At 63.4% G+C, this 57,671-nt stretch carries 45 protein-coding genes (2 of these 45 cut by a window edge); 31 read left to right on the forward strand and 14 right to left on the reverse strand.

Annotated features, from left to right (window positions below; all coding sequences use genetic code 11):
• A protein-coding gene (gene pyrC / locus K4A76_RS17980; protein WP_029887753.1) for a dihydroorotase crosses the window boundary here: on the forward strand, positions 1–246 show its 3' portion. The gene continues 801 nt to the left of window position 1, outside the view; the window shows 246 of its 1,047 coding nt (coding positions 802–1,047); its start codon lies beyond the left edge, outside the window; it ends in the stop codon at positions 244–246.
• A gap of 59 nt (positions 247–305) precedes the next feature.
• Positions 306–917: a ribonuclease T gene (gene rnt, locus K4A76_RS17985; protein ID WP_232108621.1), complete on the forward strand. Its 612-nt coding sequence runs from the start codon at positions 306–308 to the stop codon at positions 915–917.
• Between the two features lie 101 nt (positions 918–1,018).
• On the opposite strand, the gene K4A76_RS17990 is transcribed toward rnt, so the two are convergent.
• Complete coding sequence (locus tag K4A76_RS17990) at positions 1,019–1,621, reverse strand: peroxiredoxin (RefSeq protein WP_009684560.1); 603 nt, start codon at positions 1,619–1,621, stop codon at positions 1,019–1,021.
• Between the two features lie 223 nt (positions 1,622–1,844).
• Here K4A76_RS17990 and K4A76_RS17995 point away from each other — a divergent pair, with 223 nt between their 5' ends.
• Complete coding sequence (locus K4A76_RS17995; RefSeq protein ID WP_009684559.1) at positions 1,845–2,063, forward strand: bacterioferritin-associated ferredoxin; 219 nt, start codon at positions 1,845–1,847, stop codon at positions 2,061–2,063.
• Positions 2,064–2,262: 199 nt separating this feature from the next.
• Positions 2,263–2,736, forward strand: coding sequence for a bacterioferritin (bfr, locus tag K4A76_RS18000; RefSeq protein ID WP_009684558.1), 474 nt, complete (start codon positions 2,263–2,265; stop codon positions 2,734–2,736).
• A 55-nt stretch (positions 2,737–2,791) separates the two neighbouring features.
• Here the strand turns inward: bfr and grxD are convergent, their stop codons facing one another.
• The gene (grxD, locus tag K4A76_RS18005) at positions 2,792–3,127 is read right to left on the reverse strand and encodes a Grx4 family monothiol glutaredoxin (RefSeq protein ID WP_009684557.1); all 336 of its coding nucleotides are present in this window, start codon (positions 3,125–3,127) and stop codon (positions 2,792–2,794) included.
• A 91-nt stretch (positions 3,128–3,218) separates the two neighbouring features.
• Positions 3,219–5,327 carry a molybdopterin oxidoreductase family protein gene (locus K4A76_RS18010; RefSeq protein ID WP_274410839.1) on the reverse strand — a complete coding sequence of 703 codons (2,109 nt, stop codon included), beginning with the start codon at positions 5,325–5,327 and terminating at the stop codon, positions 3,219–3,221.
• A gap of 382 nt (positions 5,328–5,709) precedes the next feature.
• Between K4A76_RS18010 and argF the strand changes: the two genes are divergently transcribed.
• Positions 5,710–6,630 carry an ornithine carbamoyltransferase gene (gene argF / locus K4A76_RS18015; RefSeq protein WP_009684553.1) on the forward strand — a complete coding sequence of 307 codons (921 nt, stop codon included), beginning with the start codon at positions 5,710–5,712 and terminating at the stop codon, positions 6,628–6,630.
• Positions 6,627–7,736: an ABC transporter ATP-binding protein gene (locus K4A76_RS18020; RefSeq protein WP_009684552.1), complete on the forward strand. Its 1,110-nt coding sequence runs from the start codon at positions 6,627–6,629 to the stop codon at positions 7,734–7,736. The genes argF and K4A76_RS18020 overlap by 4 nt, the downstream gene beginning before the upstream one ends.
• 36 nt (positions 7,737–7,772) lie before the next feature.
• Here K4A76_RS18020 and ybaK read toward each other — a convergent pair whose 3' ends face one another.
• Positions 7,773–8,243 (reverse strand): Cys-tRNA(Pro) deacylase, encoded by a 471-nt coding sequence (ybaK, locus tag K4A76_RS18025; protein WP_009684551.1) that lies wholly within the window; start codon positions 8,241–8,243, stop codon positions 7,773–7,775.
• Between the two features lie 298 nt (positions 8,244–8,541).
• On the opposite strand from ybaK, the gene K4A76_RS18030 reads away from it, so the two are divergent.
• From K4A76_RS18030 to glpD, 4 genes are all read left to right on the forward strand, one after another.
• Positions 8,542–9,393 (forward strand): MIP/aquaporin family protein, encoded by an 852-nt coding sequence (locus K4A76_RS18030; RefSeq protein WP_274410841.1) that lies wholly within the window; start codon positions 8,542–8,544, stop codon positions 9,391–9,393.
• A gap of 51 nt (positions 9,394–9,444) precedes the next feature.
• The gene (glpK, locus tag K4A76_RS18035; protein WP_029887758.1) at positions 9,445–10,944 is read left to right on the forward strand and encodes a glycerol kinase GlpK; all 1,500 of its coding nucleotides are present in this window, start codon (positions 9,445–9,447) and stop codon (positions 10,942–10,944) included.
• Positions 10,945–11,088: 144 nt separating this feature from the next.
• Positions 11,089–11,844, forward strand: coding sequence for a DNA-binding transcriptional repressor GlpR (glpR, locus tag K4A76_RS18040; RefSeq protein WP_009684548.1), 756 nt, complete (start codon positions 11,089–11,091; stop codon positions 11,842–11,844).
• A 232-nt stretch (positions 11,845–12,076) separates the two neighbouring features.
• Positions 12,077–13,615: a glycerol-3-phosphate dehydrogenase gene (gene glpD, locus K4A76_RS18045; protein ID WP_274410842.1), complete on the forward strand. Its 1,539-nt coding sequence runs from the start codon at positions 12,077–12,079 to the stop codon at positions 13,613–13,615.
• Between the two features lie 20 nt (positions 13,616–13,635).
• On the opposite strand, the gene K4A76_RS18050 is transcribed toward glpD, so the two are convergent.
• Positions 13,636–17,931: an NEL-type E3 ubiquitin ligase domain-containing protein gene (locus tag K4A76_RS18050; protein ID WP_274410843.1), complete on the reverse strand. Its 4,296-nt coding sequence runs from the start codon at positions 17,929–17,931 to the stop codon at positions 13,636–13,638.
• Between the two features lie 350 nt (positions 17,932–18,281).
• Here K4A76_RS18050 and K4A76_RS18055 point away from each other — a divergent pair, with 350 nt between their 5' ends.
• The 7 genes from K4A76_RS18055 to metR all read left to right on the forward strand — a co-directional run bounded on the left by K4A76_RS18055 (position 18,282) and on the right by metR (position 25,876).
• Positions 18,282–19,199: a glutamate/aspartate ABC transporter substrate-binding protein gene (locus tag K4A76_RS18055; protein ID WP_009684545.1), complete on the forward strand. Its 918-nt coding sequence runs from the start codon at positions 18,282–18,284 to the stop codon at positions 19,197–19,199.
• A gap of 143 nt (positions 19,200–19,342) precedes the next feature.
• Positions 19,343–20,089: an amino acid ABC transporter permease gene (locus K4A76_RS18060; RefSeq protein ID WP_009684544.1), complete on the forward strand. Its 747-nt coding sequence runs from the start codon at positions 19,343–19,345 to the stop codon at positions 20,087–20,089.
• Positions 20,090–20,761 (forward strand): amino acid ABC transporter permease, encoded by a 672-nt coding sequence (locus K4A76_RS18065; RefSeq protein WP_009684543.1) that lies wholly within the window; start codon positions 20,090–20,092, stop codon positions 20,759–20,761.
• Positions 20,758–21,492 (forward strand): amino acid ABC transporter ATP-binding protein, encoded by a 735-nt coding sequence (locus tag K4A76_RS18070; RefSeq protein ID WP_009684542.1) that lies wholly within the window; start codon positions 20,758–20,760, stop codon positions 21,490–21,492. The genes K4A76_RS18065 and K4A76_RS18070 overlap by 4 nt, the downstream gene beginning before the upstream one ends.
• A gap of 73 nt (positions 21,493–21,565) precedes the next feature.
• Positions 21,566–23,470 carry a sensor histidine kinase gene (locus K4A76_RS18075; RefSeq protein WP_029887761.1) on the forward strand — a complete coding sequence of 635 codons (1,905 nt, stop codon included), beginning with the start codon at positions 21,566–21,568 and terminating at the stop codon, positions 23,468–23,470.
• A gap of 47 nt (positions 23,471–23,517) precedes the next feature.
• Positions 23,518–24,795: a sigma-54-dependent transcriptional regulator gene (locus K4A76_RS18080; RefSeq protein WP_230584513.1), complete on the forward strand. Its 1,278-nt coding sequence runs from the start codon at positions 23,518–23,520 to the stop codon at positions 24,793–24,795.
• Between the two features lie 163 nt (positions 24,796–24,958).
• The gene (gene metR, locus K4A76_RS18085; protein ID WP_110679162.1) at positions 24,959–25,876 is read left to right on the forward strand and encodes a transcriptional regulator MetR; all 918 of its coding nucleotides are present in this window, start codon (positions 24,959–24,961) and stop codon (positions 25,874–25,876) included.
• Here the strand turns inward: metR and K4A76_RS18090 are convergent.
• Entirely contained in the window at positions 25,860–26,273 is a 414-nt protein-coding gene (locus K4A76_RS18090; RefSeq protein ID WP_161891671.1) for an NUDIX hydrolase, read from the reverse strand. The genes metR and K4A76_RS18090 overlap by 17 nt on opposite strands.
• Positions 26,274–26,406: 133 nt before the next feature.
• Here K4A76_RS18090 and K4A76_RS18095 point away from each other — a divergent pair, with 133 nt between their 5' ends.
• Both K4A76_RS18095 and K4A76_RS18100 read left to right on the forward strand, forming a co-directional pair.
• A complete protein-coding gene (locus K4A76_RS18095; protein ID WP_274410844.1) occupies positions 26,407–30,681 on the forward strand; it encodes a DEAD/DEAH box helicase in 4,275 nt (1,424 codons plus the stop codon).
• A 160-nt stretch (positions 30,682–30,841) separates the two neighbouring features.
• Entirely contained in the window at positions 30,842–32,461 is a 1,620-nt protein-coding gene (locus K4A76_RS18100; RefSeq protein ID WP_274410845.1) for an FMN-binding glutamate synthase family protein, read from the forward strand.
• 93 nt (positions 32,462–32,554) lie between these two features.
• Here the strand turns inward: K4A76_RS18100 and K4A76_RS18105 are convergent, their stop codons facing one another.
• On the reverse strand, positions 32,555–33,973 hold the full coding sequence (locus K4A76_RS18105) for an amino acid permease (RefSeq protein ID WP_054911930.1): 1,419 nt from the start codon (positions 33,971–33,973) through the stop codon (positions 32,555–32,557).
• 311 nt (positions 33,974–34,284) lie between these two features.
• Between K4A76_RS18105 and K4A76_RS18110 the strand changes: the two genes are divergently transcribed.
• The 3 genes from K4A76_RS18110 (at position 34,285) to K4A76_RS18120 (ending at position 38,820) form a co-directional block, all read left to right on the forward strand.
• Complete coding sequence (locus tag K4A76_RS18110) at positions 34,285–37,431, forward strand: transglycosylase domain-containing protein (RefSeq protein WP_274410847.1); 3,147 nt, start codon at positions 34,285–34,287, stop codon at positions 37,429–37,431.
• A gap of 89 nt (positions 37,432–37,520) precedes the next feature.
• Positions 37,521–38,066: a PadR family transcriptional regulator gene (locus K4A76_RS18115; RefSeq protein ID WP_110679986.1), complete on the forward strand. Its 546-nt coding sequence runs from the start codon at positions 37,521–37,523 to the stop codon at positions 38,064–38,066.
• On the forward strand, positions 38,059–38,820 hold the full coding sequence (locus K4A76_RS18120; protein ID WP_274410848.1) for a siderophore-interacting protein: 762 nt from the start codon (positions 38,059–38,061) through the stop codon (positions 38,818–38,820). Before K4A76_RS18115 ends, K4A76_RS18120 begins: the two co-directional genes overlap by 8 nt.
• A gap of 799 nt (positions 38,821–39,619) precedes the next feature.
• Here K4A76_RS18120 and K4A76_RS18125 read toward each other — a convergent pair.
• Positions 39,620–40,255, reverse strand: coding sequence for a Pr6Pr family membrane protein (locus K4A76_RS18125; RefSeq protein WP_274410849.1), 636 nt, complete (start codon positions 40,253–40,255; stop codon positions 39,620–39,622).
• Between the two features lie 2 nt (positions 40,256–40,257).
• The gene (locus K4A76_RS18130; protein ID WP_003252112.1) at positions 40,258–40,479 is read right to left on the reverse strand and encodes a VF530 family DNA-binding protein; all 222 of its coding nucleotides are present in this window, start codon (positions 40,477–40,479) and stop codon (positions 40,258–40,260) included.
• 163 nt (positions 40,480–40,642) lie between these two features.
• Here K4A76_RS18130 and K4A76_RS18135 point away from each other — a divergent pair, with 163 nt between their 5' ends.
• The 7 genes from K4A76_RS18135 (at position 40,643) to cmoB (ending at position 51,749) form a co-directional block, all read left to right on the forward strand.
• A complete protein-coding gene (locus tag K4A76_RS18135; protein WP_274410850.1) occupies positions 40,643–42,682 on the forward strand; it encodes a TonB-dependent receptor in 2,040 nt (679 codons plus the stop codon).
• A gap of 289 nt (positions 42,683–42,971) precedes the next feature.
• On the forward strand, positions 42,972–44,306 hold the full coding sequence (locus tag K4A76_RS18140) for a carbohydrate porin (RefSeq protein ID WP_274410851.1): 1,335 nt from the start codon (positions 42,972–42,974) through the stop codon (positions 44,304–44,306).
• A 28-nt stretch (positions 44,307–44,334) separates the two neighbouring features.
• Positions 44,335–46,746: a glucose/quinate/shikimate family membrane-bound PQQ-dependent dehydrogenase gene (locus K4A76_RS18145; protein ID WP_110679982.1), complete on the forward strand. Its 2,412-nt coding sequence runs from the start codon at positions 44,335–44,337 to the stop codon at positions 46,744–46,746.
• Positions 46,747–46,894: 148 nt separating this feature from the next.
• Positions 46,895–49,315: an endopeptidase La gene (gene lon, locus K4A76_RS18150; RefSeq protein ID WP_274410853.1), complete on the forward strand. Its 2,421-nt coding sequence runs from the start codon at positions 46,895–46,897 to the stop codon at positions 49,313–49,315.
• A 256-nt stretch (positions 49,316–49,571) separates the two neighbouring features.
• A complete protein-coding gene (locus tag K4A76_RS18155) occupies positions 49,572–49,964 on the forward strand; it encodes a protease inhibitor I42 family protein (RefSeq protein WP_009684752.1) in 393 nt (130 codons plus the stop codon).
• An 88-nt stretch (positions 49,965–50,052) separates the two neighbouring features.
• The gene (gene cmoA / locus K4A76_RS18160) at positions 50,053–50,796 is read left to right on the forward strand and encodes a carboxy-S-adenosyl-L-methionine synthase CmoA (RefSeq protein ID WP_009684753.1); all 744 of its coding nucleotides are present in this window, start codon (positions 50,053–50,055) and stop codon (positions 50,794–50,796) included.
• Positions 50,793–51,749, forward strand: coding sequence for a tRNA 5-methoxyuridine(34)/uridine 5-oxyacetic acid(34) synthase CmoB (cmoB, locus tag K4A76_RS18165; RefSeq protein WP_054882225.1), 957 nt, complete (start codon positions 50,793–50,795; stop codon positions 51,747–51,749). The genes cmoA and cmoB overlap by 4 nt, the downstream gene beginning before the upstream one ends.
• A gap of 246 nt (positions 51,750–51,995) precedes the next feature.
• Here the strand turns inward: cmoB and K4A76_RS18170 are convergent, their stop codons facing one another.
• Complete coding sequence (locus tag K4A76_RS18170) at positions 51,996–52,199, reverse strand: hypothetical protein (RefSeq protein WP_009684756.1); 204 nt, start codon at positions 52,197–52,199, stop codon at positions 51,996–51,998.
• Positions 52,200–52,443: 244 nt separating this feature from the next.
• Between K4A76_RS18170 and K4A76_RS18175 the strand changes: the two genes are divergently transcribed.
• Positions 52,444–53,118: a heavy metal response regulator transcription factor gene (locus tag K4A76_RS18175; RefSeq protein ID WP_009684757.1), complete on the forward strand. Its 675-nt coding sequence runs from the start codon at positions 52,444–52,446 to the stop codon at positions 53,116–53,118.
• Complete coding sequence (locus tag K4A76_RS18180) at positions 53,115–54,497, forward strand: heavy metal sensor histidine kinase (RefSeq protein ID WP_274410856.1); 1,383 nt, start codon at positions 53,115–53,117, stop codon at positions 54,495–54,497. Before K4A76_RS18175 ends, K4A76_RS18180 begins: the two co-directional genes overlap by 4 nt.
• Positions 54,498–54,607: 110 nt before the next feature.
• Here the strand turns inward: K4A76_RS18180 and pdxJ are convergent, their stop codons facing one another.
• The 4 genes from pdxJ to rnc all read right to left on the reverse strand — a co-directional run.
• A complete protein-coding gene (pdxJ, locus tag K4A76_RS18185) occupies positions 54,608–55,330 on the reverse strand; it encodes a pyridoxine 5'-phosphate synthase (protein WP_232108691.1) in 723 nt (240 codons plus the stop codon).
• Between the two features lie 61 nt (positions 55,331–55,391).
• On the reverse strand, positions 55,392–56,075 hold the full coding sequence (gene recO / locus K4A76_RS18190) for a DNA repair protein RecO (RefSeq protein ID WP_274410857.1): 684 nt from the start codon (positions 56,073–56,075) through the stop codon (positions 55,392–55,394).
• A gap of 170 nt (positions 56,076–56,245) precedes the next feature.
• Complete coding sequence (gene era / locus K4A76_RS18195) at positions 56,246–57,148, reverse strand: GTPase Era (protein ID WP_003252061.1); 903 nt, start codon at positions 57,146–57,148, stop codon at positions 56,246–56,248.
• A protein-coding gene (rnc, locus tag K4A76_RS18200) for a ribonuclease III (protein ID WP_009684761.1) crosses the window boundary here: on the reverse strand, positions 57,141–57,671 show its 3' portion. The gene runs 159 nt beyond the window's last position; 531 of the gene's 690 nt are visible here — the last part of the coding sequence; the start codon falls outside the window, past its right edge — the gene reads right to left on this strand; the stop codon is at positions 57,141–57,143. The genes era and rnc overlap by 8 nt, the downstream gene beginning before the upstream one ends.

The following is a 57,671-nucleotide window of genomic DNA, read 5'->3' on the forward strand; positions in this document are numbered from 1 at the left end:
ACCGCCTACGCGGCTATCGAGCTGTACGCCGAAGCGTTCGAGCAACGCAACGCGCTGGACAAGCTGGAAGGTTTCGCCAGCCTCCACGGCCCAGCTTTCTATGGCCTGCCGGCAAATACCGACACCATCACCCTGGTCCGCGAAGAATGGACCGCCCCGCAGAGCCTGCCATTCGGCGAGCAAACCGTGGTGCCGCTGCGCGCTGGCGAGAAATTGCGCTGGCGCCTGCTGGAGGAAAACGCGTGAGCGAAGACCTCTACGAAGACGACCTGGAAAGCCAAGGCAACAGCGGGTCGCGCCATCCAATGGCCGAGCGCTTCCGCGGTTACCTGCCGGTTGTAGTGGACGTGGAAACGGGCGGCTTCAACAGCGCCACCGATGCCTTGCTGGAAATTGCTGCAGTGACCATCGGCATGGACGAGAAAGGCTTCCTGTTCCCCGAGCACACGTACTTCCACCGGGTGGAGCCGTTCGAAGGCGCGAACATCGAGGCGGCCGCCCTGGAGTTCACCGGCATCAAGCTCGACCACCCGCTGCGCATGGCAGTCAGCGAGGAAACCGCGCTGACCGATATTTTCCGCGGTGTGCGCAAGGCCCTGAAGGCCAATGGCTGCAAGCGGGCGATTCTGGTCGGCCATAACAGCAGCTTCGACCTCGGCTTCCTCAACGCGGCCGTGGCGCGCAATGACGTGAAGCGTAACCCGTTCCACCCGTTTTCCAGCTTCGACACGGCTACCCTGGCCGGCCTGGCCTATGGCCAGACCGTACTGGCGCGGGCTTGCCAAAGCGCCGACATCGACTTCGATGGGCGTGAAGCGCACTCGGCGCGGTACGACACCGAGAAAACGGCGGAGCTGTTCTGCGGCATCGTCAACCGCTGGAAGGACCTGGGCGGCTGGCGCGACTTCAACGATTGACCTGGGGGCCGCCTGGCGGCCCTTTCGCAACACAAGCCCGCAGCCACCACCCAGGCACAAAAAAACCGGCCACCAGGGCCGGTTTTTCATGCGCGCCGCAATTACAGCTTGCCGGCGTTCTCGCTCAGGTAGGCGGCTACGCCTTCTGGCGAAGCATTCATGCCTTTGTCGCCTTTTTTCCAGTTGGCCGGGCAGACTTCGCCGTGCTCTTCGTGGAATTGCAGGGCGTCGACCAGGCGCAGCAGTTCGTCCATGTTACGGCCCAGTGGCAGGTCGTTGACGATCTGCGAACGAACAACACCGTTGGTGTCGATCAGGAAGGCACCACGGAAGGCCACGCCACCTTCGGACTCAACGTCGTAGGCCTTGCAGATTTCGTGGGTCATGTCGGCAGCCAGGGTGTACTTCACCTGGCCGATGCCGCCGTTGTTGACCGGGGTGTTGCGCCAGGCGTTGTGAGTGAAGTGCGAGTCGATGGACACGCCGATCACTTCTACGTTGCGCGCCTGGAAATCAGGGATGCGGTGGTCCAGGGCGATCAGCTCGGACGGGCAGACGAAGGTGAAGTCCAGCGGGTAGAAGAACACCAGGCCGTACTTGCCCTTGATGGCCGAAGCCAGGTTGAAGCTGTCGACGATCTCGCCATTGCCCAGCACGGCCGGTACGGTGAAATCGGGGGCTTTCTTACCAACGAGTACGCTCATTGTAATCTCCTGATGAGGGTGTAGAACCGTTTGCCGGGCCAGACGGGCCTGCCCGACATCCAACAAAGGCGACCATCATACACGGCTTCTGATGACAGGCCGAATCCAACGAGCAGGCAACCGCCGGTCGCTCAAGCACAGGCCTTGCAGAAAGTGCTTTGACAAGCATTCTCATTAACATTAAGCTCCAACCCATCGACTCAACCAGCGATGGTCAGCCCTTATGTATGTGTGTCTTTGTGTCGGCGTTACTGACGGACAGATCCGCGACGCGATCTATGAAGGATGCTGCAGTTACAAGGATGTGCGAGCCGCGACCAATGTCGCCAGCCAGTGTGGCAAATGTGCCTGCCTGGCCAAGCAGGTAGTTCGCGAGACCCTGACCGAGCTGCAGGTCAGCCAGGCCGCCCTGCCCTACCCGGTAGAATTCACCACCGCCTGACACCAGCATTTCCAAGAACCGGACCTAGTGTCCGGTTTTTTTATGCCTACATATCAATAAGTTAGGGCACCAACGCGGTTCACAAACATTCTTATTCCTATTAATTTTCATTTATTATTCAATCACTTAGGTTTGACACACTTGCGCATCGGGCTCAAACTTCCTGCTATTGGCACACTTCTACAGGGCAGGAACCCAAATGAAAGGCGACGTAAGCGTCATCCAGCATCTCAACAAGATCCTCGGAAACGAGCTGGTCGCGATCAACCAGTATTTCCTGCACGCACGCATGTACGAAGATTGGGGCCTGAACAAACTCGGCAAGCACGAGTACAAGGAATCGATCGACGAGATGAAGCACGCTGACAAGTTGATCAAGCGTATTCTCTTCCTCGAAGGCATCCCTAACGTTCAGGACCTGGGCAAGCTGTTGATCGGCGAGCACACCAAGGAAATGCTCGAGTGCGACCTTAAGCTCGAACACAAGGGCCTGGCCGATCTCAAGGCCGCCATCGCCCACTGCGAAACCGCGGGTGACTTCGGCTCGCGTGACATGCTGGAAGATATCCTCGAGTCCGAGGAAGAACATATCGACTGGCTGGAAACCCAGCTGGGGCTGATCGACAAGATCGGTATCGAAAACTACCTGCAATCGCAGATGGGCGAAGAGTAATCACCCGCTGCATAAAAAAACCCGCGATCAGCGGGTTTTTTCATGCTTGCCGAAATCAGGCTTCGGCAGCTTTGGCCTTGGCGGCGGCGTCCTTGATCAGGGCCTGCAGCTCACCCTTTTCGAACATTTCCAGCATGATGTCGCTACCGCCGACCAGCTCACCGGCCACCCACAGCTGCGGGAAAGTCGGCCAGTTGGCGTACTTTGGCAGGTTGGCGCGGATTTCCGGGTTCTGCAGGATGTCGACGTAGGCGAACTTCTCGCCACACCCCATCACAGCCTGCGATGCCTTGGCCGAGAACCCGCACTGCGGGGCATTCGGCGAACCTTTCATGTAAAGCAGAATGGTGTTGTTGGCAATCTGCTCTTTGATCGTATCGATGATATCCATCTAGCACCTCAGCTGAACTTTCCGACGCGATCGTCGGCACGGTGAGGCATTGTAACGGAAAGCCGAGCAGCATGCTCGGCCTTGCCATCGCTCAAGCGGCCTCGACCTGCACAGGTACGCCATTGAGCGCCGCATTGCCCGACACCGGGTCACGCAAGCGCTCGTCGGTAAGGTCATTGGCACTCACGCCAGGCTGCGCCTGGGCGACCTGCAGGTGTACGCCCTGCCGGCCATGACCGAATCCATGGGGCAAGCTGACCACACCGGGCATCATGTCCTCGCAGGCCAGTACCTCGACTTCCAGGGCACCGGTGCGCGAGCGAATCCGCACCCGCTGGCCATCCTGCAGTTGCCGCTGCTGCAGATCGTGGGGGTGCATCAACAACTGGTGCCGGGGCTTGCCTTTGACCAGCCGATGAAAGTTGTGCATCCATGAGTTGTTGCTGCGCACGTGGCGGCGCCCGATCAACAACAGTTCGTTCGGGGCTGGCGGTGCTTGCCGGGCCAGCCGCTGCAAATCGTCCAGCAGCACCTGGGGCGCCGCTTCGATCGCCTTGGTGGCAGTGGCCAGGCGAGCCTCGAGGTTGGCGCGCAACGGGCCAAGGTCCAGGCCATGCGGGTGCTCATCGAGCTTGGCCAGGGAAAGCTGCCAGGCGGTTGCCTCGCCGTAGCGGCCTTTGCGCAGGGCCAGGTCGATCATCTGCGCGGGCGCCACGGTCGGCTTGATCTCCAGCCCGGCACGCCTGGCATAGGCCTGCGCCAGCCCGACAAAGATTTCCCAGTCATGCAAGGCGCCCTGCGGCTTGGCCAGGATCGCCCGGTTGAACCGCGTGATGTTGCGCACGGCCAACAGGTTGAATGTGCTGTCGTAGTGATCATTTTCCAACGCCGAGGTCGAGGGCAGGATCAAGTCGGCATGGCGTGTGGTCTCGTTGATGTAGAGGTCGATGCTGAGCATGAACTGCAACCCCTCCAGCGCAGCGTCCAGCTGGCGGCCGTTGGGCGTGGACAGCACAGGGTTGCCGGCCACCGTCACCAGGGCATGCACCTGCCCCTCGCCGGGCGTCAGCATTTCTTCGGCGAGGGCCGCCACCGGCAGCTCACCGCCGTATTCGGGCAATCCCGATACCCGGCTTTGCCAGGCATTGAAATGCCCACCCGAGGTGGTCGCGACCAGGTCCACGGCCGGCTCTGTACACAACGCCCCGCCGACACGGTCGAGGTTGCCGGTCACCAGGTTGATCAGTTGCACCAGCCAATGACACAGGGTGCCGAAGGTTTGCGTCGACACGCCCATGCGCCCGTAGCACACCGCCTTGTCGGCGACGGCGAAATCCCGTGCCAACTGCCGGATCTCGGCCGCCTCGATGCCACACAGCGCGCTCATGGCCTCGGCGCTGAGAGGCGCCAGTGCCGCGCGAACCTGCTGCAGACCATTGACCGGCACGTGCGAGCGCCGCGTCAGGCCCTCGTCGAACAGCGTGCTGAGCAGGCCGCACAACAGCGCCGCATCGCCCCCGGGGCGAATGAACAGATGGCGGTCGGCCATGGCCGCCGTTTCGCTGCGCCGCGGGTCCACCACCACCAGGCGCCCACCGCGCGCGCGCAGGGCCTTGAGCCGCTTCTCCACGTCGGGCACCGTCATGATGCTGCCGTTGGAGGCCAGCGGGTTGCCGCCAAGAATCAACATGAAATCGGTATGGTCGATATCCGGGATCGGCAATAGCAAGCCATGCCCGTACATCAGGTGGCTGACCAGGTGCTGCGGCAATTGGTCCACCGATGTGGCAGAGAAACGGTTGCGGGTTTTCAGCAGGCCGAGGAAATAATTGCTGTGGGTCATCAACCCGTAGTTATGCACGCTGGGATTGCCCTGGTACACGGCCACGGCATTGCGCCCATGGGCCTGCTGGATCGCCCACAGCCTGTCGGCGGCCAGGGTAAACGCTTCATCCCACTCAATCGCCTGCCAGTGCTCCCCTACCCGTTTATGGGGCTGGCGCAAACGATCCGGGTCATTCTGAATATCCTGCAACGCTACCGCCTTGGGGCAGACATGGCCGCGGCTGAACGGGTCGTGGGGGTCGCCCTTGATCGAGCTGATCTGCGCCCGCCCCGCGTCGTCATGGCTGATTTCGATGTTGAGCCCGCAGATCGCTTCGCACAGGTGACACGCACGGTGATGCAGGGTCTTGGTCATGGCCGCCTCTGCCTTGTTGTTGGGTAGTGAACGAGCTGAAACTATGCGCCCCGCACCCTACCCCGGCCAGCGCGCTTCGCCGCGTGAATCCACCGACATCAGTGGCACGATTTGCGACAGCCATTTGCCAAATTGCCAGCAAGCCGTGTACAACCTGCTGTAGCAAATAAAAAACAGCACAGCCCAATGGGTAGAGACACGCCTTGCAACTTCTTTGCAGGCGGGCTGCTGTTTCCCCTCTTGGCTTTAGGCGACATTTACTTATAGTATTGCGCCTTTCCCTTTTTCGTCCGCCCCCGTGCGGCTTACGCCGCAGGTCACTCCCGTTGTCAAAAAAACCATACGGTCGACCTGCATACTGTTGCAGATAAGGTAGTCAATCATGAGCGCTAGGCACTTTCTCTCCCTGCTGGACTTCACCACCGACGAATTGCTCGGGGTGATCCGCCGCGGCATCGAGCTGAAGGACCTGCGCAAACGAGGCGTGCTGTTCGAGCCGCTGAAAAACCGCGTGCTGGGCATGATTTTCGAGAAGTCCTCGACCCGTACCCGTGTGTCGTTCGAAGCCGGCATGATCCAACTCGGCGGTCAGGCCATTTTCCTGTCGCCGCGCGATACCCAGCTGGGCCGTGGCGAGCCGATTGGCGACAGCGCCATCGTGTTGTCGAGCATGCTCGACGTGGTCATGATCCGCACCCATGCCCACAGCACCCTCACCGAATTCGCCGCCAACTCGCGCGTGCCGGTGATCAACGCGCTGTCCGACGAGTCGCACCCGTGCCAGTTGCTGGCCGACATGCAAACCTTCCTCGAACACCGCGGCACCATTCAAGGCAAAACCGTGGCCTGGATCGGCGACGGCTTCAACATGTGCAACTCCTACATCGAGGCCGCCAGGCAGTTTGACTTCCAGTTGCGTATCGCTTGCCCGGAAGGTTACGAGCCTGACCCACGCTTCATGGCCATTGGCGGTGACCACGTGCAAATCGTGCGCGACCCCAAGCAAGCCGTAAGCGGTGCCCACCTGGTGACCACGGACGTCTGGACTTCCATGGGCCAGGAGGAGGAAACTGCACGGCGCCTGGCGCACTTTGCGCCTTACCAGGTCACCCGCGAACTGCTCGACCTGGCGGCGCCCGACGCCCTGTTCATGCACTGCCTGCCTGCCCACCGTGGCGAGGAAATCAGCCATGACCTGCTCGACGACCCGCGGTCCGTCGCCTGGGACCAGGCTGAAAATCGCCTGCATGCACAGAAGGCCCTCCTCGAATTCCTTGTCGAACCGGCTTACCACCACGCATGAGTCAACCCTTACTGCTCAACCTGCGCAACCTCGCCTGCGGCTACGGCGACCAGCGCATCGTCCAGAACCTCAACCTGCACCTGAACGCAGGCGACATCGGTTGCCTGCTGGGTTCATCGGGTTGCGGCAAAACCACCACCCTGCGCGCCATCGCCGGCTTCGAGCCGGTGCACGACGGCGAGGTCCAACTGGCGGGCGAGGTAATTTCCCGAGCCGGTTTCACCCTGGCCCCGGAAAAGCGCCGCATCGGCATGGTGTTCCAGGACTACGCGCTGTTCCCGCACCTGACCGTGGCGCAGAACATAGCCTTCGGCATTGCCAAGCACCCCCGCCAGGCGGCAGTCATCGAAGAAATGCTAGAGCTGGTCAAGCTGGCTGGCCTGGGCGGCCGTTACCCGCATGAGCTGTCTGGCGGCCAGCAGCAGCGGGTCGCGCTGGCCCGTGCACTGGCCCCCGAGCCACAGTTGCTGCTGCTCGACGAGCCGTTCTCCAACCTCGACGTGGAACTGCGCCGGCGGCTGAGCCATGAGGTGCGTGACATTCTCAAAAGCCGCGGCACCAGTGCCGTTCTGGTCACCCATGACCAGGAGGAAGCGTTTGCCGTCAGCGACCAGGTAGGGGTGTTCAAGGAGGGCCGCCTGGAACAGTGGGACACACCCTACAATCTGTACCACGAGCCACAGACACCGTTCGTTGCCAGCTTCATCGGCCAGGGCTATTTCATTCGTGGCCAGATGGTCAGCCACGAAGCGGTCAGCACCGAACTGGGCGAGTTGCGGGGTAACCGCGCCTACATCATGGCCGCGGGCAGCTCGGTGGATGTGCTGCTACGCCCGGACGATATCGTGCATGCACCAGGCAGCCCCCTGCAGGCCAGAATAGTCGGCAAGAGCTTCCTCGGCGCCTCGACCCTGTACCGCCTGCAGTTGCCGACCGGCAGCCAGCTGGAAGCGATATTCCCCAGCCATGACGATCAGCAGGTAGGTGACGATGTCGGCATTGCGGTAAAGGCCGACCACCTGGTGCTGTTCCCGGCACCCGGTAGCGTTGCGGCGCAGTTGTCGCCCCTTGAGAACGGGGTTCGTCGCTACAGCTCGGCGACCTGATACAGGGTGCTGGGGCTGCACGGCAGCCCCAGCTTCTCAGCCCCTGCCAATGCCGGCAAATTTGCCCTGGGTATGCTCGGCCAGCACTGCGGCCGCCAACTCCACCTCCAGCCCTCGCCGTCCGGCACTGACATGGATGGTTGCAAAGTTCTGCGCCGAATCATCGATGAAGGTGCGCAGGCGTTTCTTTTGCCCCAGCGGGCTGATTCCACCCACCAGGTAGCCCGTAGCGCGCTGCGCCGCCGCCGGGTCGGCCATCTCGCACTTCTTCACCCCGGCAGCATGGGCCAGGGCCTTGAGGTCCAGGGTGCCTCCCACTGGCACCACCGCCACCAGCAACTCGCCTTTCTCGCTGCTCGCCAGCAACGTCTTGAATACCTGCTGCGGGTCCAGCCCAAGCTTCTCTGCCGCCTCCAGCCCATACGACGCCGACTTGGGGTCGTGTTCGTAACTGTGCACGCGATGCTCGGCACGATGCTTCTTCAACAGGTCTAGGGCGGGGGTCATGCAGGGGCTCCGGTCTGGGACGGCTCGGCGGCTACTTTAGGACAATTCCCACATGGCAGCCAGCGCACCGCAATCGCGCAGCTCTGGCACGGGCATCCGAAACCGATTTTAGCGGCCATTTCGTGACTGGTCGTTCACTTTCGACCTTTGACATCAGCGTTTCTTGTCTATATTTTTTCGTTTCTGAATACGTGGTGCACGTTAAAGGTGCACTTCCCTGCTCGGTGTCAATGGGGATGGACGCCGAGCTTTGCTGTCGAGCGCCAAGCGCCTCACAACAAAAACAACGAGGTCATACATGACGACTGCTCTACGCCAACCCACACTGTCCAGCCAATGCCTGGCCGAATTTCTCGGCACGGGCTTGCTAATATTCTTCGGCACCGGCTGCGTTGCCGCCCTCAAAGTCGCGGGCGCCAGCTTCGGCCTGTGGGAAATCAGTATCATCTGGGGTGTCGGGGTAAGCATGGCCATCTACCTCAGCGCTGGCATTTCCGGCGCGCACCTGAACCCGGCCGTGAGCATCGCCCTCACCCTGTTCGCCGGTTTCGACAAGCGCAAACTGCCCTTCTACATGCTGGCCCAGGTGTGCGGCGCATTCTGTGGTGCAGCACTGGTCTACACCCTGTACAGCAACCTGTTCTTCGATTTCGAACAGGCGCACGCCATGCTACGCGGAAGCGAAGCCAGCCTGGAGCTGGCGTCGGTGTTCTCCACCTACCCGCACCCCTCACTCTCCACCGGCCAGGCCTTCCTGGTTGAAGTGGTGATCACCGCTATCCTGATGGCGGTGATCATGGCCCTGACCGACGACAACAATGGCCTGCCGCGCGGCGCCGTGGCGCCGCTGCTGATCGGCCTGCTGATCGCCGTGATCGGCAGCGCCATGGGCCCGCTGACCGGGTTCGCGATGAACCCGGCCCGTGATTTCGGTCCAAAGCTCATGACATTCCTGGCGGGCTGGGGCGAAATTGCCTTTACCGGTGGGCGCAGCGTTCCTTACTTCCTGGTGCCGATCTTCGCGCCGATCGTTGGCGCCTGCGTGGGCGCCGCGGCCTATCGCGGCCTGATCGCCCGCAACCTGCCTGTTGCAACTGCCGCGCACCCTGAGACAAATGACAACCGCCAGGGCGATACTCAAGCCAGTTGATCGCGGCATCACACACAGCCCTGACCCCCTATTCTTGCAAGGCCTACGACCATGACAGACACCCAGGATAAGAACTACATCATCGCCCTGGACCAGGGCACCACCAGTTCGCGAGCGATCATTTTCGATCGTGACGCCAACGTGGTGGGTACCTCCCAGCGCGAGTTCGCCCAGCACTACCCGCAGGCGGGCTGGGTCGAACACGACCCGATGGAGATCTTCGCCACCCAAAGCGCGACCATGGTCGAAGCCTTGGCCCAGGCGGGCATCAGCCATGCGCAGGTTGCCGCGCTGGGCATCACCAACCAGCGCGAGACCACTGTGGTATGGGACAAGGAAACCGGGCGCCCGGTATACAACGCCATCGTCTGGCAGTGCCGCCGCAGCACCGAGATCTGCGCCCAGCTCAAGCGCGATGGCCATGAAGACTACATTCGCGAAGCCACGGGCCTGGTCACCGACCCGTACTTTTCCGGCACCAAGCTGAAATGGATCCTCGACAACGTTGAAGGCGCCCGTGAACGGGCCGAACGTGGCGAATTGCTGTTCGGCACCATCGATACCTGGCTGATCTGGAAATTTTCCGGTGGCAAGGTCCATGTCACCGACTACACCAATGCCTCGCGCACGCTGATGTTCAACATCCACAGCCTGCAGTGGGACGACAAACTGCTGGAGATCCTGGGCATCCCGCGGCAGATGCTGCCTGAGGTGCGGCCGTCGTCGGAAGTGTACGGCCACACCAAGAGCGGCATCGCCATCGCCGGTATCGCCGGTGACCAGCAGTCGGCCCTGTTCGGCCAGATGTGTGTGGCACCGGGCCAGGCCAAGAACACCTACGGCACCGGCTGCTTCCTGCTGATGAACACCGGCAGCCAGGCCGTGAAGTCTTCCCATGGCCTGCTCACCACCATTGCCTGCGGCCCCCGGGGCGAAGTGGCCTATGCATTGGAAGGCGCCGTGTTCAATGGCGGCTCCACCGTGCAGTGGCTGCGTGACGAGCTGAAGATCGTCAACGACGCACTGGATACCGAGTACTTCGCCAGCAAGGTCAAGGACAGCAATGGCGTGTACCTGGTGCCGGCGTTTACCGGCCTGGGTGCACCGTACTGGGATCCCTATGCCCGTGGCGCGCTGTTTGGCCTGACCCGCGGCGTGAAGGTGGACCACATCATTCGTGCGGCCCTCGAGTCGATCGCCTACCAGACCCGCGACGTGCTCGACGCCATGCAACAGGACTGCGGCCAGCGCCTGTCCGAACTGCGCGTAGACGGTGGCGCAGTGGCCAACAACTTCCTCATGCAGTTCCAGGCAGACATCCTCGGCACCTGCGTGGAACGCCCGAAGATGCGTGAAACCACAGCCCTCGGCGCAGCATACCTGGCGGGCCTGGCCTGTGGCTTCTGGTGCGGCCTGGACGAGTTGCGCGACAAGGCCATCATCGAGCGCGAGTTCAGCCCGCAGCTGGATGAAGCGCAGAAAGAAAAGCTGTATGCCGGCTGGAAGAAGGCCGTAGATCGCACCCGCGATTGGGAAGATCACGACGCCTGAGGCACCCTCAGCGATGCCGCGGTCCCGCCATGGGATCGCGGATCGCGGTTCGCAGCCCGGGCCAATGCGTCATAGCCCACTGGCCGTAGTCTCCGTCCTACGGCATCATTGCAGAATTTGTCCGGCAGCCCCAAAGGACCGCCCATGAATCTGCCCCCACGCCAACAACAAATCCTCGAACTGGTGCGAGAGCGCGGTTATGTCAGTATCGAGGAAATGGCGCAGCTGTTCGTCGTGACGCCACAAACCATCCGCCGTGACATCAACCAGTTAGCCGAACTCAACCTGCTGCGCCGCTACCACGGGGGTGCCGCTTACGATTCGAGCGTCGAAAATACCGCCTACGCCATGCGTGCCGACCAGATGCGCGACGAGAAGCAACGCATCGCCGAGGCCGTGGCCAGGCAAATACCCGACCATGCTTCGGTGTTCATCAACATCGGCACCACCACCGAATCCATCGCCCGGGCCCTGCTCAATCACAACCACCTGAAAGTCATCACCAACAACCTGCATGTGGCCGCCATTCTCGCGGCCAAGGATGATTTCGAGGTGCTGGTGGCAGGCGGCACGGTGCGTCGCGATGGCGGCGTGGTCGGCCAGGCCAGCGTCGATTTCATCAACCAGTTCAAGGTCGATTTCGCCCTGGTAGGGATCAGTGGCATTGACGAGGACGGCAGCCTGCTCGACTTCGACTACCAGGAAGTGCGGGTATCCCAGGCCATCATCACCAATGCCCGCCAGGTTATCCTCGCCGCCGACTCCAGCAAGTTCGGGCGCAACGCCATGGTGCGCCTGGGTTCGATCAGCCTGGTGGATTGCCTGGTGACCGATCAGGCCCCCGCCCCCGCCCTGACTCAACTGCTCAACCAGTACAAGATCCGCATCGAAGTGGTGTAAACGCCCCACCGGCCGTCAGGCTGTAACGCCCTCAGATCGAGCGCTGCGCGATCTGCGGGCGGCTCGTCGCGCGAAGGGTTCAAGCGCATTTTCGTTAATGTTCATTTACTTGCCATGTGATCAGTTTTTTCTATGAAAACTGACTGGCAAGCGCCCTCCTGTTGCGCTAGTATTTTCGAAAACGAACATTAATGTTCATATTCGATATGAACAGTTTCAGGAGGCCTTGCCCGTGTCCCAGCCCGTTTCGTCCCAGCCAGCACTCGCCGACTGCTACGACATTGCCGTAATCGGCGGTGGCATCAATGGTGTCGGCATTGCCGCCGATGCCGCTGGCCGGGGCCTCAAGGTGTTCCTGTGCGAAAGGGACGACCTGGCCCAGCACACCTCATCGGCCAGCAGCAAACTGATCCACGGCGGCCTGCGCTACCTAGAGCACTACGAGTTTCGCCTGGTACGCGAAGCGCTGGCTGAACGTGAAGTGCTGCTGGCCAAGGCGCCACACATCGTCAAGCCCATGCGTTTCGTGCTGCCACACCGCCCGCACCTGCGCCCGGCCTGGATGATCCGCGCTGGCTTGTTCCTGTATGACCACCTGGGCAAGCGCAAGCGCCTGGGCGCCTCGCGCAGCCTGCGCTTTGGCCCGGGCTACCCGCTCAAACCGCAGATCACCCGCGGTTTCGAGTACGCCGACTGTGCAGTCGACGATGCCCGCCTGGTGGTGCTCAATGCCATGGCTGCCCGTGAACACGGCGCTCACATTCTGACCCGCACCCGCTGCCTGCGCGCCGAGCGTGTAGATGGCCTGTGGCAGGTAGACCTGCTGCATGCCGACGGCAAGCAACAGCGCATTCGGGCACGCGCCCTGGTCAATGCTGCCGGCCCTTGGGTGGCCAGTTTCATCAAGGACGACCTCAAGCTCGATGCGCCCTATGGCATTCGCCTGATCCAGGGCAGCCACCTGATCGTGCCGCGCCTGTATGAAGGCGAACACGCCTATATCCTGCAGAACGAAGACCAGCGCATTGTCTTCTGCATACCTTACCTGGAGCGCTTTACCCTGATCGGCACCACCGACCGGGAGTACAGCGGCGACCCGGCGAAAGTCGCCATTACCGACCAGGAAACCCAGTACCTGCTCAACGTGGTCAACGCCCATTTCAACCATCAGCTGAGCCAGGCCGACATCCTTAACACCTATTCCGGGGTACGTCCGCTGTGCAACGACGAGTCGGACAACCCGTCGGCCGTCACCCGCGACTACACGCTGGCGCTGTCGGCAGAGGTCGGTCAGGCCCCGCTGCTTTCAGTATTCGGCGGCAAACTGACTACCTACCGCAAGCTGGCCGAATCGGCGATGGCCGAGCTCAAGCCCTTCTTCAGCCAGATGCGCGGCAGCTGGACGGCCACCGCGCCCCTGCCGGGCGGCGAACACATGACCACCGCACAAGCGCTGCTGGAGCAACTGTTGGCCCGCCATGGCTGGCTGCCGGTGAATATCGCCAAACGCTGGGCGAACACCTATGGCAACCGTGTCTGGCAACTGCTCGACGGCGTGACTGGCCCGGATGACCTCGGCCAGGCCATTGGCGGTGGGCTATTCGCTCGCGAAGTCGACTACCTTTGCGAGGCTGAGTGGGCGACGACCGCCGACGACATCCTGTGGCGCCGCACCAAATTGGGCCTGTTCACCCATGCAGCAGAGCGCCTGGCCCTGGAAAAGTATCTGCAACAAACCCGAGCCGGGCTTGCCCAGGGCAACGCCGCGTGATGCGGCGCTGCTGCGCAGGCTCAAAGCCTGCTGTGCAGCTCCTGCGCCAGGGTTAGCAACAAGCGTCGCTCGGCCTGCTCGTATTCGTACTTGAGGGCCTTGCAACGCAGGGCGAAGGTCCAATCGTCGATCTGTCCCTGGCTTACCTGCTCTTCGAGGCTTTCCATCCGATCATTGAGCGGTCGCAGTACATGCTCGAAGCGCGCCGGGTGGCGCTCGCGGGCATGGACCTCCCAGAACGGCCGCTGCGCCAGGGAGCCAATCACTTGCTCAGGTGTCTCGTTTGCCAGAATCTGGTCGCGAGCACGCAGCAGGTCGCTGCTGGTGACATGGGCAAACCCTGGGTAGTGCATCTCATCGTGCTCGATGGGCAGGTCCAGAGTGGCACTCAACTTGAGCCGGTAGTACAGCCGGATCTCGACCTCATCCACGCCGACCGTACGCTGGGCACGCAGGCGCTCGATGTGGCGCACGGCAAGCCGGTCGACTTCGTCCAGGCGCCAAAGCGAACGCCCCAGACGCCATAAACGCCCCTCCAGCCCCGCCGGCTCACCGCCTACCGCGCGCTCCACCATTACACCCAGCTCAAGCTGCTCCAACGTCAACAGCAGCCGGTCTTCACACGTCCTTGGGCCACCGGCTTCAGCGAACAGGCGCACACGCACAGCCTCATGTTGCTCGCAGAACTCCAGAATGCGCCAGATACGCGCGCGGTAACGCGCCGGCGCCAGGTCGAAATCTTCCGCCCCCGCAAAGTCCGCCAGAAACCGAAACAGGTCGGCGGCGCCACGCTCTGCGCCTAACGCGTCGTAGATGACGCGCCAGCGCATCCGTTGTTGTGCCTCGGCCGTACCGGCCAAGCGCTCGAACAAGGCGTCGTCCACAGGCCGGTGCTGACGCATGCGGCCAGCACCGGGTTGCGTTGCCCTGGCCTGCTCAAGCAGGGCTTCGTCGGCCTCGTCGAGCGGGTTATCGTGCAGTGCCTGATCTTCCAGTTGCAGGCGCAACCGTGCCAGGTCCTGGCGCAACTGACGGATACGGTTGTCACGCAGATCGACCCTGGCTCGCCAGGACACTGCCTCGGGCATGCGCTCAAGGCCGGTGGACCTCAGCCGCACTTCGCGCAGGTAGCGCAGCGTGGTCAACACCGGCGCACGCCCCAGCGGGTTGTGGCTCAAGTCCAGAAGCTGCAGGTTGCGCACCTGCACCAGGCGGCCCTCACCGCCACTGTCCAGCACGATATGGTTACGCGACAGCGTCAATGTCCTGAGCCGCTCCAGGCTTTCCAGCCCTGCCGGAATCGCGGTCAGCCGATTGCGCGACAGGTCCAGTTCCACTAGGTTGCCAAAGCGCAGCAGGAAGTCCTCGTCGATTGCAGTAAGGCCGCTGTCCCGAAGGTACAAACGTTTGACATGATCGAAACGGATGCCCTGCGGAAGCTGTGGCAAGCTGCCGAAGTGCTCGCCATCCAGGTCCAGTACGTAATCGCCCGATACATTGACCACCTTGCGCCTCCAGCAGCGGCGCAGGGCGGTCTCCAACCGACGTCGCCTCACGCCCTGCAGCGGGTTGCTGGCGGCCTGGCGCCACTGGCGCAAGCAAGTGCGCAACTGTGCCAGGTGCTCTTGCAGTTGCGTGTAGTGCTCCCACAACCCTGCATCTCCACCGTTGACGTTCAGCAGGTAGGCCTGTATCTCATCGTCGCTCAGGGTGGGAAAAATCTGCTGAATGCCCCGCCGGATTGCTTGCCGTTCGCCGCTTCCGCGCCCGCTGAGGGGGTAACCCAGGCGCCCATCGCCGAAACGCCGGGGTGGGCGGAAGGCGCTGTGCACAGGTCGCATGCCGCACCATATGGCGGCCTGTTCCCGGTCACTTGCGGCACTGCGCAACAACCACTGGCCGAAGGCTTCTTCACCCAGGCCACCATTGCCCAGCTCTGCCAACTGCGCCTCATCCAGACTCGTCAGCAATGCCCACTGCAAGCTGTGGGAACGCGCCGATCGTGGACTGCGGTAACCGTCGCCGCGCCTGAAGATGTATTGCACCTGCTCGGCGCCCTCACTGCCGGCACTGGCCAGCAGCGCCCCCTGCGCAGTGCGCTCACGAAGCTCCAGCCTTAGCGTCGGCGGCCAGGCAAGCCGCTCACCCAAGACCCCGAAAGCGATCCGCTCGCTGTCGGCGTTGACTGCACGCGGCAGGTACAAGCCGGCACACGCGCGGTCCAGCCGGCGTTCACGCAGTTGCCAGCGTGCCCGCTCGGCCAGCGCCAACGGCATGCGTTGCCGATCCAGCAATTGCTCCCGCTCGACGCCGCTGCACTGCGCCATCAACTCAACCAACTGACGCCTCGACAAACCGGGGAACGCCCTGGCCAACAGGCTGCTGCCGTGCTCCGCCACGCTATCGGCAAGCTGCTGCTCCAAGGCCGGGCCGGCCAGGTCGGGGAAGCGCTCATGGGCCCGGTAGACATCCAGCGCATCGTACAGCCGAGCCGGGGCATCCACCTGTTCCAGATGCAGGCGGCGCAGCCGGGCTTCACTCAACCCCGTCGCCTGGAGCAGGTAATCCGCGGCGGCATCGGGTACACCGGCAAGCCTTGAACTCAGCCGCCTGACCAACTGGCCGGCCCCCTGCCAGTCCCCTGGCCGCTCCAGCTCATGGCGCCAACCATCGCCACCGTTACTTTCGAGCCTGGGCTGCCAGGCTACGCCACGCGATGCGTGGCGAATTCGCGTGCTGCCATGCACCGGATCCTCGCTCACCCGGTACATGGCCCCGTCCAGGTGCCATACCCACTCATGCAGGTCATCTCCAGGGCTCCAGTCAATCGAATACCCCGGCAAGTTCGCTGCAACCAAACCAGCCTTTCCGGCCTGGTCACGCATCGGCTGCAGCGCGTCCACGAACGGCACGCGCTGCAGGTAATGCCGCACCACGGAAGCCCCGGTGGCGATCAGCGCACCCGCAATCACGGTTTGCGCAACACCGAACACATGATCCATGGCACCCTGCCGGTCGCCGATACGCCAGTCCTGGTAGCCTTCGTACACTTCCCCGGCCAACTCCACCGCCGTGTAGGCCAACAAGCCCTCGCCCAGCACCGGAACGAACATGCCTGCCAGGTTCAAGAGGTTCAGGCCCAGTTCCCGATAGGCGTGCAGCCGAGCATCGCGCTCCTGTTCATCGAGGTCTGCGGTAGGTACGGCCAGCACGTGGGCATCATCGAGCAGTTTGTCTATCTGCAACCCACGCAGATGGCTGAACAGCGATGTGCCGATGGCCAGGTGCCTGCCATCGAGCTCAGGCACCTGGTGCGCCGCACTTGCCTCTATCCGCTCCTCGAGCAGTTGCTGAAAGCCAACCCGGTCGCGCTCGCTGATGAAGCGGCTGAAGAACCGGCGGTAGGGTGCCGTCGTCAGGCGCCGGGCCAACGCCTGGAACACCTCTTCCCAGGACCGATAGACGCGAACCGGCGACTGCGGGTCATTCGGTACCCAGACGCATACACCCTGCAAGTCCGCACCCACCGCCGGCCGCAGCTCCAATGTCACCACGCCGCGCACACATTTGCCCAGCAGGTACAACTGGCGTGGTGAGACCTCACCCGGCACCGCCGGCACCGTGGGTAACGCGGTAAAACAGGGCAACAGCAAGCGGTAGCTGTTCTCGTCCAAGTCACCTTTGAGCAATGCGCAGCGCACTGCCACTTCCAGGTCGGCGCGGGCGTTTTCCTCGAAACACCGGTGTACAGCGGCCTTGGCCGAGTCAGGTGCAGCACCCGGGGCATCGTCCGGCGCCAGGCACTGGCGCAGGATGGCCTGGTAGCGCCCGCCCACATCGGCCTCGCGGCAGCGCCCGGCGAATACCTCGTAACCCACCGGCACGTGCTCGCCCTTTGCGTCGAGTAGCCAGCCCCGGCGGCTGGGCGAAGGGCGCGTGTCGACGATATGGAAATTGTGCAGTACCGCCGCCAGCAACGGCGTGGAAGATCGTTGCATGTGCCGGCGAATGGGCCACCCCGGCGCCATCGGCGGCAATGTAACGGTGCGCTCGATACCCACATGGCTGCGGCGCAAGTCCGCGATCGTCAGGTCGGCACGGTTCAATACCTGGTTCAAACGGGTAGCTGCGAACTCATCCAGTGCCGGAATGGCTTGCAGGATTCGGTGCAGCGAATGGGTCGCTTCTTCCTGGGCGTGCAGCGCGCGGCGCAAGGCAAGCAGCCAGTCGACATTGCCATGGGCGACCAGCCATGCAGGCAGGCGCCGGGCAATCAGGGTATCGATCGATTCAGCGGGAAACAATGGCTCGGTCATCGGTTCAGCTCCAGCGACAAGGGCGCCGAGTCAACCAGCCCTCCAGCCAGAGGCTGAGGTACACCCATAGCCCCAACCTGGGTTCCAGCAGCGAGCCCGCCTGAGCAAACAATCGGTTTTCCGACCGTAGCAACCAGGATAGTTCGGAAAACCGAACGAAAGTCCGAGGTAGACGCACTTCGCCAGGGCCCCGAGCGCCCGGACGATCAGGTTTTCTGCTCGTCAAACCCGTTTGGCACGACTCATGCTCTACACTCTTCAATCGAATGCACAGCGCTTCGCTGTATTCGTTGAACGAAAGAGTCCGCCAACGGCTCCATAAAAAAAACAAACACGTCGAGGAAAATTTGATGCGTATCGTTCGTCATCTGTTGGGCGCCACCATTGCCGCTGCGATCATTGCTTCGCCAGCCATGGCCGAAGAACTGACCGGCACCCTCAAGAAGATCAAGGACTCGGGCACCATCACCCTGGGCCACCGCGACTCTTCCATTCCATTTTCCTACCTGGCCGGCAAACCCGAGCCCGTGGGCTACTCGCATGACATTCAGCTGGCTGTCGTCGATGCCCTGAAAAAACAACTGGGCACGGACATCAAGGTCCGCTACAACCTAGTCACCTCGCAGACCCGTATCCCGCTGGTGCAAAACGGCACCGTCGACCTGGAATGCGGCTCCACCACCAACAACGTCGAGCGCCAGCAGCAAGTCGGCTTCTCGGTCGGCATCTTCGAAGTCGGTACCCGCCTGCTGACCAAGGTCAAGGACGGTCAACCTGCATACAAGGACTTCCCGGACCTGGCTGGCAAGAACGTGGTGACCACCGCCGGCACCACCTCCGAGCGCATTCTCAAGGCGATGAACGCCGACAAGCAGATGAAGATGAACGTGATTTCCGCCAAGGACCACGGTGAAGCCTTCAACATGCTAGAAAGCGGCCGCGCCGTAGCCTTCATGATGGACGACGCCCTGCTCGCCGGTGAAATGGCCAAGGCGCGCAAGCCGGCAGACTGGGTCATCACCGGTACCCCGCAGTCCTATGAAATCTACGGCTGCATGGTGCGCAAGGGTGACGAGGCGTTCAAGAAAGCGGTCGACGATGCCATCGTTGCCTATTTCAAGTCGGGCGAAGTCAACAAGAGCTACGACAAGTGGTTCCAGCAACCGATCCCGCCAAAAGGCCTGAACCTGCAGTTCCCGATGAGCGATGAGCTGAAGAAACTGATCGCCGAGCCTACCGACAAGGCCGCGGACGAGAAGAAGTCCTGATCCTCAGATAACGGCCTGGTGCTCGACAGCACGAATCAAACCCTGCAGGCCACTCATTAGTGTCTAACCTTTCATCCGAGGGCGCCCAGCGCCCCCGGATGTTCCAAGGTGCCCGTGAAACAACCGTCTGAGGGGAAATCCCGATGAATTACAACTGGGACTGGGGCGTGTTCTTCAAGTCCACCGGCGTGGGCAGCGAGACCTATCTCGACTGGTACATCACCGGCCTGGGCTGGACCATCGCCATCGCCATCTCCGCCTGGATCATCGCCTTGCTGCTGGGCTCGGTGCTCGGCGTCATGCGCACCGTGCCGAACCGCCTGGTATCGGGCATCGCCACCATCTACGTGGAGCTGTTCCGCAATGTGCCGCTGCTGGTGCAGCTGTTCATCTGGTACTTCCTGGTGCCAGACCTGCTGCCCGAAGGCCTGCAGGAATGGTTCAAGCAAGACCTCAACCCGACCACCTCGGCGCTGATCAGTGTGGTCATCTGCCTGGGCCTGTTCACTGCCGCCCGTGTCTGCGAGCAAGTGCGCACCGGCATCCAGGCGCTGCCGCGCGGCCAGGAATCCGCGGCCCGCGCCATGGGCTTCAGCCTGCCGCAGATCTACACCAACGTGCTGCTGCCCCAGGCCTACCGGATCATCATTCCGCCCCTCACCTCCGAATTTCTCAACGTGTTCAAGAACTCTTCGGTGGCATCGCTGATCGGCCTGATGGAGCTGCTGGCGCAAACCAAACAGACCGCCGAATTTTCCGCCAACCTGTTCGAGGCGTTCACCTTGGCCACGCTGATCTACTTCACCCTGAACATGGGGCTGATGCTGCTGATGCGCATGGTCGAGAAGAAAGTCGCCGTGCCGGGCCTGATTTCCGTGGGGGGCAAGTAAATGGACATGGATTTCAGCGAAATCATCCCGGCCTTGCCCGCCCTGTGGGAAGGCATGCTCATGACCTTGCAACTGATGGTCATGGGCGTGGTGGGCGGTATCGTGCTGGGCACCATCCTGGCGCTCATGCGGCTGTCATCGAGCAAGCTGCTGTCGCGCCTGGCCGGTGCCTACGTCAACTATTTCCGCTCGATCCCGCTGCTGCTGGTGATCACCTGGTTCTACCTGGCGGTACCGTTCGTACTGCGCTGGATCACCGGCGAGGACACCCCGGTGGGTGCCTTCACCTCGTGCGTGGTGGCGTTCATGATGTTCGAAGCCGCCTACTTCTGTGAAATCGTCCGCGCCGGCGTGCAGTCGATCTCCAAGGGCCAGATGGGCGCCGCCCAGGCCCTGGGCATGACCTACAGCCAGACCATGCGCCTGATCATCCTGCCGCAGGCGTTTCGCAAGATGACCCCGCTGTTGCTGCAACAGAGCATCATCCTGTTCCAGGATACCTCGCTGGTCTACACCGTGGGCCTGGTGGACTTCCTCAACTCGGCACGCTCCAACGGCGACATCATTGGGCGCTCCCATGAGTTCCTGATCTTCGCCGGGGTCGTGTACTTCCTCATCAGCTTCTCCGCTTCGTGGCTGGTCAAGCGCCTGCAAAAAAGGATCACCGTATGATTTCCATCAAGAACGTCAACAAGTGGTACGGGGACTTCCAGGTACTGACCGACTGCAGCACCGAGGTCAAGAAAGGTGAAGTGGTGGTGGTGTGCGGCCCTTCGGGTTCGGGCAAGTCCACCCTGATCAAGTGCGTCAACGCCCTGGAGCCGTTCCAGAAGGGCGATATCGTGGTTGATGGCACCTCGATCGCCGACCCCAAGACCAACCTGCCGAAGCTGCGTTCGCGGGTGGGCATGGTGTTCCAGCACTTCGAACTGTTCCCCCACCTGAGCATCACCGAAAACCTGACCATCGCCCAGCGCAAGGTACTGGGCCGCAGTGAGGCGGAGGCCACCAAGAAAGGCCTGGCCCTGCTCGACCGCGTCGGCCTTGGCGCCCATGCCAAGAAGCACCCGGGCCAGCTGTCCGGTGGCCAGCAACAGCGCGTGGCGATTGCCCGTGCACTGTCGATGGACCCGATCGTCATGCTGTTCGACGAGCCGACCTCGGCGCTGGACCCGGAAATGGTCAACGAAGTACTGGACGTGATGGTGGAGCTTGCCCACGAAGGCATGACCATGATGTGCGTGACCCACGAAATGGGCTTCGCCCGTAAAGTGGCCAACCGCGTGATCTTCATGGACAAAGGCCACATCATCGAAGACTGCCAGAAGGAGGCGTTCTTCGGCGACCCGACTGCCCGCCACGAACGCACCCAGCACTTCCTCAGCAAGATCCTGCAACACTGATTTTGCTTCATTGAACCGGTCGGCGCGGCTGCCCAATCGGGCAGCAGGCGCTGGTCGTGACAAGGCCACTGTGATGAAATGCGATCCTTCGCTTCTTCTCCCTGCCAAGCCTGCCGTGAAATCCCGCCTGCTCCGTCAATTGCTGTTGCCACCACTGATCATTTTGCTGATGGTCGGCCTGGGTATGGCTGGCTACCTGATCAGCGAGAGCAACGGTATCCGCACCCTCAGCGAAAACGGTGAACGCCAGCTGGAGCTGCACGCGCGCACGGTCGAAAGCGAGATCAGCAAATACACCTACCTGCCGAGCCTGCTGGAGCTGGAAGACAGCGTCTCGCACCTGCTCACCGACCCGGATGGCGGTTCGCGCCAGGCGGTCAACGAATACCTCGAAGGCCTGAACCGGCGCAGCCGCAGCCGGGCAATTTTCGTGCTCGATACCAATGGCCGGGTCCAGGCCACCAGCAACTGGCGCGATGCCGATTCGTTCCTGGGCGAAGACCTGTCGTTCCGCGCCTATTTCCAGACTGCCGTACGCGGCGAACCTGGGCGCTTCTACGGCATCGGCAGTACCACGGGCGAGGCTGGCTACTACCTGGCCCACGGGCTTGAGGAACACGGCAAGATCATTGGCGTGGCAGTTATCAAGGTACGCCTGGATACCCTGGAAGAACGTTGGCAGCGGGCGCGCCTGGAGGCATTCGTCAGCGACGAAAATGGCATCATCATCCTTTCCAGCGACCCTGCCAGGCGCCTGAAGTCGGTACGCCCGCTGACCGCGCAAACCAAGGAACGGCTGGCGCGCAGCCTGCAGTATTACTGGTGGCCGTTGAACGAGTTGCAGCCCCTGGCCCGCGAGACCCTGGCCGATGGCGTGGAAAAACTGACCTTCCCCGCCAACAGCGAGACTGCCCACGGCGAGCCCCACGAAGTGGCCTACCTGGCCCAGACCCGCCGGCTGGTCGACACGCCCTGGCATTTCACCCTGCTCACCCCGCTGCAGGACCTGCGCCGCGAATCCATGGTCCAGGGCATTCTGGTGGGGGTCGCCTTCGCCCTGCTGGCCATCCTCGGCATCGCCTGGAACGAGCGGCGCAAAGTCATCGCCACCCGCCTGGCCGCACGCGAGGCGCTGGAGGAAGCCAACAGCCAGCTGGAGCGACGGATTACCGAACGCACCGCCGACCTGCGTGCCAGCAACGAACGCCTGAAAGGCCAGATTCGCGAGCGCCGGCACGCCGAACAAACGCTGCGCCACGCCCAGGACGAGCTGGTGCAGGCCGGCAAGCTGGCAGCCATCGGGCAGATGTCCACCAGCATCGCCCACGAGCTGAACCAGCCGCTGGCTGCCTTGCGTACGCTGTCTGGCAACACGGTGCGCTTCCTCGAACGCGGGGCGCTGGAAACCGCCAGCACCAACCTGCGCACCATGAACGACCTGATTGACCGCATGGGCCGCATCACTGCCAGCCTGCGCTCGTTCGCCCGGCGCAGCGACGACAGTGGCCAGGCTTCCCTGGCCAAGGCGATAGAAGCCACCTTGCAAGTACTGGGCAACCGCATCAGCGCCTGCCACTTGCAGCTGCACAACCACTACGAGGACCAGCAACTGGCCATCGACCAGACCCGCCTGGAGCAAATCCTGGTCAACCTGATCGGCAATGCCCTCGATGCCATGGCTGCGCAGCCACAGCCCGAACTGTGGCTGGAGGGCGAAGTGCAGGGCGACAAATACCGTTTGCAGGTGCGTGACAATGGCCACGGCATCGACGCCGAGGCGCGCAAGCACCTGTTTGAACCTTTCTTCACCACCAAACCGGGCGAACACGGCCTGGGCCTGGGCCTGACCCTGTCGGCGAGCCTTGCGGCTGCGGCCAAGGGCAGCCTCAACGTCGAGCACCCCGTCACCGGCGGGAGCGCCTTCGTCCTGGCCCTGCCCCTGGTTTCGCCCCCTAACGAATCGGCAGAGCACCCATGAACCAAGCGCCTCTTACCGTCCTGATCGTCGAAGACGACCCGCATGTGCTGCTCGGCTGCCAGCAGGCACTGGCCCTGGAGGACATCGCCTGCGAAGGTGTGGGCAGTGCCGAGCAGGCGCTGGAGCGCATCGGCGACGATTTCGCTGGTATCGTCGTCAGCGATATCCGCCTGCCCGGCATCGACGGCCTGGAGCTGCTCAACCGCCTCAAGGCCCGCGACCGCAGCCTGCCTGTGGTACTGATCACCGGCCACGGTGACATCGACATGGCCGTAGGCGCCATGCGCAATGGTGCCTACGACTTCATGGAGAAGCCGTTCTCCCCGGAACGCCTGGTCGACGTGGTGCGCCGCGCCCTGGAGCAACGGGGGCTGTCGCGCGAAGTGGTTGCCTTGCGCCGCCAGCTGGCCGAACAGAGCAGCCTGGAAGGCCGTATCATCGGCCGCTCGCCGGCCATGGAGCACCTGCGCGAGCTGATTGCCAATGTGGCCGACACCTCGGCCAACGTGCTCATCGAGGGCGAGACCGGCACCGGCAAGGAACTGGTCGCACGCTGCCTGCATGACTTCAGCCGTCGCCAGGGCCAGCCCTTCGTGGCGCTGAACTGTGGCGGCCTGCCGGAAAACCTGTTCGAGACCGAGATTTTTGGCCACGAGGCCAACGCCTTCACCGGTGCCGGCAAGCGCCGTATCGGCAAGATCGAACACGCCAATGGCGGCACGCTGTTCCTCGACGAGGTGGAGAGCATGCCGATCAACCTGCAGATCAAGCTGCTGCGCGTCTTGCAGGAGCGCACCCTGGAACGGTTGGGGTCGAACCAGAGCATTGCCGTGGATTGCCGGGTGATTGCGGCAACCAAGGCCGACCTCGATAGCCTGGGCCAGAGCGGTCAGTTCCGCAGCGACCTGTACTACCGGTTGAACGTGGTGACCCTGGAGTTGCCACCGCTGCGCGAGCGCCGCGAAGACATCCTGCAATTGTTCGAGCACTTCCTGCAGCAATCGGCCCTGCGCTTCGATCGGGAAACACCGACCCTGGACAGCCAGACCCTGTCCCGCCTTCTCGCCCACGACTGGCCAGGCAATGTGCGGGAACTGCGCAACGTGGCCGAACGCTACGCCCTGGGCCTGCCGGCGTTCAAGAAAGGGCCCAGCGGGGGGGCCAGCCAAGGCCTGGGCTTTGCCGAGGCAGTGGAGGCGTTCGAACGCAACCTGCTCAGCGATGCACTGCAACGCACCGGCGGCAACCTCAGCCAGGCCAGCCAGGAGCTGGGCATGGCCAAGACCACGCTGTTCGACAAGGTCAAAAAATACGGCCTCGGTTGACCTCAACAACGGTGTGAAGCGCCTGCGGCGCGGGTATTCGGGCCCCAGTGGGTGTGGGGCTCGCCGCAGGCGGTGCGGCGCTACGCCCAGTCGACAGCGTTGCCAACATGAGCGAAACTCAACTCATTGCTTCGTTCACCCCATTCACACCCCGGAGTCAGCAGTGCTGGAGATCCGCCACCTGAAAACCCTTCATGCCTTGCGCGAGGCCGACAGCCTTGTGGAAGCCGCCGAGCGCCTGCATCTGACCCAGTCGGCGCTGTCTCACCAGTTCAAGGAGCTGGAAGAACGCCTGGGCCTGCCGCTGTTCGTACGCAAGAGCAAGCCGATACGCTTTACCAGCGCCGGGCTGCGCCTGCTGCAACTGGCCGATGCCACCCTGCCGTTGCTACGGGGTGCCGAACGCGACATCGCACGCCTGGCCGGCGGTACCGCCGGGCGCCTGCACATGGCAATCGAATGCCACAGCTGTTTCCAGTGGCTGATGCCGACCATCGACCAGTTCCGCGATGCCTGGCCGGAAGTCGAACTGGACCTGGCCTCCGGCTTCGCCTTTGCACCCTTGCCAGCCCTGGCCCGTGGTGACCTTGACCTAGTGGTGACCTCCGACCCGGTGGACCTGGCCGGCATCACCTACGTGCCGCTGTTCACCTACGAAGCCATGCTGGCGGTCGCCAACCAGCATGCGCTGGCCAGCAAGCCGTATATCGTGCCCCATGACCTGCTCGACCAGACCCTGATCACCTACCCGGTGGAGCGCGACCGCCTGGACATCTTCACCCGCTTCCTGGAGCCGGCCGACATCGAGCCGGCCGCTGTGCGCACCTCGGAGCTGACGGTAATGATGATGCAACTGGTCGCCAGCGGCCGGGGCGTCTGCGGCATGCCGCACTGGGCTTTGCATGAGTACAGCGCGCGGGGTTATGTGAAAGGCAAGCGCCTGGGCGAGAAAGGCCTGTTTGCCACGCTTTACGCCGCTGTGCGCACCGACATGCTCGATGCGCCGTACATGCGCGACTTTCTGCTGACCGCCAAGGACACCTCCTTCGCCACCCTCGACGGCGTCAGCGCGGTGCGTTGAGCAACTGGCGGTACAGCGGCAGGATCAGGTCGCGGGTCAAGGGCGCCAGTGGCTGGTCTGGCGCCTGATCTGCAGCCAGCCATACCACCTCCTCGATTTCTGCCGCCGGGACCACGGCAGCGGCGCTGTCGACCCGAAACAGCTCGGCTTGCACCTCGAAGCCGGGCTCATTGGCGGCCGTGGCACTGAACTGGCCCAGGTACACGGCCTGGGCCGGGTCGATGTGCAGGCCCAATTCCTCGTGCAGTTCGCGCACCAGTGCCTGCAGCGCCGTTTCACCCGCATCGATCTTGCCCCCCGGCTGCATGAAGGCTTCGGTGCCACGCTTGCGCACCAGCAAGGTGCGCCCCTGCGGGTCGAGCAACAGGGCGGCGGCGATGCGAATGGTATTGGGCATGGGCTGAACTCGCTGGCAACAATGGCCGGGGAGGATCCCACGGGCTCGCTTGGGCTGACAAGACCATTGTCGCGGGTGCCGGCCAGACGAACGGCCCCTTGCCAAAGCGCCCATGCCCCTCCATAACCAACCCATGAACCTGCCCGCCCAACAGCACCCGGTGCTCGAACTGTTCCACCCCGCCGTACGCACCTGGTTCGGCCGCCACTTCGCAACCGTTACCGATGCCCAGGCCCGGGCCTGGCCCTTGGTCCATGGCGGCCAGTCGATGCTGTTGGCCGCACCCACCGGCTCGGGCAAGACCCTGAGCGCGTTCCTGGCCGTGCTCGATGAACTGTTCTGCCAGGGCCTGGCGCAGCAGGGTCAGCTGCCGGCGCAGACCCAGGTGGTCTATGTTTCGCCGCTCAAGGCGCTGTCCAATGACATCCGCGTCAACCTGCAAGCCCCGCTCGAGGGTATCAGCCAGGCCCTGGCAGAACAGGGCCTGGCTGCACCCCGCATCACTACCGCCGTGCGCACCGGCGATACCCCGCAAAAAGAACGCGCCGCCATGCGCAAGCTGGCACCGCACATTCTGGTCACGACCCCTGAATCCCTGTATGTACTGATGGGTTCGGCGTCTGGTCGTGAAGGCCTGCGCAACGTGCATACGGTAATCGTCGACGAGATCCACGCCTTGGCCGGCAACAAGCGCGGGGCGCATCTTGCGCTGACCCTGGAACGTTTGCAGGCCCTGGCAGGCCGGCCCTTGCGCCGTATCGGCCTGTCTGCCACACAGCGCCCGGTGGCGCGGGTGGCGCAGTTTCTGGTCGGAAGCGGCCGGCCCTGCGCGGTTGTCGATGTTGGCCATGCCCGGCCACGCGACCTGGCCATCGAGCTGCCGCCGGTACCGTTGGGGGCGGTCATGGCCACCGATGTCTGGGGCCTGGTCTACGACCGCCTGGCAGCCCTGGCCCGCGAGCATCGCACCACCCTGGTATTCGTCAACACCCGGCGCCTGGCTGAGCGCATCACCCGCCACCTCAGCGACCGCCTGGGCAAGGATGCCGTGGCCGCGCACCATGGCAGCCTGGCCAAGGAGCTGCGCCTGAGCGCCGAGCAACGGCTCAAGCACGGCCAGTTGCAGGTACTGGTGGCCACCGCTTCACTGGAGCTGGGCATCGACATTGGCGACATCGACCTGGTCTGCCAGGTGGCCTCGCCGGGTTCGATTGCCGCCTTCCTGCAACGGGTTGGCCGCGCCAGCCACCAGGTCGATGGCGTGCCGAAAGGGCGCTTGTTCCCGACATCGCGTGACGACCTGATCGAGTGCGTGGCCCTGCTCGACTGCGTACGCCGGGGGGAACTGGAGGCGCTGCACATACCCCGGGCGCCCCTGGACGTGCTGGCCCAGCAGATCGTCGCCGAAGCCTGCAACCAGCCGTGGCACGAACAGGCGTTGTTCGACTGCCTGCGCCAGGCCACACCTTATGCCCACCTCGACCAGCAGCACTACCAGGCCCTGCTGCGCATGCTTGCCGAGGGCTACAACGGCCGCCAGGGCGTACGCAGTGCCTACCTGCACCGCGATGCGGTAAGCGGCACATTGCGGGGCCGCCGCGGCAGCCAGCTGACCGCGCTGACCAGCGGTGGCACCCTTCCGGACAACGCCGACTACAGCGTATTGCTGGAGCCGCAGGCGCTGAACATTGGCAGCGTCAATGAAGACTTCGCGGTGGAGAGCATCGCAGGCGACATCTTCCAGCTGGGCAATGCCTCGTACCGCATTCTGCGCGTCGAGTCGGGCCGGGTTCGGGTGGAGGATGCCCAAGGGCTGCCGCCCACCATTCCGTTCTGGCTCGGCGAGGCGCCTGGCCGCAGCGACGAACTGTCCGCGGCCGTGGCCAGGCTGCAGGCACAGCTTGACCAGCAGCTGACGCTGGCCGACGGCGATACCCGCGCGGTGTCGGCATGGCTGCAGGGTACGTTCGAGCTGGGCGAAGACTGCGCCGAGCAGTTGCTCGACTACCTGGCCCGTACCCGCGACGTGCTCGGTGCCCTGCCCTCGCAGGAAACGTTGGTGATGGAGCGTTTCTTCGATGCCTCCGGCGGCACCCAGCTGATCATCCATTCGCCCTACGGCAGCCGCATCAATCGCGCCTGGGGCCTGGCTTTGCGCAAACGCTTCTGTCGCACCTTCAATTTCGAACTGCAGGCGGCCGCCAGCGAGGACGCCATCGTGCTGTCGCTGTCCACCAGCCACAGTTTCGACCTCGACGAGGTCTGGCGTTACCTGAAAAGCGGCACCGCGGAAGCCCTCCTCATACAGGCCGTGCTCGAAGCGCCACTGTTCGGTGTGCGCTGGCGCTGGAACGCCAGTGTCGCCATGGCCCTGCCGCGCTTCGTGGGCGGGCGCAAAGTAGCGCCGCAAATCCAGCGCATGAAAAGCGAAGACCTGGTTGCCGCGGTGTTTCCCGACCAGATCGCCTGCCTGGAAAATATCGCCGGCGAGCGGCAGATACCCGAGCACCCGCTGGTCGAGCAGACCCTCGACGACTGCCTGCACGAGGCCCTGGATTGCACGGGCTGGCTGGCCCTGTTGAGGCGCATGGAAAGCGGGGCGGTACGCCTGCTGTGCCGCGATCTGCCTGCGCCATCGCCGCTGGCGTCGGCCATTCTCAATGCCCGGCCATATACGTTCCTCGACGACGCACCGCTGGAAGAGCGGCGTACCCAGGCGGTGCTCAACCGGCGCTGGAACGAGGTGCACAGCAGTGACGACCTGGGCGCACTGGACGCCGACGCCATCGCTGCCGTGGCCGCCGAGGCCTGGCCGCAGCCGCGCAATAGCGACGAAATGCACGAAACCTTGATGAGCCTGGGCGCCATCAGCCAGGCGCAGGTCAGCGCCAACCCTGGTTGGAACCTGTTCCTCAGGCAACTGGCCAAGGCCGGCCGCGCCTTGCGCCTGCCCCGCGAGCAGTTGTGGCTGGCCCGCGAGCGCCTGAACCTGCTGCAGGCGATCTACCCGGCGACGCCCCTCGAACCGGCGCTGGAACAGTTGCCTGGCTTCGACCAGCCCATCGAGCCCGACAATGCCCTGGGGGAACTGCTGCGTGGCCGCCTGAGCGCCCATGGCCCGCAGACGCTGGTACAGATCGCCGCGCCGTTGGGCATGCCGCCGCAGGCAGTCGAACAGGCCCTGGCCCGCCTGGAAGCCGAAGGTTATGTGCTGCGCGGCTACTTCAGCCCGGCCGCCAGCGAGCTGCAATGGTGCGAACGCCATTTGCTGGCACGCATCCACCGCTACACGGTCAAGCGCTTGCGTCGCGAAATCGAGCCGGTCAGCCTGCAGGACTTCATGCGTTTTCTGTTCGACTGGCAGCACCTGGCACCTGACACGCGGCTGCGTGGCCCGCAGGCTGTAGCCGAAGTGCTTGGGCAGTTGCAGGGCTTCCCCAGTGCAGCCGCAGCCTGGGAGGCCGAACTGCTGCCCGCACGCATCCACGACTACAGCCCCCACTGGCTCGATGATGCGTGCCGCAGCGGGCAATTCGCCTGGAGCCGGCTGGCCGCGAGCCGCTCAGGCAGCACCTTGTCGAGCACCCCGCTGGTGTTGCTGCCTCGGGAGCACCTTGGGCTGTGGCGCAGCCTGGCGCCCGCGCCTGCCGTACAGAGCCTTGGCGCACGGGCGCAGCGGGTACATGAGGTGCTGCAGGCTCAGGGCGCGTTGTTCTTCGACGAACTGACCCACGATGCCCGCCTGCTGCCCAGCGAACTGGAAACAGCGTTGCAGGAACTGGTGGGTGCCGGCCTGGTAGGTGCCGACAGCTTCACTGGCCTGCGCAGCCTGATTGCCCCGGCGGCGAAACGCGCTTCACGCACCCGCCGGCGCGGCCACGCACCGTTGTCCAGCAGCATGTCCCATGCCGGGCGCTGGGCATTGCTGCGCCAGGGCACGGCGGATGACAGCCAGCGCCTGGAGCATATCGCCCACGCCCTGCTAAGGCGCTATGGCGTGGTGTGCTGGCGGCTGCTGGAGCGCGAGAGCGATGTACTGCCGCCGTGGCGGGAACTGCTGCGCTGCTACCACCGGCTGGAGGCGCGCGGCGAGATCCGTGGGGGGCGCTTCATTGCCGGGTTGGCCGGTGAACAATTTGCCTTGCCGGAGGCGGTCGGGTTGCTGCGCCAGGTACGCCGGCGCGAGGCGGACGGTGCATTGCAGGTGGTCAGTGCCAGTGATCCGCTGAACCTGATCGGCTCGTTGCTGCCGGGGGTGAAGGTGCCGGCGGTGAGCGGCAACCGCCTGCTGTACCGCGACGGCGTGCCAGTGGCCAAGCGCGTGGCCGGGCGCCCTGTGTACCTGAGCGAGGCGCCCGCGCACGAGCAGGAAAGCTGGCGACAGAAGCTGCTGCGCGGGGCACCGTAAACAGCCTGCCTTGCCGAGCATGGGCCAGGGCTGCTGAGGCTTGGCGTGGCGAGAATGATTTTCGCTACCCCGATTTTAATTTGCAGCGCCCGGCAACTTGGCTAAGGTCGGGGTTTGCCCCCAGGCCCTGAGCCTGACCGCGCCATCGCAAGGACCCCGTATGAGCCTTTCACTTCTCAGCCGCTATGCCTTCTTCGCCGCCTGTGTCCTGTTCACCTTGGCGAGCCTGCCCTTCAGCCAGCATGAATGGCTGTGGCCCTTCACCCTGACCGCCGGCGTTCTCAGCCTGATCGGGCTGTTCGACCTGCTGCAGCAGCGCCACGCCGTGCGCCGCAACTACCCCATCCTGGGCAACATCCGCTACCTGGTAGAGGCCATCCGCCCGGAGATCCGCCAGTACCTGCTGGAGTCCGACAGCGACGCACTGCCGTTCTCCCGTGCGCAGCGCTCGCTGGTGTATGCCCGGGCCAAGGACGAAGCTTCCGACAAACCGTTCGGCACCTTGATCGATGTGTACCAGTCCGGCTTCGAGTTCATTGGCCACTCCATGCGCCCGGCGCCGTTGGCCGACCCGGCCAGCTTCCGCATCATCATTGGTGGGCCGCAGTGCAGCCAGCCGTATTCGGCCTCGATTTTCAACATCTCGGCCATGAGCTTCGGCTCGCTCAGCGCCAACGCTATCCGCGCGCTCAACCAGGGCGCCAAACTGGGCAACTTCCACCATGACACTGGCGAAGGCAGCATCAGCCCGTACCACCGTGAACACGGTGGTGACCTGGTATGGGAACTGGGCAGCGGCTACTTTGGCTGCCGCACCGCGGACGGGCGTTTCGACCCTGAGCGCTTCGCCGCACAAGCCCGTAGCCCGCAGGTGCGCATGATCGAAGTGAAGATGAGCCAGGGCGCCAAGCCTGGCCATGGCGGCATCCTGCCCAAGCACAAGGTCACCCAGGAAATTGCCGAGACCCGTGGCGTGCTGATGGGCGAAGACTGCATTTCGCCGTCACGGCACAGCGCCTTTTCCACCCCCATCGAGATGATGCAGTTCATCGCCCAGCTACGCGAACTGTCCGGCGGCAAGCCGGTGGGTTTCAAGTTCTGCCTGGGCCACCCGTGGGAGTTCATGGGCATCGCCAAGGCCATGCTGGAGACCGGTATCCTGCCGGATTTCATCGTCGTCGATGGGAAGGAAGGCGGCACCGGCGCGGCGCCGGTGGAATTCACCGATCACATTGGCGTGCCCCTGCGTGAGGGGTTGCTGTTCGTGCACAACACCTTGGTCGGGCTGAACCTGCGCGACAAGATCAAGCTGGGCGCCAGCGGCAAGATCGTCAGCGCCTTCGACATCGCCAGTGTACTGGCCATTGGCGCCGACTGGGCCAATTCGGCGCGCGGCTTCATGTTCGCCATTGGCTGCATCCAGTCGCAAAGCTGCCACACCAACAAATGCCCCACTGGCGTGGCCACGCAAGACCCGCTGCGCCAACGTGCGCTGGTAGTGCCGGACAAGGCCCAGCGGGTGTTGAACTTCCACCACAACACCTTGCGCGCGCTGGCAGAAATGCTGGCGGCGGCTGGCCTGGAACACCCTGCACAGCTGGAGGCCAAGCACTTGGTGCGCCGCATCTCGGCCACCGAGATCAAGCTGTTCTCGCAGATGCATGTGTTCCTCAAGCCGGGCGAGCTGCTCACCGGCGAGGTGGATGGCCAGTTCTATTCGCGCATGTGGCAGCTGGCCAGGGCCGACAGCTTCGAGCCGCACAGTGAGGTGGCGGCCTGACGCGCCCCGGGGGCTGCTTGGCAGCCCTGCTGCGATCCCTGTGGGAGCTGGCTTGCCGGCGATGGGCCGCAGCGCGGCCCCGGCCAACTCAGGTCAGGAAGCGGTACTGGCCGTACCCTGCACGTTTTTGGGTGCCAACCGGAACACGTGGTACAGCACGGTCAGCAGCACCAGGAATGCCGGGCCGATGTACAGCGCCACCCGGGTGTCCTCGAAGTACGCCATCAGGCCCACCACCAGCACCAGGAACGCCAATGCCAGGTAAGAGCTCAGCGGCCACAACCACATGCGGTACTTCAGCCCCTGGCGCTCGGCAGGGGTAAGGCCGGCACGGAATTTCAACTGCGCCAGCAGGATCATCACCCAGGTCCAGATCGCGCCAAAGGTGGCAATCGACGTCACCCAGACGAAGACCTTCTCCGGCACCAGGTAGTTGGCCAGCACACCCAGCAGCAGCGCGCCGATGGACAGCAGCAGCGCATTGCGCGGTACCCCGTTGTTCGAGGTACGGGCGAAGGCCGCCGGGGCCTGGCCGTTCTGCGCCAGGCTATAGAGCATGCGCCCGGTGCTGAAGATGCCGCCATTGCATGAGGACAGCGCCGCGGTGATGACCACGAAGTTGATGATGCCCGCGGCGGTCTTGATGCCCAGGCGCTCGAAGGTCATGACGAACGGGCTGCCCTGGCTGCCAATTTCGTTCCACGGGTAGATCGACAAAATCACGAACAACGCACCGACATAGAACAGCAGGATGCGCCAGAACACCGAGCCGATGGCCTGCGGAATGGTTCTTTGCGGGTTACGGGCTTCACCGGCAGTCAAACCGATCATTTCCACGCCCAGGTACGCGAACATCACCATCTGCAGCGACATCAGCACGCCGGTCACGCCATTGGGCATGAAGCCGCCGTTACTCCACAGGTTGGCGATGCCCACTGCCACACCGTCATTGCCCAGGCCGAAGGCAATGATGCCGACGCCGCCCAGCACCATGGCGATGATGGTGACGATCTTGATCAGGGCGAACCAGAACTCGAATTCGCCGAAGGCCTTGACCGCTACCAGGTTGACCGCCCCCATGCTGCCCAGCGCCGCCAGGGCCCAGATCCAGCGGGGCACGTCGGGGAACCAGATCCCCATGTAGATGGCTACCGCGGTAATTTCCGCAACACAGGTCACCAGCCACAGGAACCAGTAGTTCCAGCCAGTGAGAAAGCCCGCCAGCGGGCCAAGGTAGTCCTGCGCATAGCGGCTGAACGAGCCGGCGACAGGGTTGTGCACGGCCATTTCACCAAGGGCGCGCATGATCACCAGAATGGCCAGGCCACCGATGATGTAGGACAGCATGATGGCCGGGCCGGCCATTTCGATGGCCTTGGCCGAGCCTAGGAAAAGACCGACACCGATACAGGCGCCCAGCGCCATCAGACGGATATGCCGTTCGCCCAGTTCACGCTTGAGCGGGCCGCCTTGGGTGGGCTGGCCATGGGCAGGGTGGTTGCCGACTGGCATAGCGATTCAACCTCATTTTGTTATTGGATTTGCCTTCGTGCAGCACCCGCCACGCCGATAGGCGTGGCCTTGGCTTGCCAAGCTGGCCTCTTGGGCCGGCCTGCGGGCCGGGTCAGCGCAACCCGGCAGGGCGAAGGGGCGAGCAGTATAGGAAGACCGCTGAAGGGGTTTTCGCTGTATATCCATGAATAATCAGCGAGTTCTCCGGAGCCCCCGGTACCTTGATCAGCGCCGACAAATGTTTCCGCCTACCCGCTCACCGTCTAAGCTTCAGGCAAGCAAGACGAAAATACCTGGCCGGATTGAAGACTATGGGCGCACTGTGGCAATCGGAACCAAGCAGAACGGAAGCACCCGAGACACCGCCGGCCGAGACGCCACAACGCAAGCCCCCCCGGCAGCGTCGGCTATGGTGGCGGCTGATCATCCTCATCGTGCTGGTGGCGCTGGTGGCTGTCGGCTTCGCCGCCTACGACGAATTTCGCACGTCCGAGTTGCAGTCGCGGGAATTCAGCAAGCTCGCCAGCACCCTCACCTACTCGCTGCAGCCCGGCCCCAGCGACGCCATCATCTACCCCGGTGACGGGCCGTTCGACAAACGCCTGGGCTACAGTGCCCTGGGTGAATTTCTGCCGCGCCTGCTCAAGCGCGACTACCTGATCAGCGAACAGGTCAGGTTTTCCCCGGCGTTGATGAACTACGTCGAGCACGGGCTTTTCGTGCCCTATATCGAGAAGATCCAGGCGGGCCTGTCGATCACCGACTGCCGTGGCGACACGCTCTATCAGTACAACTACCCGCAGCACCTGTACCCTGACTTCGCCGCCATCCCGCCCGTGATGGTCAATAGTCTGCTGTTCATCGAGAACCGCGACCTGCTCGACACCCAAGACCCGCGCAACAACCCGGCCGTGGACTGGCCGCGCTTCGCCAAGGCCGCCTACAGCCAGGTGGCCAAGTACCTGGCGCTGCCCGGCCAGTCGGCGGGTGGCAGCACCCTGGCCACGCAACTGGAAAAGTATCGCCACTCCCCAGATGGCCTGACCGTATCGGGGGCCGAGAAGATCCGCCAGATGATTTCGGCCAGCGTGCGCGCGTACCAGGGCGGCCCCGACACCACCGAGGCGCGCAAACGCATCGTGCGTGACTACCTCAATAGCGTGCCACTGTCGGCCGTGCCTGGCCACGGCGAGGTGCACGGCATGGCCGAGGGGTTGCGGGTGTGGTACGGCGCCGACTTCGACCAGGTCAACCAGGTGCTGACGTCCACCGCCACCGACCCGCAAAGCATGGCGGCGCGTGGCCTGGCCCTGCGCCAGGTGCTGTCGCTGATGATTGCCCAGCGGCGGCCCTCGCATTACTTGTCCAAAGGCCGGGTGGAACTGGCCGAGCTGACCGATTCGCACATCCGCGTGCTCGCCGCCAACAAGGTCATCGACCAGCCACTGGCCGACGCAGCGCTGGCCAGCAAGGCGGTGTACCGCGACTGGGTGGCGCAACCGACCATCGTGCCCATCGTCACCAACAAGGGTATCAGCCTGGCGCGCAACCGCCTGGCGGCCATGCTCAACCGCCCGCTGTACGACCTCGACCGCCTCGATGTCTCGGCTACCAGCACCCTGCAGGCCGACCTGCAATTGCAGGTCAGCCAATACCTGAAAAACCTTGCCGACCCGGCTTTCGCTGCGCAGATCGGCCTGATCGGCGAGCGCCTGCTCACCGCCAAGACCACCGACCAGGTGAGCTACAGCTTCACCCTGTTCGAACGCACCGCCGATGGCTCGCGGGTCAGGGTGCAGACCGACAGTACCGACCAACCATTCGACATCAACGAAGGCAGCAAGCTGGAGCTGGGCTCCACGGCGAAGTTGCGGGTACTGACGACCTACCTGGAGATCATTGCCGAACTGCACGACAAGTATGCCGGCAAGCCTGTCGCCGAGCTGAAAAAGGTCGACGTCGCCGAGCTTGACCGCATCACCCAATGGTCACTGGATTGGCTGGCGCAGAACAGCAAGAACCAGAGCCTGGATGCCATGCTCGACGCCGCCCTGGAGCGCAAGTACTCGGCCAGCACCGGCGAGGCGTTTTTCACCGGCGGCGGCATGCATGTGTTCAACAACTTCCGCAAGGAAGACAACAGCCGCAACCCCACGCTCAAGGATGCCCTGCGCGAGTCGATCAACTTGCCCTTCATCCGCCTGATGCGCGATTTGGTGCGCTATGTGACCTACCAGCAGCCCTACAACCGCGTACCGCTGCTCAAGGATGACGCCGACCCGCGTCGCCAGGAATACCTGGCGCGCTTTGCCGACAAGGAAGGCACCAACTACCTGATGCGCTTCTGGAAGAAATACCAGCGCAAGACCTCGCAACAGCGCCTGGATACCTTCCTCGACAGCATGCGCGTGACCCCGCAACGGTTGGCCGCCGTGCACCGCTACCTGTTCCCCGAAGCGGGCCAGCAAACGTTCAATGCCTTTGTCCGCGCCCACCTCAAGGGGGACAAGAGCGCCCTGGGCAAACTCAGCGATGGCCGGCTGGCCGAGATGTACGAAGCCTATGGCCCGGGCAAGTACGACCTGCCCGACCAGGGTTACATTGCCAAGGTCCACCCCTTGGACCTGTGGCTGCTCGGCTACCTGCTGAAGAACCCCAGTTCGACCTTGAGCGAGATGGTCAACGCCAGCCGCTTCGAGCGCCAGGAGGTCTACGGCTGGCTGTTCAAGAGCCGCCACCAGGGCGCTCGCGACAGCCGCATTCGCACCATGGTGGAAATCGAAGCGTTCCTCGACATCCACCAGCGCTGGAAGCGCGTGGGCTACCCGTTCGACCACCTGGTGCCGTCGCTGGCGACCGCCATCGGCAGCTCGGGCGACCGCCCTGCCGCCCTCTCGGAGTTGGTCGGGATCATCCAGAATGATGGCATCCGCCTGCCCACACTGCGCATCGACACCCTGCATTTTGCCGCCAACACCCCCTACGAAACCAAACTGATCAGCGACCCGGACCGGGGGGTGCGGATTCTGCCGGTCGAGGTGGCACGCGCCCTCAAAGGTGCCATGTCGCAGGTGGTCGATGCCGGCACCGCGCGGCGCATTTCCGGCAGTTTCAAGCTGCAGGACGGCACGCCCTTGGTAATGGGCGGCAAAACCGGTACCGGTGACAACCGCATCGAAAGCTTCGGCGCCGGCGGCCGGCTGATCGGCTCGCGGTCGCTCAACCGCACCGCCACCTTCGTGTTCTTCCTGGGCGAAAACCATTTCGGCACCTTGACCGCCTTCGTGCCAGGACGCTCGGCAGAGGCATTCAAGTTCACTTCGGCGCTGCCGGTGCAGGTACTCAAGGGCATGGCACCGATCCTCATGCCATACCTGCAGCCGGGCAATCCGAACGAGTGCAAGCCCCCGGAAGTGGCCGCCAACTCGACCACGAAAGCGGACGAATCGAACAATTAGATGAGAATCATCAGCAATTGAGGGCTTGTCTTTAGATATATCTTGAGTAATATCTTACGATATATCGCAAAGAAGGAGCCCCTATTCCCATGCGTGAACATACCCCCCATGACCCCTTCGAACGGCGCCCCGGGCGCGGCGAACGCGGCCCCCGTGTATTTGCCCCCGGTGACCTCAAGTTGCTGATGCTCGACTTGCTCGCAAGCCAGCCCGGCCATGGCTACGACCTGATCCGCCAGATCGAGAACCTGTTCGAAGGCAGCTACAGCCCGAGCCCCGGGGTGATCTACCCCACGCTGAATTTTCTTGAAGAAGCCGAGCTGATCAGCGGCCAGGTGCAGGGCAGCAAGCGCCTGTATGCCATCACCGAGGCCGGCCGCGGTGCACTGGCGGACCAAGCGGTGGCGCTGGACGGCGTGCGCATGCGCATCGAAGTCAGCAAGCGCGCCTTGCGCGGCCACGATCGCCCGCCTGAAATTCACGAAGCGGTGGGCAACCTGCGCCATGCGCTGCACATGCACAGCGGCCGCTGGACACCTGAAGAAATCGACAGGGTTCGCGACCTGCTCAACCACACCGCCAAAGCCATCGCTTCCGGGCCGGCCGGCGCTGCTACGGAGACGCTCCATGACTAACAGCATTCACCGCGTCAACCACGAGATTCGCCAGCGCTGCCTGCAGGTGCTGCGGGTCACCGAGCTTACCCCGCGCATGCGCCGTATCACGTTGGGCGGGGCTGAACTGCAAGGCTTCACCAGCTTGGGCAGCGACGACCATATCAAGCTGCTGTTCGGCGAAACCCCGGAGCAGCAACAGGCCATCGAGGCCCGCAAGCTGGGCAAGGACAGTGGCGTACGGCCCACCATGCGTGAATACACGCCACGGCGCATAGACCTGATGGCCAACGAGTTGGACATCGACTTCGTCCTGCATGGCGACGGCCCTGCCGCCACGTGGGCGGCGCAGGCCGCGGTTGGGCAAACCCTGAATATCGCCGGGCCACGCGCTTCACTGGTGGTGCCGGATGTGTTCGACAGCTACTTGCTGATCGGCGATGAAACGGCCATCCCGGCAATCGGCAGGCGGCTCGAGGAGCTGCCCGCTGGCCGCCAGGTGCTGGCGGTGATCCAGATCGAGGATGAGCAGGAGCGCCAGCCGCTGCCGAGCAAGGCGCAGGTCGAGGTGATCTGGGTACGCCGCCACGAGGAAGACCTGCTGGCATTGGTGCAGAACCTGACCTTGCCGCAAGGCCGGTTGTACGCCTGGGTAGCGCTGGAAAAAACCCTGACCCGCCAGGCCAAGGCGGTGCTGCTGGAAAAAGGCGTGCCCGAAGATGCTTTGAAAGCCGCGGCTTACTGGCGGGCCGACGGGGCTGGGGACGACGAATAATCGTTTTCAGCCTGTTACGGCCTCTTCGCGGGCAAGCCCGCTCCCGCAGGTACATCACCAGCCTTGGAGACTGTGATATTCCTGTAGGAGCGGGTTCACTCGCGAAGAGGCCGACGGAGCTGGGCGCACGAATAATCGTTTTCAGCCTGTTACGGCCTCTTCGCGGGCAAGCCCGCTCCCACAGGTACATCACCAGCCTTGGAGACTGTGGTATTCCTGTAGGAGCGGGTTCACCCGCGAAGAGGCCGACGGAGCTGGGGACGACGAATAATCGGCTTCAGCCTGTTACGGCCTCTTCGCGGGCAAGCCCGCTCCTACAGGTACATCACCAGCCTTGAAGACTGTGGTATTCGTGTAGGAGCGGGTTCACCCGCGAAGAGGCCGACGGGGCTGGGGAAGACGAATAATCGTTTTCAGCCTGTTACGGCCTCTTCGCGGGCAAGCCCGCTCCTACAGGTACATCACCAGCCTTGGAGACTGTGGTATTCCTGTAGGAGCGGGTTCACCCGCGAAGAGGCCGACGGAGCTGGGGACGATGAATAATCGGCTTCAGCCTGTTACGGCCTCTTCGCGGGCAAGCCCGCTCCTACAGGTACATCACCAGCCTTGAATACTGTGATATTCCTGTAGGAGCGGGTTCACCCGCGAAGAGGCCGACGGAGCTGGGGACGACGAATAATCGGCTTCAGCCTGTTACGGCCTCTTCGCGGGCAAGCCCGCTCCTACAGGTACATCACCAGCCTTGAAGACTGTGGTATTCCTGTAGGAGCGGGTTCACCCGCGAAGAGGCCGGCACAGGCTAAGCAAACTTTTGCGCCCCACGCCAACGATCCAGCCCCAGCAACACCAGCCCGATCCCCCAGAACCCCGCCAGCACGCCCAGAGCATTGAGCAGCACCTGCCCGTACCCCAGCCTCGCCACATCGATGAACGGGTAGGCGTACAGGCCAATCTCGCTACCCCGCCACAAGGCGTAGCCAAAGTATACGGCCGGGTAGAGTGCCCACAGCGCCAGGTGCCGCAGACGCAAATGGCCCTTGGGCACCTCACACCACCAGTACAAGGCGTACAGCGCCGGCATCACGTCGTGCAGCAACTCGTCGGCCAGCCATTGCCAGCCCTCTGGCTGCCACAAGTGGCGCAGCAACACGCTGTAGGCCAGCGCTACCAGCACAATGCTCGCGGCCACCGCGGAACTCACCGACGGCGACAGAAAAAAATGCCTGGCCCGGCCTTCGCGGCCAAACGCCGCATAACTAAGCACCGTGGCCACCAAGGTGTTGGTCAACACCGTGAAATAGCCAAACACGTTGATCAGGCCGTCGATCAGGCTGGCCTGCTCCTGCCAACGCGCCAGCAGTACCAGGTACACCTGCACGGTCAGGCCGAACCAGCCCAGCACCGCCATGCCGGTCAGCCAAGGTCGCCGCAGCACGTTCAGGCCTGACGCTGCAGCTTCACGTACAACTGCTCGACCTTTTCCCGCGCCCAAGGGGTTTTACGCAAGAAGGTCAGGCTCGACTTGATCGTCGGGTTGCTCTTGAAGCAACGCACGTCAATGCGTTCGGCCAAGCCCTGCCATTGGTAATGCGCCACCAGCTCGGTAAGGATCTGTTCGAGGGTCTTGCCGTGCAGCGCGTTGTGTTGGGCCGTGCTCATGCTGTACTCCGTGGGAAAGATGCGCACCTTACACGAGTGTAGTGGCGGGTGGGATCCGGCGAGGCCGCAGAAAAACGCTGGCCAGGGAAGAAACCTCTGTGCTGAAATAGTTATGTTATGTTGTAACACTATATGAGCATCTGCCAAGGAACGTCCCACTCTCATGTTGTCTGCACCGCTTCGCCTCTCCCCCCTTGCCGTCGCGCTCTGGCTGGCCGCTTCGCCTAGCCACGCGGTGGAACTTGAACCCCAGGTGATCACGGCCAACCCGCTGGGCAACCGCCAACTGGCCGCGCCCAGCACCGTGCTCGAAGGCGACAACCTGCTGCAACAGCAGCACGGCAGCCTCGGTGAAACCCTGAACAAACAGCCCGGTGTCGCCTCGACCTGGTTCGGCCCTGGCGCCAGCCGCCCGGTCATTCGTGGCCTGGATGGCGACCGCATTCGCATCCTGCGCAACGGCGTAGGCGCCCTGGATGCCTCCTCGCTGTCCTACGACCATGCCGTGCCGCTGGACCCGGTGACCGTCGATCGTGTCGAAATCGTGCGCGGCCCTGCCGCACTGCTGTACGGCGGCAACGCCATTGGCGGCGTGGTCAACACCTTTGACAACCGTATCCCGGACGCCCCCATCGAGGGCATTCAAGGCGCCGGTGAACTGCGTTACGGTGGCGCCGACACCACCCGCAGCAGCGCCGGCAAGCTAGAAGCCGGCGATGGCACGTTCGCCCTGCACCTGGATGCCAACAGCCGTCAGTTCAATGACCTGCGCATCCCTGGCTACGCCCGTAGCGCGAAAGTGCGCGATGCCGAAGAGCCCGGCAGCAAGCACCGCCTGGAAAACAGCGATGGCCGCCAGGATGGCGGCGCCATCGGCGGTGCCTACCACTGGGACCACGGTTACGCCGGCCTGTCGTACAGCCGCTACGACAGCAACTACGGCTCGGTGGCCGAATCCGGCGTGCGCCTGGACATGAAACAGGACCACTACGCCTTCGCCTCCGAACTGCGCGACCTCGACGGCCCGTTCAGCTCGGTCAAGGTCGATGCTGGCTACACCGACTACGAACACAGCGAAATCGAGGAAGGCGAGGTTCACACCACGTTCAAGAACAAAGGCTACGAAGCGCGTATCGAAGCCCGCCACCAACCGCTCGGGCCGGTGGAGGGCGTGATCGGTGCGCAAGTCAGCCGCAACGAATTCTCTGCCCTGGGCGAAGAGGCCTTCGTGCCGCACACCGATACCGACAGCCTGGCGTTGTTCATGCTCGAACAGTGGCAAGCGACCGAGCGCCTGAACCTGAGCCTGGGCGCACGCATGGAACACACCCGCGTGGACCCGGATGCCAAAGGCAACGAGAACTTCGTCGACGCCACCAGCGCCAGCAGCTTCAATGCGTTCAGCCTGTCATCGGGCGCGGTGTACCAGCTCGACCCGGTCTGGTCGCTGGCGGCCAACCTTGGCTATACCGAACGCGCCCCGACCTTCTACGAGCTGTATGCCAATGGCGCCCACGTCGCCACCGGTGCCTATGAAGTCGGTGATGCCAGCCTGAACAAGGAAAAGGCCATTTCCGCCGACCTGGCGTTACGCTTCGACAACGGTACGCACAAGGGCAGCGTCGGGCTGTTCTACAGCCACTTCCGCAATTACATCGGCCTGATCGGCACCGGCAACCTGCGCGAAGGCGGGCATGATCACGACCACGACGAAGCTGACCATGATCACGACGACGGTTTCCCGGAGTACCAGTACCAAGGTGTGCGGGCACGCTTCTACGGCATCGAGGCCCAGGACCGCTGGCAGCTGGTCGAGAACCGTTATGGCAGCTTTGCCCTGGAATTGTCGGGTGACTACACCCGGGCCAAGAACCTTGACAGCGGCGAACCGCTGCCCCGTATTGCTCCGCTACGCCTGAACAGTGGCCTGATCTGGGAGCTGGACCGCTGGCAGGCCCGGGTGGACGTGCAGCACGCCGCCTCTCAGCACCGCAAGCCGGCCAACGAAAGCAGCACCGATGGCTATACCACCCTGGGGGCCAGCGTTGGCTACCGCTTCGATATTGGCCAGAGCCAGTGGCTGGCGTTCGTGCGCGGTGAGAACTTGACCGACCAGACCGTGCGCTATGCCAGCTCGATTCTGCGCGATATCGCGCCAGCACCGGGGCGCAGTGTGGAAGTGGGCCTGCGTACCACCTTCTGAAATGGTGGGGGCGCTTTGCGCCCCAATCGCCGGCAAGCCATTTCCTACACGTACTGCGCCACACCTGGGTAGGCGCAGGAACTGCGCAGAGTAGAGCCCTACGGACATTATTACCAATTGAACAATAATGACCTGCGACAATTTGTCTTTTTTTCTGACGCCTTCCCCTATATCCTCCCCGCCGCAAGCTGAAACGCTTCACTGAACTCCCACGTTGCCACATCCATTGAAAGCCACGCCTTTCGATGCGCTTGCCGTTTTTTCAATAATCAGAAGATAGCGCTATCTCATGCTCCAACTGCCCAAAACCTGTTACATAGGCGTCGCCCTTGCTGCCTTGGCGACCCCCACCTGCGCCAGCGAAATGTTCGCCAACGACTCCCAGTGGATGCTCGGCGACTGGGGCGGCACCCGCACCCGGTTGCTTGAACAAGGCTACGACTTCACCCTCGGCTACACCGGCGAGATGGGCAGCAACCTGCACGGTGGCTACGACCATGACCGTACCGCGCGCTACAGCGACCAGTTCACCTTTGGCAGCCACCTGGACCTGGACAAGATCCTTGGCTGGCACGACACCGAAGTGCAGCTGACCATCACCGAACGCCACGGCGACAACATCAGCAACGACCGCATCAACGACCCACGCGTGGGTGGCTTTACCTCGGCCCAGGAAGTATGGGGCCGCGGTGAAACCTGGCGGCTGACGCAAATGTGGATCAAGCAGAAGTACTTCGACGGCGCACTGGACGTGAAATTCGGCCGTTTCGGCGAAGGCGAGAACTTCAACAGTTTCCCCTGTGACTTCCAGAACCTGGCCTTCTGCGGCTCGCAGGTGGGCAACTGGGTGGGTGGCATCTGGTACAACTGGCCGGTCAGCCAATGGGCCCTGCGCGTGCGCTACAACCTCAGCCCCACGTTGTACGCGCAGGTTGGCGTGTTCGAACAGAACCCGTCCAACCTCGAGTCAGGTAACGGCTTCAAGCTCAGTGGCAGCGGCACCCAAGGTGCGGTCATGCCAGTCGAACTGGTATGGAGCCCGCGCGTCAAAGGCCTGAAAGGGGAATATCGCGCCGGCTACTACTACAGTAATGCCAAGGCACACGATGTTCTCAAGGACAGCAACGGCCAGCCGGCAGCCCTGAGCGGCGGCGCCTACCGCAGCAGCTCGAGCAAGCATGGCGTGTGGCTCGGCGCCCAGCAGCAGGTGACTGCACTGGCCTCCGACCATTCGCGTGGCCTGAGCCTGTTCGCCAACGCAACGATGCACGACAAGAAAACCAATGTCATCGACAACTATGTTCAGGCTGGACTGGTATTCAAAGGGCCTTTCGATGCCCGCGCCAAGGACGACATCGGCTTCGCCCTCGCCCGCGTGCACGTCAACCCTGGCTACCGGAAGAACGCCCGCCTGGCCAACCAGGCAGCCGGCCTTGACGATTACGACAACCCCGGCTTCCTGCCTGTGCAAGACACGGAATACAGCGCCGAGCTGTACTACGGCATTCATGTGGCCAACTGGCTCACGGTCCGCCCGAACCTGCAGTACATCCGCCACCCCGGCGGCGTGTCGCAAGTCGATGGCGCCCTGGTCGGTGGCCTGAAGATCCAAAGCAGTTTCTGAATTTTTTTGACGTGACGGAGAACCTGAAATGAGCACTGAAGGTGCCAACACTGGAAGCCGCTGGCTACCGCGCCTGATTGGCGCGCTGCTGTTGCTGATGGGCCTGGCCCTGCTGGCCGGCGGCATCAAGTTGAGCCAGCTGGGCGGCTCGCTGTACTACCTTGTTGCCGGTATCGGCTTTGCCTTGTCGGGCATTCTGCTGCTGGCCCAACGGCGCATTGCCTTGGGCCTGTACGGCCTGGTGCTGCTAGGCAGCACGGTATGGGCCTTGCTCGAAGTCGGCCTGGACTGGTGGCAACTGGTGCCGCGCCTGGCCATCTGGTTCGCCATCGGCGTGGTCCTGCTGCTACCGTGGGCACGCCGCCCGCTGATCGGCCCGGCCAGCACTGCCAACACGGCGGTGCTCAGCGTGGCCGTGGTGGCCGCAGGCGCCTGCGCCCTGGGCAGCCAGTTCACCCACCCGGGTGAGGTGTTTGGCGAACTGGGCCGCGACAGCAGCGAGATGGCCAGCGCCGCGCCGAGCATGCCGGACGGCGAATGGCAGGCTTATGGCCGCACCGAGCATGGCGACCGCTATTCGCCACTGCGCCAGATCACCCCGCAGAACGCCTACCGCCTGGAAGAAGCCTGGCGCATCCGCACCGGTGACCTGCCGACCGAGAACGACCCGGTCGAGCTGACCAACCAGAACACCCCGCTGAAAGTCAACGGCATGCTGTATGCCTGCACCGCGCATAGCCGCCTGCTGGCACTCGACCCGGACACCGGCGCGGAAATCTGGCGCTATGACCCGCAGGTGAAGAGCCCCACCGGCACCTTCAAAGGCTTTGCCCACATGACCTGCCGCGGGGTTTCGTATTATGACGAGAACCGCTACGTCAGCCGCGACGGCAGCCCGGCCCCGAAAATCAGCGACGCCGGCCAAGCCGTGGCGCAGGCCTGCCCGCGCCGCCTGTATCTGCCCACCGCAGATGCGCGCCTGATCGCCATCAACGCCGACAACGGCAAGGTCTGCGAAGGCTTCGCCAACCAGGGTGTGATCGACCTGACAACCGGCATCGGCCCGTTCACCGCCGGCGGCTATTACTCCACCTCGCCCGCGGCCATTACCCGCGACCTGGTGATCATCGGCGGCCATGTCACCGACAACGAGTCCACCAACGAGCCATCTGGCGTTATCCGCGCCTACGACGTGCACGACGGCCACCTGGTGTGGAACTGGGACAGCAACAACCCGGAAGACACCAAGCCGTTGGCCCCCGGCAAGATGTACAGCCGCAACTCGGCCAACATGTGGTCGATCGCCAGTGTCGACGAAGACCTCGGCATGATCTACCTGCCGCTGGGTAACCAGACCCCAGACCAGTGGGGCGCTGACCGCACCCCAGGCGCCGAGAAGTACAGCGCAGGTGTGGTGGCCCTGGACCTTGCGACCGGCAAGGCCCGCTGGAACTACCAGTTCACCCACCACGACCTGTGGGACATGGACGTCGGCAGCCAGCCGACCCTGGTGCACCTGAAGACCGACGATGGCGTGAAACCGGCGATCATCGTGCCGACCAAGCAGGGGAGCCTGTATGTGCTCGACCGCCGCGACGGTACGCCAATCGTGCCGATCCGTGAAATCCCCACGCCGCAAGGTGCGGTGAAAGGCGACCACACTTCGCCGACCCAGGCCCGTTCCGACCTCAACCTGCTGGGCCCGGAACTGACCGAACAAGCCATGTGGGGCGCCACCCCGTTCGATCAGATGCTGTGCCGCATACAGTTCCGCGAACTGCGCTACGAGGGCCAGTACACCCCACCGTCCGAGCAGGGCTCGCTGGTCTACCCAGGCAACGTAGGCGTGTTCAACTGGGGCAGCGTATCGGTCGACCCGGTGCGCCAGTTGCTGTTCACCTCGCCCAACTACATGGCATTCGTGTCGAAGATGGTGCCGCGTGAACAGGTTGCCGAGGGCAGCAAGCGCGAAAGCGAAACCAGCGGCGTGCAGCCGAACACCGGTGCCCCGTATGCCGTGACCATGCACCCGTTCATGTCGCCCCTGGGCGTGCCGTGCCAGGCCCCGGCCTGGGGCTACGTGGCCGCCATCGACCTGTTCACCAACAAAGTCGTGTGGAAGCACAAGAACGGCACCACCCGTGACAGCACACCCGTGCCGATCGGCCTGCCGGTTGGCGTGCCCAGCATGGGCGGCTCGATCGTGACCGCAGGCGGCGTCGGTTTCCTCAGCGGGACCCTCGACCAATACCTGCGCGCCTACGACGTGAACAACGGCAAGGAACTGTGGAAAGCCCGCCTGCCAGCGGGTGGCCAAGCTACCCCGATGACCTACACCGGCAAGGACGGCAAGCAATATGTGCTGGTGACCGCGGGCGGGCATGGCTCGCTGGGTACGCGGATGGGCGATTACATCATCGCTTACAAATTGGCTGAATAAGCTGCAAGTCACAAGCTACAAGCCGCAAGTAAAAGCGGGGCCAATGCGGTCCCGCTTTTTTCTTGCAGCTTGCAGCTTGCAGCTTGAAACTTGAAACCCAATCCCCTGCGCCCCATCTAAGCACCATAGTCATTCACGCAGGTGCCCCATGAGCGACCAGCAGGATTTCCCGGAACACCCCGACGAACACAGCGAAGTCGAACACACCACCCCCCAGGCCCAAGCCGGCCACGCCCTCGCCCTGCCCGGCCAACAACTGCCGGACAAGGTCTATGTGATTCCGATCCACAACCGCCCGTTCTTCCCGGCCCAGGTACTGCCTGTGATCGTCAACGAAGAGCCCTGGGCGGAAACCCTTGATCTGGTCGCCAAGTCCCCTGACCACTGCCTGGCCCTGTTCTTCATGGACACGCCGGCAGAAGACCACCGCCACTTCGATACATCGGCATTGCCGCAATACGGCACGCTGGTCAAGGTGCACCATGCCAGCCGTGAAAACGGCAAGCTGCAGTTCGTGGCCCAAGGCCTGACCCGGGTGCGTATCCGTACCTGGCTCAAGCATCACCGCCCGCCCTATCTGGTCGAAGTGGAATACCCGCGCCAGCCCGCCGAGCCTACCGACGAGGTCAAGGCCTACGGTATGGCCCTGATCAACGCGATCAAGGAACTGCTGCCGCTCAACCCGCTTTACAGCGAAGAGCTGAAGAACTACCTCAACCGCTTCAGCCCTAACGACCCGTCGCCGCTCACTGACTTCGCCGCCGCGCTGACCTCGGCTACCGGCGGCCAGTTGCAGGAAGTGCTGGACTGCGTGCCCATGCTCAAGCGCATGGAAAAAGTGCTGCCCATGTTGCGCAAGGAGGTCGAAGTCGCCCGCCTGCAAAACGAGATTTCGGCCGAGGTGAACCGCCAGATTGGCGAGCATCAGCGCGAGTTCTTCCTCAAGGAACAGCTCAAGGTCATTCAGCAGGAGCTGGGCCTGACCAAGGACGACCGCAGTGCCGACCTGGAGCAGTTCGAGCAGCGCCTGGAAGGCAAGACCCTGCCCGAGCAGGCGCGCAAACGCATCGATGAAGAAATGGGCAAACTGGCCATTCTGGAAACCGGTTCGCCCGAATACGCCGTTACCCGCAACTACCTGGAATGGGCCACTGCCCTGCCATGGGGCATCCACGGCAAGGACAAGCTCGACCTCAAGCACGCGCGCAAGGTACTCGACCAGCACCATGCAGGCCTCGACGACATCAAGGAACGCATCCTCGAGTTCCTCGCCGTTGGCGCCTGGAAGGGCGAGATCAGTGGCTCGATCGTGCTGCTGGTAGGCCCGCCCGGCGTGGGCAAGACCAGTATCGGCAAGTCGATTGCCGAGTCGCTCGGCCGGCCTTTCTACCGTTTCAGCGTCGGCGGCATGCGTGACGAAGCCGAGATCAAGGGCCACCGCCGCACCTACATCGGCGCCCAACCCGGCAAGCTGGTGCAGGCGTTGAAGGATGTCGAAGTGATGAACCCGGTCATCATGCTCGACGAGATCGACAAAATGGGCCAGAGCTACCAGGGCGACCCGGCCTCGGCGCTGCTGGAAACCCTCGACCCGGAACAGAACGTCGACTTCCTCGACCACTACCTGGACCTGCGCCTGGACCTGTCGAAAGTGCTCTTCGTGTGCACCGCCAACACCCTGGACTCGATCCCCGGCCCGTTGCTGGACCGCATGGAAGTGATCCGCCTGTCCGGCTATATCACCGAAGAAAAACTGGCCATCGCCAAGCGCCACCTGTGGCCCAAGCAGTTGCAAAAGGCCGGGGTGGCCAAGGCCAGCCTGAGCATCAGCGACAGCGCGCTGCGCACGGTGATCGAGGGCTACGCCCGAGAGGCCGGGGTGCGCCAGCTGGAAAAGCAATTGGGCAAGCTGGTGCGCAAGGCGGTGGTCAAGCTGCTGGAAAACCCGGAAGCCAAGCTGAAAATCGGCACCAAGGACCTGGAAGCCGCACTCGGCATGCCGGTGTTCCGCAGCGAGCAGGTGCTGGCTGGCAAAGGTGTGATCACCGGCCTGGCCTGGACCAGCATGGGCGGCGCGACCTTGCCGATCGAGGCAACCCGCATCCACACCCTCAACCGCGGCTTCAAGCTGACTGGCAAGCTGGGCGATGTGATGAAGGAATCGGCCGAAATCGCCTACAGTTACGTCAGCTCCAATCTCAAGCAGTTCGGGGGTGACCCCGGTTTCTTCAACGAAGCCTTCATTCACCTGCATGTGCCTGAAGGGGCCACCCCCAAGGACGGGCCGAGCGCTGGCATCACCATGGCCAGTGCCCTGCTGTCGCTGGCCCGCAACCAGGCACCGAAGAAAGGTGTGGCCATGACCGGCGAACTTACCCTCACCGGCCAGGTGCTGCCGATTGGCGGGGTGCGCGAGAAAGTGATCGCGGCACGGCGGCAGAAGATCTTCGAATTGATCTTGCCAGAGCCTAACCGCGGCGACTTCGAGGAACTGCCGGACTTCCTGCGCGAAGGTTTGACGGTGCATTTTGCCAAACGCTTTGCCGACGTGGCGAAAGTACTGTTCTGACAGGCCCTGGGCTAATGCCAGTCAGTTAAGCCTTAATGGCAGCCATTGGGCTGCTTCGCAGCCCATCGCCGGCAAGCCGGGCTCCCACAGGGGCAGTGCAGACCTCAAGCTTTGCGCGGTACCTGTGAGAACTGGCTTGCCGGCGATGGGCCGCACAGCGGCCCCAACCGCTTGACTGACCGGCATCAGGCACAAGCCCCACAAATTTCCTTGATCATCGGTTATCCTCAGGCCATCGCCAGCCTCCGGAGCCAACATGACCGCCCCTCGTCTGCTCGTTCCCCTGAGCTTCGCCCTGCTGGGCGCCTGCGCCCAGCAACCCACTCAACCCGTCGAACTGGACGCCGAAAGCGAGTGCCCCATCCGCCTGCAGGTTGGCCAGAACCTCACGCTGAGCCTGCCCAGCAACCCCTCTACCGGCTACCGTTGGCGTGTGCAGGACCCGGCAGCCGGTGTACTGCACAGCCTTGGCCCCGAGGTCTACAGCGCGCCAGACGACACAGGCATGGTCGGCAGCTCGGGCTTGTCCACCTGGCGCTACCAGGCCCACGCCCGGGGTGAAGGCAAGCTGGTGCTGGTCTACCAGCAGCCTTGGGCCACCGACGTCGCGCCCGTGCAAACCTTCGATTGCGCCCTTCGGGTCAACTGAGCTGCAGCGCCGGTCAGCCAATCATGCATCCAGGCCGCGGTTTGGCTAGAATGCCGCCCTTGCCTACCACCCGCAGCCTGGATCCGCCGTGAGCAAACAACCCGACCGCCTTTTTGCCCAACCCCTGGAGCAAGTGCCCGACTTCGTCTTCAACGAGGACGTGGTGCGCGTGTTCCCAGACATGATCAAGCGCTCGGTGCCGGGGTATCCAACCATCGTGGAAAACCTCGGTGTGCTGGCCGCACGCTTTGCCCAGCCGCATACCGCCCTTTACGACCTGGGCGCATCGCTGGGTGCGGTCACCCAGTCGCTGCGCCGGCATGTGCGCAGCGATGGCTGCCGGGTGATCGCGGTCGACAACTCCGCCGCCATGGTCGAGCGCTGCCGCCAGTACCTCACCGCCCAGGACTCGATGTTCCAGGAGCTGTTGCCGGTACAGGTGCTCGAAGCCGATATCCTCGCCCTCCCCTTCGAGCCCGCCTCGGTGGTGGCAATGAACTTCACCCTGCAATTCATCGCCCCCGATCAACGCCTGGCACTGCTTGCCCGCATCCGCCAGGCACTGCTGCCCGGCGGTGCGTTGATCCTGTCGGAAAAACTGCGCTTCGCCGATGAACAAGCCCAGGACCTGCTCAATGAGCTGCACCTGGACTTCAAGCGGGCCAACGGTTACAGCGAACTCGAAATCGCCCAGAAACGCAGCGCCATTGAAAATGTGATGCGCCCCGATACCCTCGAAACCCACCAGGAGCGCCTGCTTGCCGCCGGCTTCTCGAAAGTGGTGCCGTGGTTCCAATGCCTTAACTTCGCCTCGTTGATAGCCCTGCCATGATCGATCTGTCTCCCCTGGTCCGCCGCCTGGCGGGTACCCCCCTGGCTTCCTGGTCGCAAGGCCTGCAAGCGCAACTGCAAGCCAAGCTGGAAAAGGGCCACGGTGACCTGGACCGCTGGCGCGGTGCGCTGGAAGCCTTGCCCGCCGTGCAACCGAGTGAAGTCGACCTGGTCAACGGCCTGCGCCTGGACTGCGACTGCGACGCGGCCACCCGTGCACAGATGCGCCAGGCCTTGATGGGCCTGTCACCTTGGCGCAAAGGCCCGTTCGACCTGTTCGGCGTGCACGTCGACACCGAATGGCGTTCCGACTGGAAGTGGTCTCGCGTGGCCCCCCACCTGGATCTCAAGGGCAAACGTGTGCTCGATGTCGGTTGTGGCAACGGCTACTACCAGTGGCGCATGCTCGGTGCGGGCGCCGACATGGTGATCGGCGTCGACCCCAACTGGCTGTTTTTCTGCCAGTTCCAGGCGGTGCAGCAATACCTGCCGGAGCTGCCCGCCTGGCACCTGCCTTTCGCGCTCGAAGAACTGCCGGCCAACCTGGAAGGGTTCGATACGGTGTTTTCCATGGGCGTGTTCTACCACCGCCGCTCGCCCATCGAGCACCTGCTGGCGCTGAAGGACTGCCTGGTCAAAGGGGGGGAGCTGGTACTGGAAACCCTGGTGGTCGAGGGTGATGAAAACCAGGTGCTGGTGCCCGAAGACCGCTACGCACAGATGCGCAATGTCTGGTACCTGCCGTCGGTACCGGCGTTGGCGCGCTGGTTGCGCCGTGCCGGCTTCAGCGACGTACGCTGCGTCGACGTGAGTGTGACCAGCATTGAAGAGCAGCGCAGCACCGACTGGATGCGTTACCAGTCCTTGGCTGACTTCCTCGACCCGAACGACCACAGCAAGACCATCGAAGGCCTGCCCGCACCACGCCGGGCCACCCTGCTGGCGCGCAAATAAAAAAAGCGCCCATGGGGGTAATGCCAGTCAGTTAAGTAATTTGGGGCCGCTTTGCGACCCTTCGCGGGCACGCCCGCTCCCACAGGGGATCGCGCATTTATTGAGTTCAGCGCCAAACGTGTGGGAGCGGGCGTGCCCGCGAAGGGCTGCAAAGCAGCCCCATTAACGCTTAACTGACAGGCATTACCCATGCGGGCGCCTAAAGACAGCGACGCCAGGGAGCAGTGCCGGGGCCGCTGTTGCGACTCAATCCTTGGCCACCTCACGGGCCTTCTCTTGCGCCTTGCGCTCGCGCTCGGCCACGGCCTGCTGCTTGTCGCCGTGCAGGCGCTGCTGGTCTTCGCGGAACGCTTGCCAGAACTGCCTGGAGCGCTCCGCACCGCCCTCGGCGTAGACACTGGCGCTGCCCAGGGCAAGGGTGGCCAACAGTAGGTATTTGGTCAGGTTCATCGGGGTTGCCTCGTGGTAGCCGATCAGTCAGGCCATGGTCGCAGAGGCTGGCTAACAGCAAGGTGAGGCGCGGATTACAGTCCTGCAATGTGCCGGGGCCGCAACGGACAGCCAGATAACACCCGCATTACAAATCCGTTATCTACGCCTCGGCCGCTAACGCATGCCGTAACATCCTGCGCCTTGACCCTGATGTCACTACAGGGTCGAGAATCGCCCCCTTTTCACCACACCGAGCCAACCCATGCGCCTACTGATCATCGAGGACGAGCTGCGTACCGCCGATTACCTGCAGCAAGGGCTGCGCGAAAACGGCTATGTGGTCGACTGCGCCCATACCGGCACCGACGGCCTGCACCTGGCACGCCAGCACCCGTACGATCTGGTCATCCTCGACGTCAACCTGCCCGAGCTCGATGGCTGGACCGTGCTTCAGCGCCTGCGTGCCGAATCGGCCACGCGCATCATGATGCTGACCGCCCATGGCCGCCTGGCCGACCGGGTAAAGGGCCTGGACCTGGGCGCCGATGACTACCTGCTCAAACCCTTTGAATTCCCTGAACTGCTGGCGCGCATTCGCAGCCTGCTGCGCCGCAACGACCAGCAACTGCAACCCAGTACCCTGCGAGTCGCCGACCTTGAACTGGACCCGGGCCGCCACCGCGCCTATCGCGCCGGGCAACGCATCGACCTGACCGCCAAGGAGTTCGCCCTGCTCCACCTGCTGATGCGCCAGACCGGTGAAGTGCTGTCGCGCACGCAGATCATCTCACTGGTGTGGGACATGAATTTCGATTGCGACACCAATGTGGTGGAGGTCTCGATCCGGCGCCTGCGCGCCAAGATCGACGACCCGTTCGACACCAAACTGATCCATACCCTGCGCGGTGTCGGTTACGTGCTGGAGGCGCGTTTTTGAAGACTACCAGCCTCTCTTTGCGCCTGGGCCTTAGCGTCACGCTGATGGGCGCTGCGCTGGTGTTGTTGCTGGCCTGCCTGGCCGTGTTCGCCCTGGATCACGAGCTGGACAGCCGCGCACGCAAGGACTTGGCGCGCAAGATGCTGCAGGTCGAGCACAACCTGCGCGTCGATCTGCGCAGCGAGGACCTGGGCACCAGGGCCCACCCCCTGCTCGACCTGGTGATGGGGCACGACAACCTCAGCCTCAGCGTACTGGCGCAGGAAAGCCGCCACCCGCACCTGCTCAGCCTGGGGCCGGCACTGGACTCGCGCGTCGCTGAGCTGCCCACCGACGAACGCCTGGCCTTTCACGCCTGGCGCGACAGCAGCGGCAACCAGATCCTGACCGTCAGCCGGTTGATGCGCCTGCGTGACAACACCCCGGTCAAGGTGCTGATGTCGCTCAACCGCGCCGACGATAACGCCCTGTTGCAGGCGTACCTGCACTCAACCCTACTGGCGCTGCCGCTGCTGCTGCTGCTGATTGGCGCGGGTGCCTGGTGGCTGATGCAGCGCGGCCTCAAGCCCCTGCGACATTTTCGGCGCATCGCTGGCCAGGTTTCGGCCCAGGACCTGCAGCATCGCCTGCCCGCCAGCGGCCTGCCACTGGAACTGGCTGAACTCGCGCGCAGCATCAACGTGATGCTCGACCGCCTCGATCAGGGTGTCAGCCAGCTCGCGCAGTTCTCCGACGACTTGGCGCACGAACTGCGTACCCCCTTGAGCAACCTGATGGGCAAGGCCCAGGTGACCCTGGCGCGCGAACGGGAAAACGCCAACTACCGGGAGGTGCTGGAAGACAGTATCGAGGAGCTGACCCGGCTCAACCGCATCATCAATGACATGCTGTTTCTCGCCCAGGTCAGCCAACCGCAGACCCAGGTGGCGCTAAAGCCCGTGGCGTTGGCCGACGAGACTGCCCGGGTAGTCGAGCTGTTCGCCTTCAGTGCCGAGCTCAAAGGCGTAGCGCTGCGGGTGCAGGGTTGGAGCACGGCGTTGGGCGACCGGTTGATGGTCCAACGGGCGCTGTCGAACCTGTTGAGCAATGCCATACGGCACAGCCCTGAGGGTGAACCGGTCGACTTGCATATCCAGCGTACAGGCAACGAAATACGGCTATCTGTGCAGAACCGTGGCCCCGGCATCGCTGCGGCTGAGCAGCCACAGCTGTTCGAACGCTTTTACCGGGTGGGTTCGGGGCGCTCGCGGTTGGAGGGCGGGACCGGCTTGGGGCTGGCGATCGTCAAATCGATCATGCAACTGCACGGCGGGCGGGTTGAGGTGAGCAGCAGCCCCTTGGGGCCGACCCGCTTTACCCTGGTGTTTCCTGCCGAGTGATCGGCCGCCTGTACCGGCCCTTTCGCGGGTAAACCCGCTCCTACATAGGTACCACAACCCCTGTAGGAGCGGGTTTACCCGCGAATAGGCCGGTACAGGTAACTGACAGATCAGCGCGAAGCCGCAACGATCAAGGCCTTCATCTCGGCCACAGCAGCCTTGAAGCCCACGAACAAGGCATGCGCCACCAATGCGTGGCCAATGTTCAGCTCATTGATACCCTTGATCGCCGCCACAGCCTCGACGTTGTGGTAATGCAGGCCATGGCCGGCATTGACGATCAGCCCCTGACCCACGCCAAACGCCACACCGTCGACAATGCGCCGCAGCTCATCGGCCACCTCGCCTGGGGTTTGCGCATCGGCATAGCGCCCGGTGTGCAGCTCGATGGCGGGGGCGCCGACCCGGCGTGAGGCCTCGATCTGCCGCTCGTCAGCATCGATGAACAGCGACACTTCGGCGCCAGTGCGTGCCAGGCGTTCGACCGCCGCCTTGATCCGTGCCTCCTGCCCCGCCACGTCCAGGCCACCTTCGGTGGTCAGTTCCTGACGGGTTTCAGGTACCAGGCAAATGTGCGCCGGGCGAATTTTCTCGGCAAAGGCCATCATCTCTTCGGTGACGCCCATTTCGAAGTTCATGCGCGTCTGCAGCACGTCCTTGAGCAGCACCACGTCGCGCTCCTGAATGTGCCGGCGATCTTCGCGCAGGTGCACGGTAATGCCGTCGGCGCCTGCTTCCTCGGCATCCAGGGCAGCCTTGACCGGGTCAGGGTAACGCGTGCCGCGGGCCTGGCGCAGGGTTGCCACGTGGTCGATGTTGACGCCAAGAAGCATGCGGTTGCTGTGAGTCACGAAAGGCTCTCCTGAAGATTGAGGCCCACAGCATACGTCGTGATCAGCGCTTGCGAAACAGTTCCCGGCTGACCAGTGGCTTGCCGCCCAGGTGAACGGCCAGGGCCTGGCGCATCAGGCGCTTGGCGGCGAGCAAGGCACCGTCCGCGCTCCAGTCGGCTTGCGCCAGGGCCAGCAGCTCGGTGCCGCGGAACAAGCCGGGCTGCACCAGCTCGACCCGTTCCAGGCCTGCGTCCACGCGCAAGCGGTACAGGCCATCGGCGGCAATGGGGTGGTCGTTGACGTCCTGGCTCAGGGAAAACGCGTAACCAAGCTCATCGAGCAGCCGCCATTCGAACGAACGCAGCAGCGGCTCCAGCGGGCGCCCCTCGGCCAAGGCATGCAGGGTGAGTGCGTAGTGCTCGAAAAGGGCCACGAATGGCGCCTCGGCAGGCAGCAGGCGCATCAGCAACTCGTTGAGGTACAGCCCGCTGAACAGTGCATCGCCATGCAACCAGGCGGCGATGCCGACGCTGTCCATGCGCCCGACATTCTTCAGCTCGCCACGCCCGCGCAGTTCGAGCTCCAGCGGCACGAACGGCCGTACCAGGCTGCCACCCTTGCCGCGCGCACGGCGCAGTACCGCGCGCATGCGGCCCTGCGGGGTGAAAAAGTCCACCAGCGCACTGGTTTCCTTGTAGGCGCGGCTGTGCAGCACATAGGCTGGCTGGCCGACAGGTTGTTCCATGGGAGATCACTCGTTCCCTGTAGCCAGGAAAACCGCACAGTGGGGCGGCTGTGCAGCCCATCGCCGGCAAGCCAGCTCCCACACCGACCGCATCGCACCCAGGGCTTGTGCAGCACCTGTGGCAGCTGGCTTGCCAGCGATGGGCCGCAACGCGGCCCCAACAGTATTGCTTACAGGTCGCCGTAACCCAGTGAACGCAACGCGCGCTCATCGTCGGACCAGCCACCTTTCACCTTGACCCACAGGTTGAGCATGACCTTGGAGTCGAACAGCACTTCCATGTCTTTGCGCGCCTCGGAGCCGATGCGCTTGATGCGCTCGCCCTTGTCGCCAATGATGATCTTTTTCTGGCCATCGCGCTCAACCAGGATCAGCGCGTGGATGTGCAGCACGTGCCCCTGCTGCTTGAATTCCTCGATCTCCACGGTGATCTGGTAAGGCAACTCGGCCCCCAGCTGGCGCATGATCTTCTCGCGTACCAGTTCGGCCGCCAGGAAACGGCTGCTGCGGTCGGTGATCTGGTCTTCCGGGAAGAAGTGGTCATTTTCCGGCAGGTGCTTGGCGATCTGCGCTTCCAGCGCCTCGAGGTTATGGCCCTGCTGCGCAGAAATCGGCATCACCTCGGCGTTCGGCAATTGCTCCTGCAGCCATTGCAAGTGCGGGATCAGCTCGGCCTTCTCTTCCATGCGGTCGGTCTTGTTGACCGCGATGATCAGCGGCCCGGTCACGTACTGCACGCGCTCCAGCACCAGTTGGTCCTCGTCGGTCCACTTGGTACGGTCGACCACGAAGATCACCACATCGACGTCTTTCAGGGCCGCCGAAGCATTGCGGTTCATGTAGCGGTTCAGGGCCTTGTCGTTGGCCTTGTGCATGCCAGGGGTATCGACGTAGATCGCCTGCACATCACCTTCGGTCTTGATGCCGAGCATGTTGTGGCGGGTGGTCTGCGGCTTGCGCGAGGTAATCGCCAGCTTCTGGCCGAGGATGTGGTTGAGCAGGGTCGACTTGCCCACGTTCGGGCGGCCGACAATGGCTACATAGCCGCAGCGGGTCGGGTTGCTATCAGTCATTGCCATTCTCCACGCCCAGGGCGATCAGTGCAGACGCAGCGGCAACTTGCTCGGCAATACGCCGGCTAACGCCTTGGCCACGGCTCTTGTTGTTCAGCAGCACCACTTCGCATTCGACGAAAAAGGTGCGGCAGTGCGGCTCGCCCTGGATATCCACCACTTCGTAGCGCGGCAGCTCGCAGCTGCGCGACTGCAGGAACTCTTGCAGGCGGGTTTTCGGGTCCTTGTTGGTGTCGACCAGGGTCAGGCCCTCGAACTCATTGGCCAGCCAGGCCAGCACACGCTCGCGGGCGGTTTCCATGTCAGCGTCCAGGTAAATGGCGCCAATCAGTGCTTCCAGCGCATCGGCAAGGATCGACTCGCGGCGAAAACCACCGCTCTTGAGCTCGCCGGACCCCAGGCGCAGGTACTCACCAAGGTCGAAGCCACGGGCCAGGCGGGCCAGGGTTTCGCCCTTGACCAGCCGCGCCCGCAGGCGCGACAGCTGGCCTTCGCGGGCCTGCGGAAAACGCTCGAACAGCGC

The sequence above is a fragment of the Pseudomonas sp. NEEL19 genome, from assembly GCF_028751975.1.
Lineage (GTDB): Bacteria > Pseudomonadota > Gammaproteobacteria > Pseudomonadales > Pseudomonadaceae > Aquipseudomonas > Aquipseudomonas juntendi.

Bases quoted from the DNA above. Each gene is read 5' to 3' on its own strand.
- rnt (WP_232108621.1), top strand. From the start codon at position 306: ATGGCCGAGCGCTTCCGCGGTTACCTGCCGGTTGTAGTGGACGTGGAA.
- K4A76_RS17990 (WP_009684560.1), bottom strand. From the start codon at position 1,621: ATGAGCGTACTCGTTGGTAAGAAAGCCCCCGATTTCACCGTACCGGCC.
- K4A76_RS17995 (WP_009684559.1), top strand. From the start codon at position 1,845: ATGTATGTGTGTCTTTGTGTCGGCGTTACTGACGGACAGATCCGCGAC.
- bfr (WP_009684558.1), top strand. From the start codon at position 2,263: ATGAAAGGCGACGTAAGCGTCATCCAGCATCTCAACAAGATCCTCGGA.
- grxD (WP_009684557.1), bottom strand. From the start codon at position 3,127: ATGGATATCATCGATACGATCAAAGAGCAGATTGCCAACAACACCATT.
- K4A76_RS18010 (WP_274410839.1), bottom strand. From the start codon at position 5,327: ATGACCAAGACCCTGCATCACCGTGCGTGTCACCTGTGCGAAGCGATC.
- argF (WP_009684553.1), top strand. From the start codon at position 5,710: ATGAGCGCTAGGCACTTTCTCTCCCTGCTGGACTTCACCACCGACGAA.
- K4A76_RS18020 (WP_009684552.1), top strand. From the start codon at position 6,627: ATGAGTCAACCCTTACTGCTCAACCTGCGCAACCTCGCCTGCGGCTAC.
- ybaK (WP_009684551.1), bottom strand. From the start codon at position 8,243: ATGACCCCCGCCCTAGACCTGTTGAAGAAGCATCGTGCCGAGCATCGC.
- K4A76_RS18030 (WP_274410841.1), top strand. From the start codon at position 8,542: ATGACGACTGCTCTACGCCAACCCACACTGTCCAGCCAATGCCTGGCC.
- glpK (WP_029887758.1), top strand. From the start codon at position 9,445: ATGACAGACACCCAGGATAAGAACTACATCATCGCCCTGGACCAGGGC.
- glpR (WP_009684548.1), top strand. From the start codon at position 11,089: ATGAATCTGCCCCCACGCCAACAACAAATCCTCGAACTGGTGCGAGAG.
- K4A76_RS18050 (WP_274410843.1), bottom strand. From the start codon at position 17,931: ATGACCGAGCCATTGTTTCCCGCTGAATCGATCGATACCCTGATTGCC.
- K4A76_RS18055 (WP_009684545.1), top strand. From the start codon at position 18,282: ATGCGTATCGTTCGTCATCTGTTGGGCGCCACCATTGCCGCTGCGATC.
- K4A76_RS18060 (WP_009684544.1), top strand. From the start codon at position 19,343: ATGAATTACAACTGGGACTGGGGCGTGTTCTTCAAGTCCACCGGCGTG.
- K4A76_RS18065 (WP_009684543.1), top strand. From the start codon at position 20,090: ATGGACATGGATTTCAGCGAAATCATCCCGGCCTTGCCCGCCCTGTGG.
- K4A76_RS18070 (WP_009684542.1), top strand. From the start codon at position 20,758: ATGATTTCCATCAAGAACGTCAACAAGTGGTACGGGGACTTCCAGGTA.
- K4A76_RS18075 (WP_029887761.1), top strand. From the start codon at position 21,566: ATGAAATGCGATCCTTCGCTTCTTCTCCCTGCCAAGCCTGCCGTGAAA.
- K4A76_RS18090 (WP_161891671.1), bottom strand. From the start codon at position 26,273: ATGCCCAATACCATTCGCATCGCCGCCGCCCTGTTGCTCGACCCGCAG.
- K4A76_RS18095 (WP_274410844.1), top strand. From the start codon at position 26,407: ATGAACCTGCCCGCCCAACAGCACCCGGTGCTCGAACTGTTCCACCCC.
- K4A76_RS18100 (WP_274410845.1), top strand. From the start codon at position 30,842: ATGAGCCTTTCACTTCTCAGCCGCTATGCCTTCTTCGCCGCCTGTGTC.
- K4A76_RS18105 (WP_054911930.1), bottom strand. From the start codon at position 33,973: ATGCCAGTCGGCAACCACCCTGCCCATGGCCAGCCCACCCAAGGCGGC.
- K4A76_RS18110 (WP_274410847.1), top strand. From the start codon at position 34,285: ATGGGCGCACTGTGGCAATCGGAACCAAGCAGAACGGAAGCACCCGAG.
- K4A76_RS18115 (WP_110679986.1), top strand. From the start codon at position 37,521: ATGCGTGAACATACCCCCCATGACCCCTTCGAACGGCGCCCCGGGCGC.
- K4A76_RS18120 (WP_274410848.1), top strand. From the start codon at position 38,059: ATGACTAACAGCATTCACCGCGTCAACCACGAGATTCGCCAGCGCTGC.
- K4A76_RS18130 (WP_003252112.1), bottom strand. From the start codon at position 40,479: ATGAGCACGGCCCAACACAACGCGCTGCACGGCAAGACCCTCGAACAG.
- K4A76_RS18135 (WP_274410850.1), top strand. From the start codon at position 40,643: ATGTTGTCTGCACCGCTTCGCCTCTCCCCCCTTGCCGTCGCGCTCTGG.
- K4A76_RS18140 (WP_274410851.1), top strand. From the start codon at position 42,972: ATGCTCCAACTGCCCAAAACCTGTTACATAGGCGTCGCCCTTGCTGCC.
- K4A76_RS18145 (WP_110679982.1), top strand. From the start codon at position 44,335: ATGAGCACTGAAGGTGCCAACACTGGAAGCCGCTGGCTACCGCGCCTG.
- lon (WP_274410853.1), top strand. From the start codon at position 46,895: ATGAGCGACCAGCAGGATTTCCCGGAACACCCCGACGAACACAGCGAA.
- K4A76_RS18155 (WP_009684752.1), top strand. From the start codon at position 49,572: ATGACCGCCCCTCGTCTGCTCGTTCCCCTGAGCTTCGCCCTGCTGGGC.
- cmoB (WP_054882225.1), top strand. From the start codon at position 50,793: ATGATCGATCTGTCTCCCCTGGTCCGCCGCCTGGCGGGTACCCCCCTG.
- K4A76_RS18170 (WP_009684756.1), bottom strand. From the start codon at position 52,199: ATGAACCTGACCAAATACCTACTGTTGGCCACCCTTGCCCTGGGCAGC.
- K4A76_RS18175 (WP_009684757.1), top strand. From the start codon at position 52,444: ATGCGCCTACTGATCATCGAGGACGAGCTGCGTACCGCCGATTACCTG.
- pdxJ (WP_232108691.1), bottom strand. From the start codon at position 55,330: ATGCTTCTTGGCGTCAACATCGACCACGTGGCAACCCTGCGCCAGGCC.
- recO (WP_274410857.1), bottom strand. From the start codon at position 56,075: ATGGAACAACCTGTCGGCCAGCCAGCCTATGTGCTGCACAGCCGCGCC.
- era (WP_003252061.1), bottom strand. From the start codon at position 57,148: ATGACTGATAGCAACCCGACCCGCTGCGGCTATGTAGCCATTGTCGGC.